Here is a 53,204-nt window from a genome sequence, read left to right on the forward strand (position 1 = left end):
AGAAAATATTTTCCCCATCTTTAAATAGACTTTGATTACAGTGCATTCCACTACCGTTAATTCCAAGGAATGGTTTTGGCATGAATGTTGCTTTGAAACCTAAGTTATTGACAACTGCTTTAACAGCCTCTTTAAATGTTATAACCGCATCAGCTGTTTTTAAAGCATCAGCATATTTGAAATCGACTTCGTGTTGACCTGCTGCCACTTCGTGGTGACTTACTTCAACATCGAAATCCAATTTTTCTAAGCCCAGTACGATTTCCCTTCTGATGTCAGTACCCTGATCCAATGGTTCAACATCAAAGTATTCCGCTTCATCTGCAGGAACGTATTTTCCATTTTCATCTTTCCTTATAATGAAGAATTCAGGTTCAGGACCCATATTGAATTGATATCCTCTTTTTTCTGCTAATTGTAATGATTTTTTAAGAACACCTCTTGGATCACCATCATATGGTTGTCCATCAGTGGTAAAAATATCACATATAAATCTGGCAGTACCCTGCACCTCCGGCCTCCATGGAATTGTTGAGAAAGTGTCAATATCTGGTTTTGCAAGTAAATCACTGTCATTAATTGAAGCTAAACCTGCTATTGATGAACCATCAAACAGTAACCCGTCATTTACAATATCTTCAACATCACTTGCTTTTTTAAGAGGCACCGCCATACTTTTAGGCAATCCATGAATGTCTGAGAGCTGTAACTTCAAAAATTTTATATCATTTTCATCGATTGTCTTAATTACTTGGTCTAATTTGTTATCTTTTGCTGACATTTTTTCACATCATTTTTTGAGTATATTAACCACTAGTTTAATAATATGAAAAGTGGAAAAACACATTTGACTAAATGAATTTAATTAAATACATTGTCGGAAGGAAACTTCCTTCCGACTAATATTTATATCGGCATTGATATATAAATGTTTTGAAAATAGCAAAAATACAAACTAGAAATTCATCTTCTTTTTTCTTTATTTCCAAATATATATATTATTATATTGTCAAGTAGCCAATCTTTTTCAATATACACAATACATATTTAGTTTGCCTGTTGAATTAGCGAATTGCCAGAATATCCAATAACCGATTACCTAAATTTTTGAATATTAATCTCATTTTTTTGAAATACAAACCTTTAAATATTATAAACAATAATAGTTATATGTCGGAAGAATACTTCCGGCAAATATATTCCGATATATCGGATTAACAAATTATTATAAATTAAATTATTATAGAGAAGATAAAATGGATATTATATTTAGTTCAGGCGATACCGCATGGGTGCTTATTTGCAGTTTACTCGTACTTTTAATGAGTATTCCTGCAGTCGCATTTTTTTATGGAGGATTAAGTAAACGTAAAAATGTTTTAAACACAATTTTTTTAACTTTCATCGCATTTTCAATTGTAAGTGTAATTTGGGTGACATTCGGATATCAGTTTGCATTCGGTAGTGATATTTCCGGCCTTATCGGATCACCTACAAATTTCTTCCTGCAAGGAATTGCATTAGATGATTTAACTGGAACCATTCCAACATTATTATTTGTTATGTTCCAATGTGCTTTTGCAGGTCTGACTGTAGCACTTATTTCTGGAGCACTAGTTGGAAGGATGAAAACAAAAGCATGGATAATATTTACAATTTTATGGGCTTGTATAGTCTATGTCCCTGTAGCCCATTGGGTATGGGGAGGCGGATGGCTGGCACAATTAGGCGCCCTCGATTTTGCAGGAGGTGCAGTAGTTCATATGAACTCCGGTGTAGCAGCACTGGCCGTTGCATTAGTATTAGGTAAAAGAAAAGACACTTCACTGATTCCGCACAACTTAGGATATGCAGTTCTCGGTGCAGCATTACTCTGGTTCGGATGGATGGGATTCAATGGAGGATCAGGACTTGCAGCTGATGGACTTGCAGCAAATGCAATAATCGTATCAAACGTTGCAGCTGCATTAGGTCTAATCGTGTGGACTTCATTAGATACTTACATTGTTGGAAAACCTACAGTTTTAGGCGCTATTTCCGGAGCTGTTGCAGGTCTTGTAGCAATTACTCCTGCAGCAGGATTTGTCGATGTTCCTGGAGCAATGGTGATTGGTGCAATAGCTCCATTTGTATCATACTTTGCAATATACTACTTAAAAGCAAAACTCGGATACGACGATGCTTTAGATGTATGGGGAATTCACGGAATGTCTGGTGTTTGGGGAGCACTTGCAACAGGAATCTTTGCAGTGCCTTCCGTAGGCGGAGTTGCAGGATTAATTGCAGGAAATCCTAACCAGGTGGTTATTCAAATAATCAGTATTGTTGCCACACTCGGATACTCATTTATTATAAGCTTTATACTTGCTAAAGTTCTAGACAAAACATTAGGCGGAATAAGAGTAGAAGATCATGAAGAAATCGGAGGTCTCGATGCAAATCTTCATAAAGAATCAGCATATAATCTTAACTAGGTGTGAAAATGAAAAGTATAGTTGCTATTATTAGACAAGAAAAATATCAGGACGTTAAAAAGGCCCTTTTAGATGTAGGCTGTGAAGGTATGAACGTCACTGAAGTAAAAGGGCGAGGAAGTCAAAGAGGAATTAGAGAAACTTACAGAGGATCCAGTTATTGTATTGATTTAATTCCAAAAACACGTATTGAAATTGTTGTCAAGGATGAAGGTGTTGACACCATTATAGAAGCAATTAAAAAAGGTGCATACACTGGAAATATTGGAGATGGAAAAATATTCATTTATCCAATCGATAACGTGATTAGAATAAGAACCGGTGAAGAAGGGGATAAAGCAGTGTAGTCATACCATTACAAATTTAAAAATTAATATTATGAAGTGTATTCACTTCATTATCTTTTTTTATATTAAATCAGCACCCATTACATTATCTTTGTTGAATACCAACTAAAGAATGTCAAACTCTTTTTTCCCAATATATGTAATTGATACCAAAATTATGGCCATGAATTAAATTTATATGTCTCCAAAATTTAAATACCTTAAAATGTTAATTATATATTATTTGTTTAAAAATACTTAGCTTCCATTTGGAGTCTGTTTGTATGAAATTATTTGTTGGTTACATTGGCAATGCAGTAAGATATGCATTAAGCGACAGAAAGGGAATCATAGTAATCAGCACCCTCATGGCAATTACCTCCATTGCCACCGCAAACCACCATCTCAACTCCTTCTGGAGAATGTTAACTGTAACTCTGCTTATTGTTATGGGATACGGATCATATGTATCGTGGTATACTCTTAAAGGTTCAGATGAACATCCAAAAATCACCAATTTAAAAAAGCTGACCTGGGAAGGATTTAAAAAATCCGCAATTACATTTATTTATTCCATAGGTCTGACTTTCTTTTTTCATCAGGCAAAAGTGAATTTGAACGGCAAAATTATACTTTCAGTAATTTTCATTACCCTCTTTGCACTGACATACCTGTGTTTAATCGCAGGATTATTAAACAGATACCTGCATAAAGGAAAATTTATAGAGGCCTTCAATCTCCGTGAAATATGGGCTTTGGTAACTTTATTTGACATTAGATCTTTTTTAAGGGTTATAGGTGCAGTTATCCTCTCACAGGCATTTGCAATTTCAGTCGTTGTCGGATTCAGTGACGGATTCGATTTAATCGAACTTCTGAAATCCCTTTCAACATTCTTTTTGGCGCCGTTTTTCTATATTGCTGCCAAAAGATTTGTCGGTTTGAACGTCCGTGAACTTCTAAAGAATACCTCAAAATAGACATATGGAGAAAAGTAACACAACCCACATGAGTTTTAATAAAACATAGCTTTTAAACAGCTTCTTAAATATGGTAAAGTTTTATATCAATATGTATAGTTTGTAGAAATCCTCATTTACATTGAATATTAGTTGGATTTCATCACCAAAATGTGAATATATATTATGTGAAATCCTGCTTTGAAAATGGCAAATGAAAAAAAGAATTGAGAGATATTATCAACTATCACATGAGTTTCTTATAACTCTCTTCAAAGAATGAACCGTATTTTTCAAATATCGCGAGAGTTGCTACCTCTTTAAAGTCGAAAAAAATAGTAAAGAAATCAAAATAATTGGATAAACAAATAGTCCCGAGCGGAGTCGAACCGCTATCTTTGGGTCCAGGGCCCAAAAGGATTGCCACTACCCCACGGGACTATGCAATTATTTTTAGAAATCATCATATATAAATTAATTCTAAAAAAAAGTAGAGATAAAAGTAATGAAACTCTATTGAGTTTTCTTAAAATTATCTCATACATTAAAATTTAATCCTTAAGATATTTAAAAATTAAATATACTCCCATAACTGCACTTAATACGAATCCTATAAATCCAATTGCAGAAATGTCCCAGACTTTTGGCCCTTTATCTGCCAAGATTGCGATAGATGAACCAACAAGCAATGCAGCTACAATTAATGATATGGATAACTGATTTTTCAAATCATCCAAACCAGTGTGGTTCATATTTAATTCTATTTCGCCTTTTTCAACCTTGTCAAGGGTGCTGTTAAGTCTGTCAGGCAAATCTTTTAATAAATGTTCAATTTCAACAATATAGTTAAATCCGCCTCCAACAAGGTTTCCAGGTTCGAATTTTGATTTAATCATGTCTTTAGCGAATGTTTCAAGTTCACCTGTAAGGTTGAAATGTGGATCTAATTTGTCTCCAGCTTCCTCAATAAGTATTATTCCCCTTCCAATCATTACAAACTCTCTTGGAAGAACAATATTGTGGTTAATCATTACATTCATCAAATCATCAAATATTCCATCCATCTGGTCCATGTCAACACCAATGTAGGCATTCAATAGGTCGTCAACATCTTCTCTAAACTCATCAGTGTTCTGTTCCGGAGTGATAATGTTCATGTAAAGCAACTGATTAATTAAATGATGTGAATTTCCATCCAACAGAAGCAGGACTAATTGAGCGAAGTTTGAACGGAATGTGTCGTTGACTACCCCCATCATTCCAAAATCAATGTAACAAAGTCTGTTATCGCGGGTTACAAATAGATTACCTGGGTGTGGGTCTGCATGGAAAAATCCGTCAATCAATACTTGTTTTAAGTAGGATTGGCATCCGTATTGTGCGATTTCTGCATTGTTGATGCCTTCGATTTCATTGTCATATAATTCAGTCACTTCATACCCATCAATAAGTTCCATATTTATGAGCTTGGAAGAACAATATTCTGCGATTTCCATAAAAAATACAGTGACATAAACTGTAATAAGTCCTAGTAAAATGAATATTATGAAAATAACTGGATCATGCTCATATAATAATGAAATTGTTTCAGATATATTTAAGATAAATTCTTTAAGTTCAAAGATTGGAAAATCAAGCAATATGGAAATCAATCCTAAAACGGAAACCTGTATCGTCAAATAAAAAGTATATACAACAGCTCCTTTTAAACCAAAATTAATCAATTCATTAAATTTTATTTTAGGTAGACTTTTACCTCCGTTAATCACATCCTGAGTAATCTTTAATCCATAGCCCAATACTATTAAAAGCACAATTAATGAGGTTGACTCCATGAGCCCGCCAACTACATGAGTTATGGTTTCAAAAATCATGAATTGGACTAAAACAATACTGAAAAACCATTTATTCCCCAGAAATATTTAAATGAACCTTTAAGCATTGAATTTGGCATTGTAAAACCTCATTTTAATGTTATCCCCATCTTTTCAGCCAGGGTTTTGCTTAATGCATCATGAAATAAACCGCAGCTATACTTGGCAGCACAATGATAATTGTATTGACAATCATCCTGAAACGACGTCTTTTCCATTGTTTTGGTGTTAAATCTCTCATTTTCGGAATTTTCAAAATACTCAAAATAATTCCTGCAGACATGAAAATGAAATAGGTATTGATGAGGAACAGGTATCCTGCCCCAAGGAGCATGTCCCATCTTCCGTTTGCAACGGAATATCCGCAGGTACATAGTGGCGGCATTAATGCGGTTGCAATTGCAACACCCGGAATAATAGTGTTTGCCTTGTCCTGTCTGGTCTGCCCGATGATTCCTGCAAGTCCTCCGAAAAATGCTATGAGTACATCAAAGAATGTTGGTCCTGTTCTTGCCAGTAATTCAACTGTCGGTTCCTTAACAGGAGAAAAGAAAAAATATATTGCTGCTGCACTAACACTGATTAAAATCTGCATTACAAAACCTACCGCATGCTTTCGAAGAAGCGGATAATCAGATGCCACACTAGCATATGCAGAAGCGAGAATGCTTCCCATCAAAGGCGAAATCAGCATTGCCCCAATAATTACTGCAGTTGAACTTACATTAAGACCAACTGAAGCAATTACCATCGCACATACCAGCACACACATATTTGTGCCTGTAATTTTTCCACCATCCAGAAGGCGTGAACGGATCTCCTCATTTGATGCGGAATCTTCGGATAATGAAAATATCCTTTTAATTTCATCTTTTAATGTTTCCTTATGCTTGTCATGTTCACTCATTTTCTCATTCCATCAAATATCATAAAAACTTTTTAAAAATAAATCATACCTTTTCAAATATTAAAAATTAAAGTAGAAAAATTTTTAGAAATAAATCAACTTCTAAAAATTTCCTAAAAATATTAATGTCCCTTAATATAAAGAACAATTCCTGCTATAATAGCAATTAAACCTAAAATGGACACTATATTGAATGCAAATCCCATCAATTTAAAACCTATCTTTAAAAATAATGGCCCTACTGCACAGAATAATAATATTAAACCTACGATTATAGCAATTATTCCACCGATTCCTCTCATTGTTTCACCGCCATCCTTAGTTAGTTACTATATTACTAATTAAAATTATGGAGATAATCTTATATATAAACTACATTTTTTTAACACAAAAATCCCTTGAAAAAGTATTCTCCATCACTTTAAGATACAGTTAATTGGTTCGGACTAACGAACAACTTTAAATAGTGTTATATGTCAAATATCTTTTCATGGGAGAACATAAAAAACAATTATTATATCTGACACTTATATTTCTAACAGTTATAGATGTGTTATTAATGGCATATGTATTGCTTCATCCAAGTGATTTGGCATTAAGATATAGTATTTTTGCCTTTGATTTAATTGTGTGTGTCCTGCTTTGGATAGAGTTCATTTATAGCTATTGGCATGCCAGTGATAAAAAAGAGTACTTAAAAAATAATTCAATGACTATTTTGGGAATGCTTCCGATTGATTTTATATTTTTCAGAGCATTAAGAATAATAAAACTAATTCAATTAATTAAATTGTTTGCTTTAGCTCGTGAAACCGAAGGAAAAATCTCCAAATTTTTAAAACAAACTTATCTTGATAAAATAATTTTTGTCATGATTATTTTTGTTTTTTCCATAACTGTTTTGATTCGCATTGTTGATTCCAATATCAATGATATTTTAACCGCTTTGTGGTATACTATTGTTTCTATGACCAGCACTGGTTATGGGGACATTATTCCAGCCACTAATTTAGGAAAGCTTATTGGAATGATTGCAATGACTGGTGGAATTCTAATCTTTGCTTCAATTACAGCAGTAATATCTTCACTCTACATGTCTAGAATTAGCAAGGATAACCATGATGAGCTAAAGTCAAAAATTGATGAGTTAAATTCCGAAATCGAAAAATTAAATAAAAAGATTGATGAGCTCTGAATATTTTAACTAAATAGCTGGCTAGTTCTAATGGTGAATTATTAAGACTATACAAAAATAGTACATACGCGGTGTACTAATCTGAACAATTGTCCAATAATCTTGTTTTAATATAATCTGCATTTCATTACAATGCAAAAAAAAGTTCAGACTAAATCAATAATGTGTAACTAAAACAAATTGTCCTAATGAAATATCACACAATATAGAAAATATAAATTTTTAAATCTAGTACAATGAATAAGATTTCTTATTAAAAATTTAACTATTTTTAGATTTTATAAGAAACTATTAATCTAATTTCAAGATTTAATCATATACTTAAATATGAGTTAAAATAAAAATCATATCAGATACTAATTTATTAGAGTGATAAAAATGGATAAAAAAACAAAAGAGCGTTTGGGCGAAATAAGGGAAGTTATTAAAAAATATGGCTTCGATGAAATTTTAGGTCAAACCGTGAAAAGCAAAATACACAAAAAAGACGTGGAGGAGGATTCATCTAATCTTTTATTGGATGATGAAATTCCCGTAAAATTAAGATTGATGCTTCAGGATTTGGGAACTACCTTCATTAAGTTAGGCCAGCTATTAAGTACAAGACCAGATATCGTCGGAGAAAAAATTGCAAACGAATTGGCCAACTTGCAGGATGATAATCCCGCCATATCCTATGACCAAGTCAAAACAATAGTTGAAAGGGAACTTGGTGGAAACATTGATGAGTTATTCGAAGACTTTTCACATGAACATTTGGCAACCGCATCCATAGGCCAGGTTCATGAAGCCCACTTGATTACTGGTGAGCGAGTTGCAGTCAAAGTGCAAAAAGAAGGCATCACCGATAAAATCGATCTTGACATAAGAATAATGAAATATATCGCCAATCGCGCAGATAAATTGAAATCCAATCTCAGAAAATTAAATCTTCCAGGAATCATGGAGGAATTTGACCGTTCAATTCACAAGGAAATAGATTACAACAATGAATTCATGAATATGCAACGCATTGAAATGAATTTTGTAGATAATCCGAAAATACACATTCCAGCCACATATTCCAAATACTGTACCGCAAAAGTCTTAACAATGGAATTCATAGATGGTACAAAACTGAATGACGTTTATGAAAGCGACAGTGACGAATTCGATAAAAAGCTTTTGGCAAAAAATGTTATCGATTCCTACCTTCAACAACTGTTCATTGACGGATTTTTCCATGGAGATCCACATCCTGGAAACATAATGATTTTAGAAGATAATGTTTTATGTTATCTTGATTTGGGCATGATGGGATTCTTTGACGAAGAATTCAAAAAGAATCTCTCCGAACTGATGATTCTATTGGTTGACCAGGATGTTGACGGATTAATTAATCAGCTAATGTATATGGACATTCTGGATTATCACATTGAAACAAGAACCTTGAAAAGAGATTTGAACGATTTGTTCGGAAGATACTTCGGTGTCGAACTAAATCGTTTCGATGGAATTTTAGAAGAACTGATGAGTCTTATGCAGGAATATGGCGTCATTTTACCAAATGAACTGGTTACAATGGCAAGGGGAATATCCATGGTTGAAGCAATTGCACATAATTTAGATCCGGAAATTGATATTTTCGCATCAATAGAACCGATTGCTAAACAAATCGCCAGACAAAGAATCAATCCTAAAGAGTATCTAAAAGGCAAGAAAAGCAATATAATCTTATATGAACACATGCTTCAGGCATTGCCAAAACTCCTTACAAGAACCATTCACAAGATTGACAATGAAGAATTGAAATTTAAGTTTGAAGTCGACATTAACGACAAGGTTTCAATAGTTGCATTGGTTTGTGCACTCCTAATAGGTTCTTCAACTGTTACTTTTGGACCAATGGCATTTGACATGCCAGTAATTTCTTTAATCGGCTATATAATAGCCATAATCTTAAGTATTATTGGCATTAGAAAATTTGTGTTTTGAACTTCCGCCAACTTTTAAGAAGTTGAGGTATTCTTGCATATTTATAATAAATATCGAATTATGAGGAATATTTTTTCTTCATTATCATCTTTTTTTAAATTTCATCTTTTCAAAAAAAAAAAGATAATTTTCTTAGTTCATTTTAGGCGGATTTTTCAATTTCTTCAAGCACCACATAAATGATTTAGCAATTATGTACACAATATATAAATAAGTTCTTTGACTGAAATTTGTTTAAGAATACTATTTGAGAAGGGGATAATATGGCCAATTTTTGTAGTAACTGCGGATCAAAATTAAGAAAAGAGGATAATTTTTGCTCTAACTGTGGAGTTAAAATAGATAAATCCGATATGGGACAGAACCCTCATTTAAACTCCATGCCCGACAGCATAGAAAAAGAGATGGCCAAAAAAGAACTTAAAAGAGTAGTGGGTGGACGAATATTATACAATAAGACTTTTGGTAATGAATTACACAGAAATGGTTTAGATGTTGTCATTACTGGAAAAGCTATCAGACAACAAGTTGAAAAGGAAATAGACTCCGGTCAAATTAAAAGTGAAGAAGTGGAATTTAGGGTGAATCAATTAATACTTGAATACAAAATCAAAAAAGAAACTAGAATAGCTAAAGAAAAAGAAGAAGAAAATAAAAAACTAAAAATGATTGATGAGATATTTGAATCCGAAGAAATCAAATCCGAAATAAGAAAAAACAATATTTCCCAAATTGATGTAATTTCCATCAAAGCTACTCTAAAAGATAAGCTTATCAATAAAAGAGAAAATATGAGTGAAAGCGAAATCAAACACTTCATAAAAGCCGTATTTGAAAAAGTGGGCAAACCCGAAAAAGCTAGAATCACCAAAGAAATGGAAAATAATGAAATGAAATCTGGAGGATATTGTAGTTTGAATTGCAGACATTGCTACGAAGAATTTTTAGATAGGGGAGGAGGGATAGTTGGTGATTTTGATAGTGAAGGGTATGTCGAGTACTACTGTAGATTAGGACATTCCATTTCATTTGGAAGTTTTTGTAAATATTATAAATGAATTGCTATAATTGCTAAGTTTTAGATATTTTTAACAACAATATCCTAAATGATACCGAAAAGCACAAAAATATATTAATTATTTAGAAACTACAGTAACATTACCCTCATAGGTACATCCTTGATATTTGCCGCTGCCTGCAAATGTAAAATCACCATAATAATTATCTTTACCCGCATCAGGCAAGTACTCGGCATTTTCAATCGTGAATTCACCCTTTTCATTAGTGGTAGCATCCACCAATGTCCCCATCTCATATCCAGGTTTGTGATAAGTTATTGTCATATTGGCTACACCGTAACCGTATGCATCAACCAGCATTCCTGAAAAAGATTCGTTTTCAGAAACCTCAGTTGCGTTGACAATTATAAAAGTAGGCACCTCATTATTGAATTGATAGAGAAATACTCCTATACATACTACCAATGCAATTAACAGGACTATCAGATATTTGCTTTGTTTTTCCATTCAATCACCTTAATGATATATTGGATAAATAATCAAATAAATTTAACTTTTTAGTTAGAGACATTCCATAATCAACATCGAATAATTTGGTTCATTCATTTAAAATGGCTTCACGAACCTTACTGACGGCAATTTCTTTTTTTGCAGGATAAGCTGCAATCTTTACTTTCAGATGGATTGAATCGCCGGAATCCAAAATGGTCCATTTTTCATCAAAGGCATCATTTTTATCAAATCTTAAAAACCAGTTGCCCTTTTCATCCATTTTACGCTCTAAATCATCATTAAGTTTATTTAAATCTGTCCACTCCAAAAGAGTGTTAAAAAAAGTTTTTGTGTATCTTTTCTTGGATACTGTTCCGGACAAAATTATTATTTTGTCTTCAAGAATTCCTTCAGCTTCTTCTGCTTCGATTTCAGCTTCAGGAAGAATGTTTAAAATGGCCTGAGAAATTTCATCGACACTTTCATTTTCATAAACGAAAGCCCTAAATTTAATATTATGAATCATTTAAATCAAAAAAAGGATTGAAGAAAAATTAGATTTTTCTTCTTCTGGCTTGTTCAGAGCCTTTTCCTTTAGATTTGATTCCACGTCCTTTGTTTCCAGCACTGGTTAAGCCTCTGAGAGCTCTGTTAGTGTGTTTTTTGGAGCAAATCCAATTGATTTTTTTATCGTTAATAATTGAAGGACTGTTAGGATCAACTAAAATTACTTCATAATATTTATGTTTTCCGGTAGACCATACCCAGTAAGAGTTTAAAACTTCCATGTTAGGGTATTTTTTAGCTACACGTTCTTCAGCAATTCTTTGAATAGATTTAGCTTGGGTAATTTTGTTTACACCCATTCTTTTAGGTTTACGACCATTGAAACGACGGGTTTTTCTTCTTCCACCACGTCTTACTCTGGTTCTTACTACAACGAAACCTTTTTTAGCTCTGTAACCTAAACTTCTAGCTCTGTCGAGTCTGGTAGGTCTTTCAATTCTTTGAACTGCTTTTTGTCTTCTCCATTTAGGAGCTCTTTGCCACATGAGTTCACGTACGTAGGACTCATCTGGGTTTTTCCATGCGTCTCTAATATATTTATACATAAATAACACCTTTTTGTTCAGCCACAAGGGCCACATCCATATGGGAACTTATCCCAAAAAAAGTATTTTAGAACTGTTATAAAATAACAGTAATAAACTATTTTATTTTATTTATTTATAAAAGTATCGTTATTTTCGAAATTTTAAATAAATTTATTACTGCTGAAAATAAATTAAATACTATGAAAATGCCTGATGAAATCAACTCAAAACTACTTGCACCATGTGGAATCAATTGCATAAGCTGTGAAAAATATCAAAATCCATGTGCAGGATGTCTCATTAGTGATGACGGAAAAAACAAAGCCAGTTTAAAATGCAAAATTAAAACCTGCTTTGATTCCAAAAACTTTAGCTATTGCGGACGCTGCAGCGAGTTTCCATGCCCCCTAATGAAAAAACACTCAAAAAAGTATGTTAAAAGACATGACTTGAACACACTTGAAAGTGCAAAAAGAATAAAGACTACCGGCATCGGACGGATGATGGCGCAGGATAGGGAAAAGTGGTTATGTCCGAATTGTGGAGGAGTTGTGAAATTCCAGACAAAAGCCTGCAGCGAGTGCGGATTTGAAATTGATTAAAATAAAGATATGGTTAATAATTTCAACAGTTAAATATGAAAACACCTATTTAATTTTATGTTAAATTAATTTAATAACAGTTATTTTAAAAAAACCCCTATAAAAAATATTGAAACTAATTAAATAGTAGAAATTTATGAAAAAATAAAGAAAAAATGATAACTAAGAACATTCACTCTTAATTATTCAGTTTATTGTTTAACTCACGGGCCAGCAAATAATAGTAGATATAAAAACCTAACCATGAAACAGATGCAAATATGCAAGCTATTGCAACCCAGGTTATTACTGGTTCCCAGCCCAGATTAATAGGCATCCATTTTAAGTAAATTGCAACAATAAACAGTGCAGTCATTCCAATACCCATCTGGAAGATTATCTGAAGAGGAAAAGCAATTTCATCTTTTTCATAAATCAGTCCGGTTAAAGAAAATACCCATCCAACAACAATAGAACCGAAGAATGCGTTGATTATTTCAGTTCCTGAAAACTGGACATTGGAAGGACCATAACTAAAAGAACCCACTACCATTACAAGCATTACCATGAAGCACCCGATAAATGCGCCCATTGCCAATCTTCTGATTAAATTTACTTTCATATTGCCACCTATAAATCCAAAGCGTTCTTGAAATCCGGCAGATATTTTCTTGAAATATTATCTTTTAGACCATTTTTAAGTTCTATAAACATCATACCCCTTAAAGAAGGAGCTACACGACTAATTTTTTTCAAATTAACGATAGTTGTCTTTGATATCCTTACAAAATCATTATTTAAAGTTTCTTCAACCTGATATAATGGCTTTTTAATTAGATATTCACTGTTTTCAGTATAAACTTTAACCTGTTTTTCCTCAACTCTTAACATGTAAACATCACGAAATTCCAGAAGAGCAATATCTGATCCTTTTTTAACGGCCAGCATGTCCTTTGAATCATCACTTTCCAAAATAGATATTGCCTTTGAAATATTGTCCGTCAATTCATTTGTGTGAATATCTGCATAAGGTTCATCAATGTCTCTTGATACAAATAAATTTACTTTCATGGTTTATTTTCCTAGTCTTTCCATCTCCTCTTGTATTTTACGTTCCCTATAGTCTTCACTGTCAAATGCAGATGTAAATACGAATGCTTTTAAAAAGTCTTTTAATACACCTATTCCCCAGAAGAATAATGGAAATGCAACCCACCAGAATCCTGGAGTATATAACCAATTTATAACAGCCAATATGGCATTTATTACAACATATGCAGTGAAATTTATATAAAATTTGATTTTATTATCTACACGTCTTTCTGCTCTTGATCTTAAATCACTCATTTAATCACCCATTTTAGATAACTCTTCTTGAATTTTTCTTTCTCTATAGTTATAGCCGAATATATCCTTATATGAGTATGCTTTAAAAAAGTCATCCAAGACTCCAATACCCCAGAAAAACATAACACATAATAATAACCAATAGCTTTTTAAAAATACAACGGAAATTATTGCTATTATTGTATTTACAATCAGATATTTATATAGATTTTCTTGAAATTTAATTTTTGCATCTACTCTTTTTTCGGCCTGTTCTCGTAAACTCATTCATATCACCAAATAACTATTCGTTAATATAACTTAGTAAAAGTCCATATAAATGGCTATTTGGCGATGCTTCCAAGATGCAAAAATTGTAAACTGAAGTGCAAAAAACACTACTTAAAAATAGAAATGAAAGTAGCTATAATACAGCTACCAAATAATATAAAATAGAAGTCACAGCAGGAACTGTTAAATTATCAATTCCTCCATAACTGAAGGCTTCACATAATGTTGCAACAGCAGAAATACCTATAATATAAACTATATTAAATTCAGGCATTGTACAACCGATTGAAGTGAAAACCATCCAGACAAATACGCTCATTACTGAGGTAATTACAAACATTGTAAGTGAACCTTCAAGAGATTTTGTACCGCCAAATACAGTATATTTAACTTTACCGAATTTTTGACCAATTAAAGCTGCAAAACCATCTCCATAAACCATAGGAACAATAGCTAATGCTACAATCCATATGAAGTGTTTAGGATCTCCTGCAGGAGCAATTGTAGTAAATACTGCAATCAGTATTGTCCAGATACCTGCATAAAAGAATAAACCTAAAGCATGGCCGGATTCGGTAACGCTGTTTTCTATTTTAACTGGTGAATATTCTGTTAAAAAGAACAGAGCTATTGTAATCGGCAATGTTAAAAACCAGACCATTGTCCAGGGATCTGAAAAAAACGGCATGGCAAAAATCATATTACCTACCATAATGTGTAAAAACTTACGTGAAACTTCAGGCCGTGTCTTCAAAACCATTTCAGCCACTACAAAAATGATGGCAACATAAATATATACAACAATCAACGCAAGGACGTCTGTGAAAATCATTATTTATCATACTCCCCATATTCACATCCTGCATTTTCAATTTTGACATGGTCAATTAAAGTTCCGTCTTTTTTGTATAATTTGATTTCACCCCAACCGTTTCCACCATTCCATAAACGGTTGTGTCTTTTCTGACCATCAGGAGCTTCATAGTTAATTAATAACATTTCATCACGTTTACAGTAAAGTACAAGTTCCATTCTGGAATTTTTGTTACTGGCGTTTACATGCCAGGTATGTACATCTTCACCCTCTTCAAAGTCAAAGTCGATTTTAACAAGGTTCCAGAATCTGGCGAAGTTATATTCATACATTGTACCTTCATAGTAAAATCCGATCAATAATTTACGAGGAATTGAAATACCGAATGCTTTTGGTCTTCCTCCACCCGCTTCGAAAGCGGAGTTTTCTAATTTTTTACCTGTTTTAAGGCTAGTTAAATTACATGAAGAAATCCAGAGCCATGGTGAAGTAAAGTCTCCACCCCAATTTTTATCGGCATATCCATATGATTTTTCAGGAATCACTTCATATTCTTCCCCATCGAGCCATACAGTTCCGCTATATTGGGTTTTAATTCCTTCAGCGTGCCAGAACATTTCAAATGAATTTAATTTTCTAAATAATGAACTTGCACCATATCCTACATTAAAAGTGATTTGCTTATCAATATCCAAATCCCACATCATATCTCCGGCATCACACATGTATTCCGGGTGATCTTGAGCATCTTCTTCACTTACTCTTGAAAATCCACTCATATGAGTTTCAGTAAGGCTGCAATCCCCTACACGAATGTTCAATTCATCATCAGGACAGTCAAAGTATTTCATTGAGTAAAAATTATGAATCTGTTTTGGATTTTTACCCCATGTACCTGCTTTAACCATGCAGTAAGACGGTTTTTTACCTGCTGCTTTATTTTCAGGCAATTGACCTAAAGTAGGTTCTTCTTCAGCTAAATCCGGATTGCATACAAAGTATTCAATAAAAAACGGTCTTGGTTCACCAGTTTTTTTATTATATGCAGTAAAAGAATGCCACCACCAGTCATAACCCTTTTTTGCAAGTGGTCCCTTGAGCATATAATAATCTCTTTTCAAATCACTTTTATTCATATAAAAATCCTCCAAAGGTAAGATAATATTAGATTTGTAAAAGATATATTAAATAATTTATTATAAAATGGGTAAAAAATAGAGAAAAAAGAAGAATTATCTTTGGAATTCATTTCTTTTAGGCCTTCACGATAATTAAACCGATGGTCAATATTATCAGCAAAACAACTATTGAAATACCGGTTACCCTATAGACATCTTCTTCATCAATAACAATTTGTTTTACAACTGATTGAGATTCAATTCCGGCACTAGTTGCGGATGCAGAATCTCTGAACTTGGTGATACATTGATTATGTAGTTGATGAGTTACTTGCAAGTTATCCGGAAGATTTTAATCCAGCTTGATTTGTGGTGCCGTTTCCAGTAAAATCACTATTTTTTCTACCGAATCCGTATTATTTGAGTTACTTCCAGAACCACTCCAGCCTCCAGCAGCTGTACATTCACCTGTTCCATCGCCCCCATCTGCTAACTCTTCATAGATTTCATATTTAGAACAGAGAATTTGAATTAGATTACAGTACAGCATTATTAATTATAAAAAATAATCCAAATAAATGGAATAATAGAAAAATGATAGTAAATTCATTTCATAATGAATACCATCATCGAACAGTCCCATCAAAGACAAACCAAGCCAATATTCTAAAAAAATAAAAGATTAGTGAAGTGAAACTTCACTATTTTGTACCATATACTCGTCTCCGGCATCTCCAAGACCCGGAAGAATATATGCATTTTCGTTTAATTCCCTGTCGACTGTAGCACAGAATATTTCAACATCAGGATGGTCATCCTCAATTGTTTTGATACCCTGAGGAGCTGCCACAATACATAACAGCTTAATTTTAGTAACACCATCCTGTTTGAGTCTTGAAATAGTTGCAGATGCACTACCACCTGTTGCAAGCATAGGATCAATTACAAGGACTTCCCTTTTATCGATTCCGTCAGGCATCTTATAGTAATATTCAACTGGTTCAAAGGTTTCCTCGTTTCTGTAAAGTCCAATGTGACATATTTTTGCATTAGGAATTACATTTAAGATTCCATCAACCATACCCATTCCAGCCCTTAATATTGGAACGATAGCATAATGGTCTTCATTCAACATTCCAGTATCCATTTTTTCCAATGGAGTTTCAATTGTTGTTTTTTCCAGTTTTGCATCCCTCATAGCTTCATAAAACAAAATTGTTGAGATTTCTGTAACCAGTTCACGGAATTCCTTAGTTCCAGTGTTAATATCCCTTAAAATTGCGAGCTTATGAGTTATTATCGGATGGTTTAAAACAAACTCATTCATGTTTTTCCTCCGGAATACATAGATTCAATAAAACTCCAATAATAGCTGCAAGAGACATTCCAGAAATAGCTATTGACAAATCACCGTATGCAAGAGCTAATGTTGCACCACCTAAACCTAAAACAAGCATAGTTGCAGCTACGACAACGTTTTTGGTGTTGTTAAAGTCAACTTGATTGTGGATTAAGATTTTAAGACCGTTTACACAAATAAATCCATATAACAATACTGAAATACCACCTAAAACAGGTTGTGGAATTGCAGTTAAAAGAGCAGTTAAATGTCCTGAAAATGCAAATACTATTGCAATTACCGCTGCAAGACCTATAACATAAGTGGAAGCTACACGAGTCATACCAACAACAGAAGTATTTTCACCATAAGTGGTGTTAGCAGGACCACCTAAAAATGCTGCGATGAATGTTGCAAGACCATCACCAAGCAAGGTTCTTTGAAGACCAGGATCTTCAATTAAATCACGACCGATGATTTCACTTAACACCTTGTGGTCTCCCACATGCTCAACCATTGTCACAAGCGCAATCGGAACAATTGTTAAAACAGCTGCAAAGTTTAGATTATAATTCATAAATGGCAGGTAGAATTTAGGCACTTCAAACACATTAGCTGCCAATACCTGTGAGAAATCAACCAGACCAAGCGCTGCTGCAACAATATATCCAGCAACAATACCGATTAAAAATGGAATAACCTGCAAGATTCCCTTTCCACGAACTGCCACAAGTGCAGTGATTAAAAATGCAACAAATGCCACAACCAGATTTTGCCATGGAATAACTGCCAAATTCAAACCGATTTCACTAATAGCTGCCGGAGCTAAAGACAAACCGATTACCATAATCATCGGACCAACTACTACAGGAGGTAACAGTTTATTAATCCAACCAGGTCCTGAAACACGAATAATCAATGAAATAATTATATAAACAATACCTACAATCATTAATGCAGTAAAAACACTTCCAGTACCCCGATTGCATACCCTGCAACCATAGGAGCAATAAATGCAAACGAACTTCCCAGATAAACTGGACTTCTATTACGAGTACAAACCAAATAAATTAATGTACCTATACCAGATGAAACCAATGCTACTGGAATGGATAAAATATCGGCACCTGCAGTGGTGTTTACAACGATAGGAACCAGAATTGTAGCCCCAAACATTGCACATACATGCTGAATAGCAAGTAAAATCCACCTAAGTGAAGATGGCTTATCACCAGTACCCAATAGCATATTACTATTTTCCTCTACATATTATCACATATTTTCCAAAATTTAGTCTAAATTTTTAAGGATTTGATTAACTATTATAAAAATTCAAATGAATAATTTAATAATTAATTTGAATAAATCTAAAATTTGTTTATATTATTCTGAATATTGTTCAAACAAATTTTGATTAATTATATATATCTGAATATTGTAATAAAAACTTTCTTATTGAAAATCAAAAAATTAATACAAATCCACATATGTTTAAAGTTAATCCGAACCACAATTAAGATAACAATAACTAAATTTATCCAAATGTGGGCAGTATTCTACCTAACCTAGGACATCATAAAAAAATAATAAAAAACATCATATTTTAGCGTATCTTCATCTAAACAGTTTACACTATAATATTAAAACTGTTAAAAAAAAATATTGTGAAATAAGACATAAGTCTTATTTTACAAATGTGGAGTAGAGTTGATTAAGAATGGAATTAATGCTATTTTCTTGCTTTTCCCACACGGCGTGCGATTACCATTTCCCCTACAGATATTAAACCTGCAAAGAATTTTTCCAATCCACCGGTTGCCCAAATAGCTTCTCCAAAAGTGGAATTCATTATGCTTTCTTCATATTCCTCAGGAGAAATTTTTATACCGGTAGTCTTTTTGGATACTAAAGCAGAAGCGGCCATCAATTCTTCCCAGGTTACACCCTTGAGCTGGTTTTGCATTGCTTTGTATAACTTAACCACTTTAATGTCATACAAATCAGATAATAATGCCACAATATCGCAGGCACGAACCATACCTATCACCTGATTTTCATCATTCACGACAGGCACGGTAACAAATTTGTTGTTTGCTGTTAAAAGTACCGCTTTTCTTGCAGGATCATTTTCATGAACTGTTGCAATTTCTTCATATCCGCTCATGATTTCAGAAATTTTTTCGTTTCCTTCCCTTAAACCTCTTGTAACATCAAAGGAAGTAATCCAACCAACCAATTGTTTGTTGTCATTGACAACAGGACATGTAAAACGTCTGATTTCTTCCATTACTTTTGAAACTTCAACTACACTATCTTCGCAGTTTAAATATACGAAGTCTTTATCCATTAATTCTCTTGCTCTCATAAACTAACCCCATTTTTATTCTATTTCTACTCTTTTTAATGCCCCTACAGGACAATGATTTGTACATTCAACACATCTGATGCACTTATCATCATCAAGGACAACTTCACCATCCACTAATTCGATTGCCCCAGTCGGACAATTTTCTTCACACAAATAACAATTTACACATGCGTCATGATTAATATCAAGGTTTCTGCTGTGAACAATAGGTCCGATATACCTGTCAAGCTCTATTGCATTGTCATTGAGTGAAATTTCAACACATGCACCGCAGCCAATACACATTTTTTCGTTAATGTAAGGATACAATTCATCATCTATTAACTCAATATCCTCACAAAGATTTCTCTGCTCAAAGAAATCCTTAAATTCTAGCGTGAATGCACCTGTTGGGCATAACTTTGAACAATCATCCCAATTGTTATCTTGGGAATAATCGATAGAAATGTCATTCATACGAACGACCCTATGAGAACTGCTGACATTAGCTAAGTTATATTCGATAATGCCATCTTCATCCTCATTGTTATAAATAACTGTATTATCTATTAATTTAATTGCTGAAACAGGACAAGTCTGTACACATATTTCGCATTTAACACATTTATCGGTAATCTTTGCTATTCTAAAAATATTAGCTGGTTCGATTGCATTAACTGGACATTCACTAACACAGGTATTGCATCTTACACACCTAGGCGCAATAGCAATGATTTCCTCAGAACTGCTGAAATCCTCCAATTCAAATTGGAAATCATCTCCATCATCATCTAATTCAACAGATTTCAATAAAACTTCACGTTCCAAGTTCTTCATCTGTTTTATAAAAGTTACATTCATAATATCGCCAACTAATTTATTTTTTAATAAAACTTAAAAGAAATCCTCCAATTCTTTTAGTGAGGGGAATTTCTCCATACCAAATCCTTCAATAGCTTTGCTTGCCACCCAATTTCCTATCATGCATGATTTTTCCAAATCAAATCCTTTTAAAACGGAATATAAAAATCCGCTATTGAAACTATCTCCAGCACCAGTAGTATCAACGACATTGCATTCATATGAATCAACCTGACACTCCTGAGTGCCGTTAGTCGCATAAACCCCACTTGATCCCTGTTTTACAACAACAGTTTCAATTCCAAGGTCCAGGAAATTAACAGCCAACTGTTTTATTGAAGAATCACTATTATTACATAATAATCTTAATTCTGATTCATTGATAAGCAGAATATCAGTTCTCTCCAATATCGGTTTTAATTCTTCAAATCCCTTTTGCACATATAACATTCCGGGATCAAAGCTTAGTAAAGTCTGCTTAGAAAGTTTTTCCAACAATTCAATTTGAGTATTGAATGAATCTCCGACAAATGATGTGTAATGCATTATCTTACATCTCATAATATTCAGCGGATTTATTTCACCGATTTTAATGTCATCATTAACGCCCGGAGAAATATAAAGGCACCTTTCACCATTTTTATCAACAAATCCTAGGCATTTGCCTGTAGAACCTGTTTCTGAATAAATTAAATTGTTAGTGTAAACTCCATTAATAGCCAAATTGTATTCTATCAAATCACCATCTTCATCTTCGGCTATTTTTCCAATTATTGATGTATCACAACCCAGACGAGCCAAACCCACAATTGTATTGGCTGCTGAACCTCCAGGAGTATCGGTTTCATCTTTAATGAAGCTTTCCTCATCTGCTGAAACTATATCTTCTACAGAATATAATTTATCAACATTCAAAGCTCCAAATCCAATTATTTCTGCATTTAAATCATTGTCGAGAATTTCCATATTAAAACCTTACTTTAAAATATCCAATAAATTAATGTTTTTATCACCAAGTTTTCCATCAAAATTACCTGCAGATATTCCGATAACCCCTTCAAATTCCAAGGCAGCATCAATACCTGCTTTAATTGCTTTATTCATGGACTCTTCATCAACTGCATTAATTACAACTTCAGGAATATAGTTAACTCCCTTTGGAACTTTAGATTCATCACCTAAAGATTCCTTAAGTGAAGGACAATAAACATGATTTGTAGTAGGTCCTATTTCAGGATAGTTTGTTTCCGGTTTTGAAGCTGCAGAACAAATGTCAAAGGGAGCAGTTGCACCTTCAACATCCATGATGGCACTGATTATTGCATCTCCAGCATCAATAACCGCCTCAGGAGTTTGACATAAATACCAGAAGTTACCTCCCATAATACCATCATTGATCTTGAATTTTTCCTCAATTTGGAAGTCCGGAACTGCAATTGGGACATTGATCATCTTTCTGCCATATTCTTCAACAATCCATTCATAACCGTCACCACAGTGACCCACAATGTCCATCATTTCAATATATTCATCACTATCAGTTGCGGAATAATCAAATATGCGGGTAAACGGCTTGACCAATACATCCTGCCTAAGCCTGTAAGATAATTCAAATGCGAATTTTTCCACATCATCACTGCCTAACCAGTATTGTACAATTGCACCGAATCTCCCATCTGGAGTTTCACTAGCATCCAAAAATCCTTCCACTCCTCCTTCAACTCTCCCAATAACTGCACTTGGTGTCGAAGTTGAGTCATATGCTGCTCTTTTAACAATAGCTTCATTAGGTCCTGTAATTAAAGCTCTTACATATTTTCCTTCAAAAGCTTCGAAAAATGTATCTTCTACTTTATTATAATTCATCATATTACCTTCTATAATTTTAACCTAACCCGCCAATATCTTGGCCTCGGATATTATTCCTCATTTCTTTACTGACTTTTAATATTTCATCAAAGTTATTTTCATCAACAATTTTAATTATCGGATAATCTTTATCATCAAAAACATCAAAGAACTTATTTTTAATTTCCAAATCAATATTATATTTTTCAAATATCTCTTTACACCCATCAGCACCATTATAATCACTGATGAACTCTAAAACCTTATTTTTATCATATTTTGCATAAACATTAGCTATCAAAGTAGTTGGAACCGCATTTGGAGATACAATTGCAATTTCTGCAACTTTAAGAGGATATTCATTACCATTGAATGATATGCTCACACCACCATTAACTCTGGCAAATTCCAATGGTTCAACATCCGTGATGCTGTCACCAATGTAAAGCATATTATTGATGTCAATTTCATCCCTTTGGATTATCTCATCAATAGCCAATTTTTTTCCTTTTCCTCCAACAACATTGATTTTTTTGATTTCATCGAAAATGCTCATTTTTGGAATTTCTGAATAGAATATTTCATCAAACAATTCATAATCACGAGGATTTTCCAAAATTAATTTCTTGAATTCATCAATTTTTTTAATTTCTTCCCCATTTAGATTTAAGGCATCCATATCAACATTGGTGTAAAATGTATTTTCAAATGGCACTTCCATATAATTTGAAACAGCTTCAATATATTGACCATAGCTTGTACTAACTATATATGTATTCATAGCATCCTTCAAGTATTTCAATAGGAATTTTGAATCCCTGACTGCATAAATATTATTTTTTGAAAAATCCACCAAATCTTTATTTTTAAGATTTTCGCAGACAAAGAAAGGTAAGATAAACTTTAAAGTATTTCCCACTTTGTAATTTTCTTTTTTAACTATATCCGCAAGATAATCATCATACAAACTGAGAATCTTAAATAGTTCACCACCATCTTCTATAAAATGCGCCGCCATTTCAAAGGCATTGTCATTTAAAGTCAGAGGTCCTTCACAGTCCGTAATAAAAGATTTTTCAAACATGATTCACCTAAAGTTAACAATTCTAATTGCATCAAGAGGACAAATTGCCTCACATGTTCTGCAATAAATACATTTTTCACTGTCAAAGTCTATTTTATCATCATTTAATGTCAATGCTCCGACAGGACAGTTTTTGGCACAGATACTGCATGCTTGACACTTATTGTCTGAAAGTGAAAAGTCACCTTCTCTTTGATAATGCAAATATGATCTTGCATAATACAAATCAGTATCCTTACTGTAGAAGTAATCGTCATAAGCTCCAATTGCATCAAATTTACATTGTTCAACACATTTTCCACAGTACACACAATTATCGTTGATTCTAATTGGACTTGGACCGTTCTGTTCTATTGCCCCAACAGGACAGACATTAAAACAGTCCCCGCATGCAATACATTTTTTATCATAAACCTCAATGTTTCTGTCCATCAGATATGAACCGAAGAGTTTTGTGAATTTTGATATTTCAATATGGGAATCCAAACTGATTTTAAGTTCCCTTTCCATCAAATCGTTTACCTTATATTCAGCAAAGTTCTCAAAGTCCAAATCATCAAATTCCAAAGCAGTGGATTTGGCTACCTTTTCCAATACCTTATTTAGACTGATCAAATCCAATGACAGCTTTTTCATGTCATGGTCAATGATGCTGGAAACGATGTCAAATGATTTGATTTCACTGTACATCTTATAAGCTTTTTTACGTGAAGAGTACTTGATAGCTGTCGATGGACAGGAATGCATACATTCCTCACATCTGGCGCAGTATCCTGGATTGATATATGGCAATTTGTTTGTTCTTGCTACATTAATTGCTCCCATGGACGGACAAACTCTTGTACATGTCATACATCCGATACACTTATCCTGATTGACAACAATTGCCTTACCTCCCTTAACTGTTTTAGGAAGTAATTGACCGTATTTAATTGCATCAGTAGGACATACCCTAAAGCAGTATCCGCAACGGACACAGGTATCCTTATCGATTTCACTGTGAGGTTCGGATTTTCCATCAGCTACAATATGAATGGAACCGTTTTTACATGCCTGAACACAGGCACCGCATGCCTTACATAATTTGGCATTAATGTTTGGAACATTTTCCTTGATTGGAGGGTCCATATGAACATCAAGAGAAATTGCATCAAATGGGCAAGCATTACGGCATAATACGCAACCAAAACATGTATTTTTCAATTTTATAAGACCGTCATCTTCATCCATGTAGATTGCATCAATAGGACATGAATCAAGGCAAGGTTTATCTTTACAGTTGGCACATTTTGTTTGGTCGACCAGATAATCAACATCAACATATCTTAATGGTCTTGGTGTTTTTGTATAACTGTCAATCATAACACTCACTCCATAAAAATATTCTCATTTAGATTGGATGCCTTTACAGTAGTATGGATATTTTCACCATCTTCAAGTGAAAATTTAGCAATGAAATACTTGATTACTGAAAATGGGCAAGTTTGGTAACATATACTGCAACGTAAACATCTGTTTTTATCTCTCACTATTGTGTCTTTCTCTTCATCAAATGAAATACATCCGGTAGGACAATCAGGAATACACAATTGACATTTTTCACATTTGGATTTATCCCAATCTATAACTCTAATCTTAAGTCTGTTAACAGCATTAGTGATAATTTCCATTGAAATCTCTTCATCCGGAATTATTTTTAAAGCTTCATCCCAGATTTCAGAAAGCGGAACATCATATTGAAGAAGCCCATCAATTTCGAGAGCTCTTAAATCATCTTCCTTACTGTTGATGTATTCTTCAAGATAATTTACACATAAAAGAATTAAATCCTTTTGAGCCTGAAGGTTTTCTACAAACACTCCTTTCATTGCACCGTTTACCGGGCAAACTCCAAGACATTCCCCACATGAAATGCATTTGAGTTGATCAACAACAAGATTGCTGTCATCAAGGGAAATGGCCCCTACAGGACATTTTTTCATGCACTTTTTACATTTTATGCATAGATAATCATCAACAATATATTGTCTTTTTGATGGGATAATATTAAATTCAGGTAAAATTAAATGGTTTAAACCACATTCCAATGTTTTAGGATCAGTTGGGCAAACTTCAGCACAAAAACCACAGCGAATACATGCAGGAGGATTGATTACAGGATAAGTTAAACCTTCACCCTCTTCAGTATCTTCATCACGAACAATTTTAATCGCATTCGGTGAAGGGCAAGATACGGTACATGCACCACATCCTATGCAATATTCCTTATTGACTTTAGGAAAATCTCTGAATCTTTCCGGTTTTTCGGCTATTTCAGGCAAAGTATGTGCATTGGTAAATGCATCAGCCCAAGCTTTTCTTGCAAAATCAAAAATATACCACATTAGAGATGACATTATTTCACCCCGTAAATATCTTTGATTGCAGTTTTTCCATGTTCATTGGTTATAGCCACCCTTTCTGCACATGCAACACAAGGATCACAAGATGCATAAGTGGATACTGCATCAGCAACAGTTGGAACGTCACGAATCATATATTTTGCACAGGAGTCCATATTGGCAATACTAGGAGTTCTGATTGAAATATTCTTTATCAAATTTCCATTGGTTTCAATCATGTAAGTTACTTCACCACGAGGAGCCTCATTTCTGCGCATAGCATAACCAGATTTTAAATTTGCAGGAGTACGTACTTCCCCTTCAGGTATGTTTTCAATAGCTTGTCTAACTAAGCTAATTGATTCAGGGATTTCATCAAATCTAGTCATGGTTCTTGCATAATTGTCCCCTTCGCTTCTCCTGATTACCTTAAAGTCAAAGTAATCGTCATAAGTGTAATGTCCATTCCTGTAATCTTCCTTGATTCCAGAAGCTCTTCCTATAGGACCTACAGCACGGCCTTTAATAGCTTCTTTTTTACTCATTACTCCAATTCCCTTACATCTCAAAGCAAGTGCAGGACCTTCAGCAAATAACGCTCGAACAGTATCAAATCTTTCTTCGATTTTGTCAAGGTTTTCCAGTATAGGTTTGAAATGACGTTCATCGGCATCCATCCTAACACCACCAACAACATTCCATCCCATATTAACTCTGTTTCCAGTCAATAACTCGATAGAATCCATTGCATATTCCCTTAACTCCAAAACATGCATGAACAATGTTTCATGGTCCATTGATTTGAAGAATGTGGAATTTGCAAGGAAATGACTTTGAATTCTGTCCAGTTCATTTGTAATAACCCTTAAAAATTGAGCTCTTACAGGAACATCAACATCGGAAATCTTTTCTATGGTTTCTGCGAATGTTTGAGTGTGCTCATATGAACAGATACCGCAGACACGTTCAGAAAGATAAATTCCTTTCTGCCATGTCTGTCCTTCGATTATCTTTTCAATACCTCTGTGAACATAACCATATTCTATCTCTGCTTTAACAACCCTTTCACCTTCAGTTTGAAGTTTAAGTCTGATAGGTTCCTTTAAAGCAGGATGAATTGGACCAATAGGCACAATCATTTCATCTCCCTCCCACGATCAGCAATAGCTTGAGGTCCAACAGCCAAAATGGCCTCCAATATTTCACTAGGCCTTGGCGGACATCCAGGAATAGCTGCTGCAACCGGAATGAAATCAGATGCAGGCGCATAAACACGGCCTCCTTCCTGAGCAAACACATCTCCGGATTGAGGACAGTTTCCAACAGCCACTGCTATTTTTGGTTCAGGAGCTTTGTCATAAACTCTCTTTAAATTATCGACCCATTGTTCGGTAACTGCACCGGTTAACAACAGGACGTCAGCTTCACGAGGATTATTGTGAACATAAATACCATATTGCTCTAAATCATATCTTGGAGATAATAATGCAACACATTCAACATCGCATCCGTTGCATCCTCCGCAATTTACGATGCAGACATGAATTGAGCTTTTTCTCACAACATCCTTAATAGCATCTAACATTGTACTCCCTCTTTTATTTTATAATTAAATAAACATGATTAAATTTTAGTTTTTTCCTTTAATAAATCAAATAACGCTAATTTTCCTTCTTTTAAGGCATCTTCATAAGATTTTCCATTTTTAATCTCATTCAATGCATTCATTTTGAGTTCTTTTGCTTCTTCATTGGATATTAACTCTAAAGTACCATTAAACCAGCATAGTCTCAAATCAGCATTTAATTTTTGATAAAGACATATATCTTTGGCTGATTCGAAAGTGCCATGCATATTTTCAAGAGAATCCATATCCAATAAATCAAAGAATACCTCTTCCAGCTCATCAACAGTACAATCGAATTCCTCGGAAAGTGGAACTATGATATCCCTTTGCCAGGCATAACTTTTTATTATTCTTTTTTGCATCAATCTCAATTTAGACTCACTATCCATTCAAATCACATCATACCGTAAAATTTTAATAACAAATATGCAATTATTGCTATTATCAAACCTAAAGCAGTTTCTTTTCTACCGTATCCTGGTCGTTCACCCATTACAAAACCGCCTAAAACAAAACCAATAGCAGATAAGATAACATTGCCTGAATTGAATGCCAATACCCATCCCGCAATTGCAATTACTGCTGCAACAACGTTGAATTTAGCATCAGCAACAAATGGTTCACCATGCTGTTTGTAACTGTATACAAGACCAACAATGGATCCGACAACAAATGCGAGTATATAAATCATATAATCTAACATAATATCCCCTACATCGGTTTATAAAGCAATATGAATGAGCAAACTATTGCTATAAATGTTATTATAAAACATATTTTCTCTATACTTTCGATTTTGTGTGCAAAATTGCCTTTAGCCAGCAATACAAATATTGCCAGGACAATACCGACAATCACTATTGGAGCGATTATAGTTGAATGTAAAAAGGTTGTTAAAAGGCCAACAACTATTATGCCAATAGCAACTAACGCTGTGAAATAAACAATTACATCTTCACTGTTCATGCAACCACTCCAGTAAATATCATTAATATAGTTCCAAAGAAGCAAACAGCTCCTATAGTAATTTGAGTCATGACTGAATGATTCGGACTGAAAATAGGAGTAACGGCATTAATAAATCCTGTGATGAATGTGATTGCAAGCATTCCAATCAGATATCCTACGGCATTCAGCGGTCCGAAGAATATGGTTAAAAATACCCAAAGCATAACATACCATGCAATGGCTTCTGAAAAATGCATGAATCCTCTCAGCAAACCGAAATGCTCAGTTTCAAATCCTGAAATTAAAACCTTATCCTTGGTTATTGCAAACGGAGAATAAGGAGATTTGGTAATAATCAACATGAAAAACATTAAAGCTGCTAGTGGAATTGTAAATATCAACGGACCATGAACTGACTGGTAAGTGATAATCTCCCCAATATTCATTGTACCGGTTATCAGATAAACGAATACGATAGCAGCAAATAAAGGAAGTTCAGTCGCAGCTGATAAAACTGCCCTTACACAACTTAATTTACCATATGGAGAACCTGAACTTGATCCTGAATTATGCTCAACAATCTTGTAAACAGCATAAACACCAAACAATATCAATAATGAATCATGAGCCACAGGTCCTGCAATGACCCCAACAATCCAAATTAAAGCCAATATAAATGTAATGCCAATATAAAATACTTTTGAAACAGTTTTTGGAATTGCAGTTTCCTTAAAGAAAAACTTCAAAGAGTGTATCAGATTCTGGACAATAGGTGGCCCCGGACGTTTTTGAACACGTGCCATAACTTTTCTATGCAAACCTAGAAGCAAACTTCCCGCTAGAAATGCAATAATAACCTGAATTAAAATTTCCGCCATTAAATTCATAATACCACGCTAATACCCAGTAAATGGTTCTTTCACCCTTTCTTCAGCATCTTCAGGGGCTGGTTTAGCCATTGTCAATAAACCTAAAGATAATACCCATAATGGAATACCAAATATAGCCACAGCATAAACAATCCATGCTTCAAAGTCGATTACCAGACAAGCAAGAATGGCTATTGTTGATAATGCCAATAATACTATATATAAACTTTTTTGACTATCCATACTCACCACTTACCACAATACCAATAATAAAATTTCAACAGCTCTTACAATAATAAATAATGAACTTAAGTGAATGATTACAATGAATGGAGAACCGGCAGTCCTGAACATTTCCGCCTTACTTGCGAAAAACGGTGCCACTCCACTTTCACCTAAAATTCCTATTAACATCAGTACCGCACCAAAGACCACCATCGGACTGGCAGGCATTTGAGATAAAACAGCCAGGGACAATGTTCCGGTAGCTGCAAGAATAATTGCCGCTCCACCAAACAATGGCAGACTGCACATCATAGCTATCAAACCATAATTGAATGCTGAATTCAATACGCTGGTCTGTTTTACAGCTGATACAATACCAATATTTAGAATACCAACCAAAGCCATAAATAATGTGAAGTTAAACAAATCTCCAGTAATCATGGCACCTGCAGATGCAATACCGCAGATTATTGACAGGAATCTTCTTTGTTTAAACTCTTTTTTACCTACTTTAACTTCAGTATTATCCAAAGTGTGTAATGTAGCTTCCACCTGTGTTTCTGTTTTACTTAATGCAATCAGCAATGTAAATCCAAGCAACACAGCGAAAAGGAACAAGTTAAATGGTGTCAAGTACAATACAATATCTCCAAGCGGAATTGTTCCGAATAAATTTCCTCCAAGTGTAGCAATATCCATACTCATCACCTACTCCTTATCAATGTCCTCTCTCATAAGCAGTCCAATCAAACCAACTTTTGAAGCTACTTTTAATAATAATCCACAAGCGGCCAAGAACAAACTCAATAACCAATATTGAGGTGCTACAAAGAACAATAAGAAACCTATAATCCATAAACACCATGCAATACCAGAAACTCCAGCTATACCATCCAACATCAATACTGGAAGTCCTCTTGCTTTTTTAGATAATGCATATAATACAATTCCTCCACCAGCTACTGCACCACCAGTAAATCCGGTTAAGAAAATACCGTAACCTATTAACACCAATGCAATGAAATTTGGAGCAGTATTCAATATCTCCATATTTAATGCAAAGGGTTGTGGGAACAAGGAAGAGAACTTGGAAAGATTTCTTCTAGGATCCTGTTCTATCTTACGCATTTCACGTGTAAGTAAAATTTCAGAAATCGCCAGGGTTTCAGCAAGCTCTACTACCAGACCTGGCAATATTAACGCTTCAGCCAAATCAGTTCCAACAGCAGAAACGACAAAAATCATAGCAAGACCAACCAAATCAGTCAGTATAAGAATATGAATTTCCTCTCTTTTCAATGCGATTGCCATAGTTGCAATGAATCCTACAATCAAACCGGCATAAATGGCAGGCAAATACATTGAAATGAATGCTTCAGGAACATACAGAGGCATAAATACCATCAGTTATCCCTCCTTAATTGTTTTGACCTTGCCTTGGCATCGTTTACTTTCACTTCCATAGCCACTTTTGCAGAATCTGAAATGGCTTTTTTAACATCCTCTTTTATTTCCTTTTCATCGTTTTTACGATTCATAGTATAATTTACGGATAACCATGAAGCAATGATGAATGCCATCATCAGTATACTGGATTCCAATATTGTATCGAAACCTCTTGTATAATACAGAATTTCATCTATAAGTCCGCCAGGGGATGAATAAATTGATGTACCGAAGTATGGTGAAACCGAAGACACCCACTGTGCCAACGGTGACATATAACCAGTAATCATTCCCAGACTGGCAGCGTTATCCGGATATTGAGGATTAATAATTCCCGCTTGGGTTAAAACTTCTCCACCCCTATCATAAGGAGCTATAGCCAATCCTTCATCAATTTGCTCTTGAGGTGCTGGTCTAACATATAATTGATCTGGATTTAATGCCATAGGCACAATTAAACCTATGATTAAAATTACACCTAAACAAAATGCAAATAAACGAGGAACGTTTTTAGGGTCAGCAAGTTTATTCCATAAAACTCCTATTCTCATACATCTGCCCCCATTTCTTCCAAGCGAATGATAGCTCTAAATAAGATTAAAGTAATTACAACAGTTGTTGCAAGCAATGTCAATAATGCTAAAACATGATTATAACATAACAATACCAAACAGACACCTATTGATGCCACTTCCGTATTGAATGTCCTTACAATAGGGTCATTTACTCCGGGACCCCATGCAGTAGCAATACTGCCTACAATAGCTAGAAATATTCCAAAATAAAAGAATAAAGGCACACTAATCATGAATCTCACCACTTTCTAGCTTCTTTTTTCTGATTTCATTAATTTTCACAATAGCCAAAATAAATACTAAAGTGGATAATGGATCAATCAATGCTGCAAACATTGCAACATCCAAATATTTAAATAAAACAACGACTAAAACGAACCCTGCATCAAGTATTGTAAACATTATTACCTTATCCAAAGGTTTTTTAAGAAATATTATACCGAATGCACCGATAACCATCAAAGCTATTGCAATTACTGATACTAAAAATTCCATTTTAATACCTCACTCCAACAGTATTTCGTCATCCAGTCGATTTAATGTATATGCAATAGCATTTGCACTAATTGTAGAACAAATAAAGAATGCTGCAGCAACTACAAGTGCAAACGGAGTATTAATCACTAAAGCAATTAAAGCTGAAACTCCAAATCCGATAACATTAATGTACAATAATCTTTCAGCCCTGTTTTTAGTTATTAATGCCCTCAATGCTACAAATACGACTATAACACCAATTATTTCAACATACATATTACCACTCTCAAGCATGCCTATTGAATTTATCGGCTATTTTGCCTAAAACAATTGAAGCTCTTTTATGGTCAAGACCTTGAACGGTCAATATTGCAATAACCATACCTACAATAAACATTTCAGGTGTGAATCCTAAAAATGAACAGATAAATATTATAACTGTAGCTGTCAGGCTTCCAACAGTTCCGGCATACCCTGGATCTGCACATAACCTATTTCCGATAAATACTAAAAATGCAGCAATAATTCCTCCAGGAATTCCTAAAAGCAGATATCCAATAGAAGCTATTAAAGTACCGGCAGATGCATCAGGAGAACATACAATGTTTCCTTGGAAAAATCCGCCAGCAATATCTCCCCCTCTTTTTTCGACATTTTCTCCAATTATCCTGGCTCCTCTAACTCCAGGCTGTTCGGGAAGTCCGAAATATGTATCAACAATTACAAAATTCAACCAACAGAGAATTGCAGCAATTATAATTCCAATTACTTCATTCATTAAATATCCTCTCCTTTATCTTCATCTAGAGGCTTTGGAAATACAAAATCGAATAAATATTTCACAAATAATGCAGATAAAACCCCAATAACAACAGCCAAAACAAGTCCGTTATACATGAAAGTATAATTCAAAACTAGAAATATTGAAAAAATACCAATAGCAATTATTGGAGTCGGATATAATGCACTTACATCAAAAGAATACCTATATGGTTTGCTAGGCAATAACGGAATTTTCAAAACTAATGCAACAATGATTGAAACAATTATAGTTACAATATAAGCTAATAACACATCAAATGAACAAATTGTTATGTTGCTTAATCCAAAAATATTGCCATAAGAAGCAAAAAATATGGTATTATACACCAAATCAAACATATTATTAGACTCCTCTTAAATAATAATTATATTATATAAAAATATATAAATGTTGTTACTTAAAAATAATTATTAATTAGTTTAACATAAATTAAATTACTTATTGGTGGCTTATGAAGAATAAAAATATTTTAATAACCGGTGGGCTTGGATTTATTGGTTCACATATTGCAAATGAGTTATTAAAGGACAATGAAGTTATTATATTGGATGATTTATCCACTGGTAATATCAATAACTTAAAAAACCCTTCTGATGAAAATTTAAAACTAATTATAAAAGACATTCGTGATGCTGATTTGGATGATATTACATCAAATATAGATTACATTTTTCATCTTGCAGCCATGGCAAGCGTGCCATTAAGCATCGACAAACCTGTTGAATGCAGCGACATAAACCTCAATGCCACCGTTAAACTATTAAAGTCCTCGGCGGACAACAATGTTAAAAAAGTTATTTTTTCATCTTCATCATCTGTTTATGGGCAAAACAAAAATATGCCATTAAAGGAAACCGAACAGCCAATGCCTATGTCCCCATATGCGGCATCCAAGGCAAGCTGTGAGCTATACTTAAACTCATTTTATGACAGTTACGGTTTAAATTACACAGCACTGAGATACTTCAACGTATTTGGTCCTGGACAGGACAAGAATTCCCAGTATGCTGCTGTAATTCCAAATTTCATCAGTGCCCTTCTTGAAGGCAAACAACCTGAAATTTACGGAGACGGCGAACAGACCAGAGATTTTGTCTACATTGATGATGTTGTTAAAGCAAACATCAATGCCGCAAAATCAGATTACAATGGAATTATCAATGTTGCATCCGGTGAAAAGATAAGCATCAATCAACTATATGAAGTCGTTAAAACTACTCTTGAAAGTGATGTTGAACCCAAATATCTGCCGACAAGACAGGGAGATATAAAACATTCACTTGCAGACATTTCAAAAATGGAAAAAATTAATTTTAAAGTTGATTCAAGTGATTTTGAAAACCAGCTCCAGGAAACAGTGAACTGGTTTAAAACCATATTGTAGGGGAAAAATATGGATCAAAGCGTTAAGGATTTTAATATTCGCCTAAGGACAATAAAACTCAGAGAACTGGCTGTTGGAATTATAATCAGCATAATTCTTACTGCAATACTGGGGATTATTTTTCCAATAGTATGGGAGAACGATGACGTATTTTTTATTGTAATATTATCTTTTATATTAGTCTTTTTTATTTGGGCTTTAAGAAATAGTGAAGGCCATTCAAAGAATTTTGAAGAGTTATTTACACCAGATAGGCGAAATGAAATACTTTATGTGTTTGCAATCAACATCATTTTTGCATTCATATTTACCTGTTTGGTTTCAGGACTGGATTTGATTATTGGATTTTATGACCCGACCTGGGTTACCGGTTTTGACATCGATTCGGTTGACATTTCAGCAGGAGCATTCCTTTTAAGTGCCATTGGAACAATATTTTATGCACCCGTTCTTGAAGAACTGATATTTAGAGGAGTTTTTTTCAACAGACTGAAAATTAGAATAGGATTGGTTCCTGCAATGCTCATTTCATCATTTATATTTGGAATCGGACATGATTTCGGAGGCATTACAAGCGCATTTCTGTTTGGAATATGCATGTGCATACTATATGCAAAAACAGACAATATACTTGTGCCAATGAGCGTTCACTTCATTAACAATGTGGTTGCTACAATACTTGAATTTACTGAAATCGACTATATTGTCGGACAACTGCCTTGGCTGATTCCGGCAACAATTATTGTGCTGATAGCAATGGTATTGTTAATCAAATATATAATTCAGGAAACTTCAATTCTGAAAAAAAGATTTAGTTAAAAATTAAAAAAGTTAGTGGAATCCGCATCCACTACAGGTTTCACATTTTTCTTCTTCGATAGGATCGTATTGCTTATCTTCCTGTAAAGTTGCTGAGATAAAATACTGATCAAATTCATCCTTATTTTTTAAAACTGGAGAAAGACCCTTAAAATCACAGCGAATATCACCAGTTCCACCAATATCAACAAGTATTGGTTCACCTAATTTGAATCTTTTGAAATATGCTTCAACTTCATCCTTTAAAGCACCAGGAACTCTAAAATTAAAAGATAAAATATTATTTTCTTTCATTTTTAATCCGACATATTTTTGGTCTATTTCATAATTTAAACCCAATTGTTTTTTAAAAATAACATTTGTACCTATCTCATTAGATGCCATTTTATAATCTCCTTAAGATATTCAAATAAATTAGAATTATAGTTTGTAATATTTAAAACTTTCCAATGTTATTCCTAAAATATCTAAGTCTAAAAATTTTTTGTTTTGAAAATTTATAACGAATTATCACGATTTTTAATAAAGTTTATATAATTCTAAATTTAAAAATTATGATATGTTATAATATTATATTATACATATTGAAATCAATTAGAAAAATAGGTGTTTATTAATGAACGAATACAACAAAAATATTGGAAATAGAATTAGAGAATTGAGAGAACTTTCAGACATTACCATTAAAGAAATTGCTGAAAACTTGAATATTAAAGAAGAAACTTATATCCAATATGAAAATGGAGAGATAGACATCCCTGCAAGCTTCCTGTACGAACTTGCACACATTTTTAAAGTTGATTTAGGATTATTACTAACTGGCGAAGAAAGCAGAATGAGTATTTTTGATGTTACTCGTGCAAACAAAGGAGTTTCAATTGACAGGAGTAAAGAATATACTCATGAAAACTTATGTTCAAAATTTATTCACAAACAAGCGGAAACATTTTTAGTAACTGTGGATCCAGAAAAAAATCCAATACCTTCACTTAATTCACATCCAGGACAGGAATTTAATTACGTTTTAGAAGGTTCATTAAAAATATACATACACAATAATGAAATCATATTAAACGAAGGAGATTGCATATTTTTCGATTCAACACATAAACATGCAATGGTAGCGCTTAACAATAAACCCGCTAAATTTTTAGCAGTAATCATATAATACTTACAGGAGATAATCACATGACATCAGTAATAGGAGATTTTGTAGAGAGAGTGGATTTTGACTCTTATGAAGATTTTTTCAATAATTTTAAATTAAAATTTGAAGATGATTTTAACTTCGGATTTGATGTGGTAGACAAATATGCAGAAATAGATCCGGATAAAATTGCTTTAATATGGACTAATGATGAGGAAGAACACACTTTCACATTCAAAGACATGAAAGAATACTCAAATAAAACTGTTAATCTATTAAAAAGATTAGGAATTAAAAAAGGCGATAAAGTAATGCTTACATTAAAAAACCGATACGAATGGTGGATTTGTATGGTTGCATTACATAAACTTGGAGCAATAGCCATTCCTGCAACCCACATGTTAAAACTTCATGACATTGATTTCAGATTAAGAAACGCTGAAGTTAAAGCAATAATCACTGTTGAAGAAGACTCATTACTTCCGGATTATGAAGCCGCTGAAAAAGAATTGGACATCGATTTGAAGAAAATGGTAATTGAAACCGACAGGGACGGATGGATAAACTTCAACAAGGCCATTGAAGAAGAAAGTCCTATATATGAAAGGCCAACCGGAGACGAAAACCCGTTAGCTGACGAAGTGTTCCTAATTTACTTCACATCCGGAACAAGCGGACTTCCAAAAATGGTTGCTCACAAACACACATATGCCTTAGGACATATTCCAACTGCAAAATACTGGCAGAATGTTGTGGAGGACGGAGTCCACCATACAGCATCAGATACCGGATGGGGAAAGGCAGTATGGGGAAACCTTTACGGTCAGTGGATTGCCGGAACTGCAATATTTATTTATGATTATGTAAGGTTCAATGGAATTAAATTACTTGAAAAAATCATCGAGCACAAGGTAGATACTTTCTGTGCACCTCCAACCGTTTACAGATTCCTAATCAAAGAACAGATTGAAGGATATGACTTTTCAAATTTAAAATATGTTGCAACAGCAGGCGAACCTCTTCCTCCGGAAGTGTCTGAAAGATTCTATGACCTGTCAGGTTTGAGAATTAAGGAAGGATTTGGACAAACCGAAACAACATTATCCATTGGAACATTCATTTGGCTAGATGCCAAAATAGGATCCATAGGTAAACCTTCCCCACTCTACAAATTAAAATTATTGGATGAAGAAGACAATCCTGTAGAGTTCGGTGATGAAGGAGAACTTTGTTTTGACATTACTGAAGGTATTCCACCAGGATTATTCAAGGAATACTATAAAGATCCTGTAAAACAGGCACAGCAAGTCCATGACGGATACTACCACTGCGGAGATACCGCATGGGTGGATGAAGACGGATACGTTCACTTTGTAGGAAGAAACGATGATATAATCAAATCTTCAGGTTACCGTATCGGACCGTATGAAGTAGAAAGTGCAGTGCTTTCACACCAGGCAGTCCGTCACTGTGCAATTACCGCTTATCCTGATGAAGTGAGAGGTCAAATTGTAAAAGCAAGTATCGTTTTACAACCTGACGTTGAACCATCAGAATCCTTAACAAAAGACATTCAGAATCATGTGAAAAAAGTTACAGCCCCTTATAAATACCCAAGGATGGTGGAATATGTGAAAGAACTTCCTGAAACCATCAGCGGTAAAACAAGGAGAGTTGAAATAAGAGAAAAAGACCAAAAGAAAATTAATTAGATGATATAATGATAGAAGAGATATCTTATCCAGTTATTAATGAAGAGCTTTGCAAAGGCTGTATGAGATGTATAGTGGGATGTCCTCAAAATGCAATAGTACTTTCACAGGACATGAACGACGCAGGATATCAATTCGCAGTTTATAGTGGAAATGGTTGTACAGGATGTAAAGACTGTTACTTTACCTGTCCGGAACCATTAGCACTTGAAGTACATCAAATTAAAAATATAGCTAATGATGATGTTGCAAAGATGATTAAAGCTAAAGTAGCTAATAAAGGGGGAAACTAAATGAGTAATCAAATGGTTAAAGGAAATACCGCCGTAATCATTGGTGCAATGTATGCAGGTTGCGATTGTTTCTTTGGATACCCAATTACTCCTGCAAGTGAAATTTTACATGAAGCATCAAAATACTTCCCGATGGTTGGAAGAAACTTTGTTCAGGCTGAAAGTGAAGAGGCATCAATCAATATGGTTTACGGTGCATCAGGTACCGGCCACAGAGTTATGACTTCATCATCAGGACCTGGAATCAGTTTAATGCAGGAAGGATTTACTTTCCTTGCAGGTGCTGAATTGCCTGCAGTTATTGTGGACATCATGAGGGCCGGACCGGGACTTGGAAATATCGGACCTGAACAGGGAGACTACAATCAGGTTGTTAAAGGCGGAGGTCACGGAAACTATAAAAACATAGTTTTAGCACCAAATAGCGTTCAGGAAATGTGTGATTTGACCATGAAAGCATTTGAACTTGCCGATAAATGGAGAAACCCCGTGGTGGTTTTGGCTGACGGTACTTTAGGACAAATGGCCGAACCGTTAGTATTCCCTGAAAAAGCTATCGAACCTAAAAACGATAAGGATTGGGCCGTAAAAGGTACTAAAGAAACTATGGAAAACCTCATTACTTCCATTTATAACGATTTTAATGAATTAGAAGACTTCAACTACAAACTCCAGGAAAAATATGCTCAAATTGAGCAGGAAGAAGTTATTGTTGAGGAATATATGGTTGAAGATGCTGAAATCGTTTTGGTTTCATATGGTATCAGCAGCCGTATTGCAAGATCTGCAGTTGACAAAAGCCGTGAAAATGGCCTGAAAGTTGGACTTTTAAGACCGATTACTTTATCCCCATTCCCTGTTGACAGAGTCAAAGAACTGTCCGATAAAGGAATTAGCTTCATTTCAGTTGAAATGAGTAACGGTCAGCTGCTGGCCGACGTGCAATTTGCAGCACTCAGAAAAGAAGATACCTACCTTGTAAACAGAATGGGTGGTAACCTCATTGAGCTAAAACATGTTCTTGCAAAAATCTATGAAATTGCAGGATTTGAAGATGAGACTATAGACACTTCAAAAAGAAGTGAGGAAAAGGCCAGTCCAAATATAATTGATTGAGGATGTGGAAAAAATGAGTGAAGAGATTAATAAAGATTATGAATTGAAAGTACGTAGAAATCCACAATCCCTTTTAGAAGAATATCCTAGAAAAGGAACAAATATTCAATCAACACACTATTGCGCCGGTTGTGGACATGGAATTTTACATAAATTAATTGCAGAATGTATGGATGAACTTGGAATACAAGAACGTTGTGTTATGATTTCTCCGGTAGGATGTTCAGTATATGCATATTTCTACTTTAACTGTGGAAATTTCCAGACTGCACACGGTAGAGCACCTGCAGTAGCTACCGGTATTTCAAGAGCTGAAGATAATGCAATTGTTATGAGTTATCAAGGAGATGGAGATTTAGCTTCCATCGGATTAAATGAAACTTTACAGGCAGCAAACCGTGGAGAAAAAATTGCAGTATTTTTCGTGAACAATACAGTTTACGGAATGACTGGGGGTCAAATGGCTCCAACCACATTAATTGGAGAAAAAACAGTTACTTGTCAAACTGGAAGAGATCCTGACTATGCAGGACACCCTACACACATGTGTGAATTAATTAATACATTAAAAGCACCAGTGTTTATTGAAAGGGTTTCTCTTGCCAATCCTTTAAAGATTAGACTTGCCAAATATGCTATTAAACAGGCTTTAACTGTTCAAAAAGAAGGAAAAGGTTATTCATTCGTTGAAGTATTATCACCTTGCCCAACCAACTTAAAACAAGACGTTGCAAGTGCTCAAAAATTTATTGAAGAACAGATGGAAAAGGAATTTCCAGTCAAAAACTTCAGAAATAACTTATACACAAAAGAACCAGTCAAAAGGCCTGCAAGTGACTTTTCAACTGAATCCCTTGATAAGATATTCAACGTTTCAAGAGGCGAGGATTCAGGCTATGTTGATGATGACATAAAACCATTAAGCATTAAAGTTTCAGGTTTCGGCGGTCAGGGAGTTTTAAGTGCAGGATTAACAATAGCTCAGGCAGCATGTGCTGAAGGAAAACATGTATCATGGTATCCTAGTTACGGACCAGAACAGAGAGGTGGAAAATCCAATTGTTCTGTAGTTATTTCTAATGAAACAATAGGAACTCCTGTTGTTGATGACATTGACATTCTTATTGCTTTAAACAAACCATCCCTAGAACAGTTCTCACAGGATGTTAAAGAAGGAGGAGTAATTCTTTACGATGCAAAAATCGGTGAATTCGAAACCGATAGGGACGTTAAAGTTATTGCAATGCCTTGCGTAGACATTGCAGAAGAGCATGGAAATGCAAGAACTGCTAACACCGCACTTTTAGGAGCATTGACCGAATTAGGTGATGTTTTAAAACGTGAATCATATGAAAATGCCATTCGTGAAATGTTTGCATCAAAACCAAAAGTAATTGATGTGAATATTGAAGTTCTAAAAGCCGGAGCAGAATGGTTGAAAAACAATTCATAGTGTGATTTAATGACATATAAAGAAAATGCTAAAAAATATATAGAAAATTACAATTTAGGTATAGGAGACACCATTAAAGTCAATAAAGAAGACATCTCTTATACTGGTATTTTACTTGATAGGCCAGAAGATGCAGACGATGGCTATTTGGTTTTAAAATTATCAAGTGGATATAATATAGGAGTAGCTATTGAAAATACTACTGCCGAACTTCTTGAAAAAGGTGATAAACCAAAAATTGGATTTGGAGAAAGTGAAATCCCACATGACTCCTCCAAACAAAATATTTCAATTGTATCCACTGGAGGTACAGTATCATCCGTTATTGATTACCGAACCGGAGCTGTACACCCGGCATTTACTGCATCAGATCTTGTAAAAGCTAACCCTGAACTATTAGATTATGCCAATTACAATGTTAAAGCATTATATAATATTTTAAGTGAAGACATGAAACCTGAATACTGGGTTAAGGCTGCTGAAGAAATCGCAAACGACATTTCCAATGGTGCTGACGGAGTTGTAATAGCTCATGGTACCGATACAATGCATTATACCTCAGCCGCATTAAGTTTCATGTTAAAGACACCAGTACCAATCATAATTACTGGAGCTCAAAGAAGTTCAGACAGACCTTCAAGTGATGCTAACATTAACCTAATCGATTCAGTGGTTGCAGCGAAATCAGACATTGCAGAAGTCTGCGTCTGCATGCACGGAAGTTTGAATGATGAATACACATACCTGCACAAAGGAACAAAAGTCAGGAAAATGCATACTTCCAGAAGAGATACTTTTAGAAGCATAAATGCTCAACCAATAGCTAAAATCCAAAATAAGAAAGTCAACATCAATCCTGACTATAACTATACCAAAAGAGGGGAAAATGAACTTGAATTAAATACCTCAATTGAAGAAAAAGTTGGATTTATCAAAAGTTTCCCTGGCATTTCTGCAGATTATATTGAATATCACATTGACAAAGGTTATAAAGGTATTGTCATTGAAGGAACAGGGCTTGGACATGTTCCAAATGACCTAATTGATTCATTCAAAAGAGCAAAAGATGAAAATATCCCAATAATCATGACCTCACAATGCCTTTATGGAAGAGTTAACATGAATGTTTACTCAACCGGACGTAATATTATTGATGCGGGAGTGATTTCAGGAATAGACATGACTCCTGAAACCACCTATGTCAAATTATGTTGGGCATTAGGCCAAAGTGATGTAAGAGAAGAAGTTAATGAAATTATGCAAACAAATATTGCAGGTGAATTTTCAGAAAAATCCTCAATTAAGGATTTCTTGAATTAAGGAGCGGTTAATATGGATTACAATGAATTAGGATTAAAAATGGGACTTGAAATTCACCAACAATTAAACAGTCAACACAAATTATTCTGTCCATGTAAAACAGAACTTGTTGATGATGATTACACAGAACTTGTTCAAAGAAAATTAAGGCCAACACAATCAGAACTTGGTGAAATAGACAGAGCAGCTCTTCAAGAGTCTTTAAGAGGACTTAATTTCAAATATGAAAACTTTGAAAAACACACCTGTCTTGTTGAAAACGACGATGAACCACCTCACAGTTTAAATGAGGAAGCTCTAGACATTTGTATTACCATTGCATGCTTAATGAATATGCACATTGTTGATGAATTCCACACCATGAGAAAACAGGTTATTGACGGAAGTAACACCGGAGGATTTCAAAGAACCGGAATGGTTGCAACCGATGGATACCTTGACACCCCTTATGGTAGAGTAGTTATCGAAAGCCTGGGTCTTGAAGAGGATGCAGCCAGAAGAGTTGAAACCAAAGACGGATTTACTGAATTCAGACTAGACAGATTAGGTATTCCTCTTGCAGAAATTACCACAGACCCTTCAATGCACGATCCTGCTCAAGTTCGTGAAGTCGCATATATGCTTGGTCAAATTTTAAGAAGTACCAATGTGAAAAGAGGACTCGGTACAATCAGACAGGATTTAAACATTTCTATTGCAAAAGGTGCTCGTGTAGAAATTAAAGGGGTTCAGGACTTGGATTTGATGAGTGAAATCGTTGAACGTGAAGTCAAAAGACAATTGGTTTTAATAGACATCAAAGAAGAGCTTGAAAAAAGAAATGCAAAAGTTTTAGAAGAAATCCATACTCTTGATGATTTGTTTGAAGACACCGAATCAAAAATATTAAAATCCGCCGAAACAATCAAAGCAGTTGTTTTGAAAGGTTTCAACGGATTAATCGGTTTGGAAGTGCAACCGGGCAGAAGATTTGGAACTGAAATTGCAAGTTATGCTAAAAAACGTGGAGTTTCAGGTATTTTCCATTCTGATGAACTTCCAGCTTATGGAATCACACAGGATGAAGTTGACAGAGTAAAACAACATTTAGACATTGGTGATGATGATGCATTCATTATTGTTGCTCATGATGAAGATATAGCTATTTCCGCTTTGGAAGAAGTTAAAAGAAGAGCCAATTTAGGTCTTGAAGGTGTTGTTGAAGAAACAAGAAAAGCATTGGATGATGGAAATACCGAATACATGAGACCTCTTCCAACTGCAAACAGAATGTATCTTGAAACCGACATTCCTTTATTCAAAATTACTTCAGACAGAGTTGAACCAATTGCAAATAACCTGCCTGAACTGCCTGATGTAAAACAAGCAAGAATCATTGAAGAATACAAATTAAGTGAAGATTTGGCATCACAGCTGGTTAAAAGACAAGTTGCAGATACATTTGAAGATATATTGGCTGATGTTAAAGTAGATGCAACACCTGTAGCTTCACTTCTTGCATATGATTTAAGAGAAATTAAAAGGGAAGGATTTGATGTTAATGCAATAACATTGGATCACTTCAAAGGTATTTTTACACTCCTGGCAGACGGTAAAATTGCAAAGGACAGTGTGAGAAAACTTGCAATTGAAACAATCAAAACTCCTGATGTTGACATTGAAGAAATTGCAGAGAAAAACAACTTAACTATGCTTAGCGAAGATGACGTTAAAAAAATCATTGCAGGTATTGTATCAGACAATGAAGCGATGGTAAAAGAACGTCAGATGGGTGCAATGGGACCTTTAATGGGAATGTGCATGAAACAGCTTAAAGGAAAGGCTGATGGTGGCGTAGTTAATAAAATCGTGCGTGAAGAAATTCAAAAATTATTATAGAAATCTCCCAGAGATTTCTTAAACTTCTTTTTTTATTGAAACCCCATTTCAAAAACATATTTAATATAAGATATAAAGGTAGCAATATTGAAAAATGGGGGACAAGTCTATTGAACATCTCCTGCTTAAAGAGTCCGAAGAATTCTTGCACAAAAATGTTAAATAAGTTATCCATTAAAATAATAAGTAAATTAGGTGATTTTATGGAAGACATTAACTGGAAAAACGATAGGATTCTGCTCACGCCAACAAACCTTTATATGGAATACATCCTATTAAGTTACAATGATTATCTGGTGAAAAAATTAAAAGATGTAGAGATAACACATGGGGAGTTGACATACATTTATAACATCAAATATTTTCCATCAATCTCACAAAGACAACTGGCAGAAATATTATATGTTTCCGAGGCAAATGTGGCAAAAATGGTTAAGAAATTGGTTAAAAAGGATCTTGTTAAAAAAACAAAGGACAAAGAGAACAAAAGTAGAAATATTCTCTCCCTAACAGATAAAGGAGAAGAGGTTTTTGATAAAATTAATGTCATAACATGCGGATGGGAAAGAGATTTGACCAAAAATTTCACCAACGAGCAATATTTTGAATTTAAACAAAACCTGTATGAATTAATCAAAGAATCTGTAAATTTAGGATAACCAAAACTTTTATATACTCAACTATGAAATATTATAATAAGTCTTAACTTAGTTAAGTCTTTAATGAATTAAAGAGGTATAGACAATGTCAATATATGATTTTGAAGTAAAAGATGGAGACGGAAACACAGTTTCACTTTCCCAATACAAAGACAAAGTACTATTAATTGTAAATTCAGCAACCAAATGCGGATTCACACCACAATACACCGAATTAAACGAAATTTATGCTGAATTTAAAGACGAAGGATTTGAAATCCTAGATTTCCCATGCAACCAATTTGGAGGTCAGGCACCGGGAACAACTGAAGAAATCGCTGAAGTCTGCCGCAACAAATGGTTAGTGCCATATTCAATCTTTGAAAAAATTGATGTTAATGGTGAAAATGCCGATCCGTTATATGAATACCTTAAAAATGAACAACCATTTAAAGAAATCACAGGAAAAGGCGCTACCAAATTAAAATTAGTATTAAAAGCAGTGGACAGACACTACAAAGACAACAATGACATCAAATGGAACTTCACCAAGTTTTTAGTTGACCGTGAAGGAAATGTTGTTCGCAGATTCGAACCAACCGAAGACTTAGGAGACGTTAAAGAAGCAATCAAGGATTTAATTTAAATCAAATTAAATCCAAATATTATTTTGAGGTTTTAACATGAACAGATATGACATTATTATTATAGGTGCCGGTCCAGGAGGCCTTACAGCCGGAATCTATGCAGGACGTCAAGGAACAAAAACCCTTATCATTGACCGTGACCTTGCAGGAGGAATTGGCAGAGAAGTTCCGGAAATGGAAAATTATCCAGGTTTTGAAAGCATCTCAGGTTTGGAGCTAATAGAAAAAATGAAAGCCCAGGCAACCAAAAACTGTGAGTTGCACGAAATGGAAAACGTTGAAAAAATTACCAAAAACGATGATGAATACAGATTCACTGTTAAAACCAACAAGGACGAATATCAAACTAAAACAGTTATTTTAGCAACCGGCAGCTCCCACAGACACCTCAATGCAAAAGGCGAAGAGGAATACAAAGGAAAAGGAGTCAGTTACTGTGCCACATGTGACGGATTTTTCTTTGCAGGCCGTGACATCGTCATGGTGGGCGGTGGAAACAGTGCCCTTCAGGAGGCAATATATCTTAAAAACCTTGGAGCAAACGTAACATTGATTCACAGAAGAGATGAATTCAGAGCCCAAAAACACTTGCAGGACCTGATTAAACAGGAAGGAATCGACACAATTCTCAATGCAACCGTTGAAGAAATAAAAGGAGAAATGCTTGTTGAATCAGTTACCCTTAAAGACACACAAACCGGAGAACTGAAAGATTTTCCAACAAATGGAGTATTCATAAGTGTCGGTTATATCCCACATACAGAATTGGCCAGCCAACTGGGAGTCAATCTTGATGAAACAGGCCATATTATAACCGATAAAGAGCAAAAAACTAATATTGAATATGTGTATGCAATTGGTGATGTATGTGCAGGGCTAAAACAGTGGGTTGTAGCATGCGGTGAAGGTGCAGTGGCAGCAACTTCAGCATACCATGATTTAAAAGAAAGTTAATAATCATAACGTTCTTTTAAGAACATATAAACAAAAAATGCTATAATCAATACTACAAATACTGGTAATAACCACATAAATACTTTCAATACCAATACAGCTACTAAAATAGCAATTATAATAAATATCAAATCTTGTAATTCCATGTAATTCACATTTATAAAATATCATATATAAATTTTAAGGCAATTACAAGAAACTTTTTCTATTTTTTCCATATTATAAGATAACTATAATAAATAAAAAAACCAAAAATAATATCATTATATTTTCATGGAGTATAATATGACAATTTTAGTTATCAATAACAAAGGACAATACAATCATAGAATTCAGAGAAGTTTACAATATCTTAAAATTCCTTCCAAATTAGTTTCAAATGACCTATCCGTTGAAGAAATTGAAGCTGAAAATCCTATCGGATTAATATTGGGAGGAGGACCTTCCCTTGAAGGTGCAGGAAATAGTGAAGAGTTCATTAAACACTTCGATATTCCGATTTTAGGAATTTGTCTAGGCCACCAATTAATTGCAAAGGCATATGGTGGAGAAGTCAAGACTTCCGATACTGAAAGTTATGCTCAAGTGAAAATTAATATCAATAACGATGAAAACTTATTTGAAGGACTGGCTCCTGAAATGGATGTTTGGTCATCCCATAAGGACGAAGTTACAAAAATCCCTCAAGATTTTGAAATCTTAGCCAGTTCCAATTTATGTGATGTTGAATCCTTTAAACATAAAGACAGGGACATCTATGGAATCCAATTCCACCCTGAAGTGCATCATACTCCAAAAGGATCAACAATTTTTGAAAACTTTTATAAAATTTGTCAAAAACAGGTGTAATAATGATCGATAATGCTGAAGATTTAGCAACCAAAGCACAGGACAACAAAGCAGGTTTAAAAAGAAAATACGTCAATATACAAATTGGTGATGAAGAATACGGATTCAGAATTTCTGGAATTGGAGGAAAATCCGTAAAACTCGAAAAATTTGTCAAATATGATGATATCATTGAAGCCATTGAAGCTGGAAATGACAATGGTCTTGAAGCCATGATTAAACAAATTATTGAAGATTACGAAGAAGAAGATGAGGAATAAAATGTTAAGCCCTAAAGAATTTATTGAAGATGCAATTCAAAAAATTAAAGACCAAATCGGTGATGAAAAAGCAATTATTGCACTATCCGGAGGAGTTGACAGTTCAGTATGTTCCGTACTTGTTCAAGAAGCTATCGGAGATAATCTAACTGCTGTTTTTGTAGACCACGGTCTTTTAAGAGAAGGTGAAGTTGAACAAGTGACCAACACCTTTAAAGACAGATTGAATTTCAAATTTGTCGATGCTTCCGATGAATTTATGGACCAACTTGCAGGAGTTGAAGATCCTGAAGAAAAAAGAAAAATCATCGGCAGAGTATTTATTGAAGTATTTGAAAGAGAAGCTATTGAATCCGGAGCTAAATACTTAGTTCAAGGAACCATTGCGCCAGACTGGATTGAAACCAAAGGTGAAATCAAATCCCACCACAACTTGGCTCTTCCAAGCGGAATGGAATTGGAACTCTGCGAACCAATCCGTGACCTATACAAGGATGAAGTTAGAGAAATCGGTGATGAATTGGGTCTTCCAAAAACAACCGTATACAGACAACCTTTCCCAGGACCGGGTCTTGGAGTACGTGTTGTTGGAGCGCTTACAAGAGAAAATGTTGAAATCTGCAGAAAAGCAAACAAAATCGTTTGCGATGAAGTTGAAGCAAGAGGACTTAACGAAGAAGTATGGCAATACTTTGCTGTATTGACCGATACCAAAGTTACTGGTGTTAAAGGAGACCAAAGAGACTTCGGATACTTGGTAGTTGTAAGAATTGTTAACTCCATTGATGCTATGACCGCATCCGTAGCGGAACTTCCTTGGGAATTGATTCAAACAATCTCCAAAAGAATTACTTCCGAAATTTCTGAAGTCACACATGTTGCACTTTCAGTTAGTGACAAACCACCAGCAACCATCGAATTCTGTTAAATACTATTTTAATTAATAGTATTTTCTTTTACTTTTTTTAAATATCATGAAAACAACTAAAAACGCTTATCTTGCAAAATTAACAGAACAAATTCAAATGAAATCTGTTAATGTTGGAAAAAACTTAGAGGGAACCACCCCACCGTCAGTTTTTATTGGAAGATGGTCCTATCCTAAAGTGTATGCTGGACCGATGATGAGCTCCCAAATGGGAGACACATACATTATGGACTCTCCCGAATCATGGATTGGGCAAAATAAAACCCAGGATGAAATCATTAACTATAGAATGAACCTTGTTCGAGGAAAACAATTAATTAAAATCGATGATTTGGAAAATCCTTTTGTTGAAAAACTTCAGGACATATCCCTTGCTTCAAAATCAATCGACAGTGAAGCAACTTTTGGAAAAAGACCAACAGGATCAATGCTTAGCGAAGACAGCATGCCCCATGGACCAAGTGCAGTGATTGAGAAATTCGACATTGATGCAGTCAGATGGGACAGGCAACTAGAAAAGACATTTTATGACACTGATCTTAAGGCAACCGATGCAGTTGTTAACCTTCACAACAAAGATGTTCCATTCTCAGCAATGCAAAAGGCATTTTCAGTTGGAGCCATCGGAACAAAAAACAAAAGAAAACTTGTTCCAACACGCTGGTCTATTACAGCATGTGATTCAACGCTTGCTGATGAGTTTTTAAAGGAAGTCAGGAAATTTGAAAGACTTGACACCTATAGAGTATTCGAATTTGGAGCATTGAACAATTATTACATAATCATTTTAACACCTACAGAATGGCAATACGAATGGTATGAGGCATTCATCAAACTAATGAAAAATGAAGAATTGATATTTTCAGATTATGAAACAAACGGTGGGAAAAAGGAGTATTCCCGTGTTGGAGGATGTTATTATACTGCTAAAATGGCAGTTCTGGATTATCTTTTAAAAATCAAAAAGCAATCAGGACTGATAATTTTAAGAGAGGCTTATGACGGATATGTTCCACTGGGCGTATTTAATGTAAGGGAAAACATCAAGGAAGCGATGATGAGACCTTACCTGGAATTTGAAACATTAGAGGATTGTTTGAAATATTCCGGACAAAAATTAAGAATTCCAATTAACAGATATGTAAAGCAAGGAACACTATTGAATGAAATGCTTCACACAAAACAGACTACACTGGATATGTACTTTAAAAGAGGATAACATGTTTAAATTTAAAACCCCTTCAAAAGAAACTAGAAAAATCATGTCTGAAGTTGCTTTAGGCAAAATTGAAGATAATTTTCAGGAAAAATGCGAAGAAAAAATAAAAAGTTTAACAGCACATGATTTTGCAAAAGTAACCTCCAGCGGCAACAACAGCATTTTTATTGCACTTTCATCAGTTAAGGGAGACGTCATAGTGCCAGATCAGGGCGGTTGGCATGGATTTAAACAGATTGCAAAATTCCTGAATAAAAATTTGATTACACTTAAAACCGATGACGGCATTATCAATCCGAAATATTTGGATGACATTGACATCAATAATGATTCAGCACTGATATTTACAAGTTTTGCAGGATACTGCGGCGAGCAGGATACCAAAGGCATTTCAAAATATTGTAAAAACAACAACATCACAACCATTGAAGACGCTTCAGCAGGAATTGGAGACAGCGAAAACAATTTGGGAAATGGAAAATACTCAGACATCATTCTTGCATCTACAGGTTCACCAAAAATAATCAATGTGGGAAGCGGAGGATTCATATCAACCAACAGTGATGAAATTTTTAAAAACACATCCCTCCCTCAAAAATTAAGCAAAACTAATAATATTGTATGTAGTGGTATATGTTTAGAACTTGATAATGTTAAAGATAATTTGGAAGTTACATTAAATGCAACGGAGCACATAAAAAAATGCATTGACAATACATTACATAGTAAAAAAAGAGGAGTTAATGTAATTATTCCGCATGATGATGCGAAGGAAATTTCATGGAATTTGAAAAAGTCATTGCCGATTGACAAAAGCGGATTTATTACTACATGTCCAAATTATAATCGTGTAAAACAAAAAGCAATATGCATTGAAATAAAAAACCTTGACTATGAATGTCTTGAAAAAGAGAATTTGGACAGAATAATTGAAGAGTTGAAAATTAATAATCTACAGTAAGTTTTGTAATCCTATCTATTAAAATATCCTCAACTGACATGTTTTTTGTTTCAACATCACTGATTTTATAGATTTCTTTTAATTTTTCTTCATTAGCATCCAAAACAGTTTCATCCAAAGTAAAAATTGAAGACAGCTCAGAGGTATAATCTCCACAGTTAATTAAAACTGCACAAAGATTCATTTCTCCCTCTTTCAGGCCTAAAACATCAAAAGCCTTGGAAATTTGTCTTTGGGCTGAGCATCTCAAAACTATTTCTACACTTATATCTTTAGCCAAATTTTCTCCACGCTCAAAAGCAAGAACTGCCTGGTTAACACCATGAGTTATATGATTGGTGCCTGCAACTGCATCGGCATTTAAAAGCTGGATAATTTCTCCGTCCTTTTTAATTCCATTAATCTTATTTAAAGTATCTCCAACTGAAGCAATAGTTGTCCTGAAACCTAAAATCTGTAAATTATCCATAATCATAAAATCACTAATCCCTAAGCAACCTGTTTACTCCGGCAATATATGCCTTGACACTTGCATTGATAATATCGGCTTCAGTACCTCTGGCAGATACGACCTTGTCTGCCTTTTGAAGCTTGATTATTACATCAATAAAAGCATCGGTACCGCCAGTAATTGAATCTACGTGATATTCTATTAAGTCTATATCCTTAAATATGTCCAAAGATTTGATTGCATTGATTGCAGCATCAACAGGACCCAAACCAACACCTGCATTCAATATTTCTTCACCGTCAATTGTAATCTTAACGGAAGCTGTCGGCATTACCTTATTTCCTGAAACTATAGTTACCTCATCAAGTTTAATTCTATCTTCATGGTTTATTTCCAAAACATTATCCGCAATGACCTGAAGATCAACATCGGTAACTGTCTTTCCCTTATCGGCCAAAACTTTAATGTCATCACAAATTTGCTTTAACTGACTGTCATCAACACTTAATCCCAATTCCTTCAGCCTATTATTTAAACCATGAGTTCCCATATGTTTTCCGATGACAAATTTGCGTTTTCTTCCAACAAGTTCCGGGGTCATAGGTTCATAGGTTGCGGAATTTTTAATGATGCCATCCGAATGTATTCCGGATTCATGGGCAAAAGCGTTTTCACCAACAATTGCCTTATTCGGTTGAATATAAACACCAGTCAAACGTGCAACAAGTTTAGACATATCATAAATCTCATTGATTTTAATGTTGGTTGAAAATTCAGGAAGTAACCTGTCAATACTGACAACAGTCTCTTCAAAAGAAGTGTTTCCTGCCCTCTCACCTATACCATTGATTGTAGTGTGGATTTCAGTTGCCCCACCTTTAATGGCAGATAATGTATTGGCAACGGCCAGACCAAAATCATTATGACAATGGCAAGCAATTGGAACATTAAAATCGTTTAATTGGTTGAATAATTCAAATGAAGAATCAGGTGTCAATATACCAACAGTATCACAAACACAAACCCTATCAACACCATAATCAATGGCATTGCTATATACGGACTTTAAAAAATCGACATTGCTTCTTGAAGCATCTTCAGCTGACAACTCAACAGTAAGACCGTGATCCTTACAGTATTGAACAGCATTATTAGATAACTCAATAAGTTCACTGTGAGTGGTTTTTAGTTTATCGCTAATATGCAAATCAGATGTTGGAACAACCAAATTAACAGCATCAACATCACATTCGATACAATAATCAATATCCCCGGTTAAAGGTCTTGAAAAACTTAATATTTCTGCAGTAAAACCCTGCTTAGCAATTTCTTTAATGGAGTGTCTTTCACCTTCAGAAGTAATAGCAGAACCTGCTTCAATAAAATCCACACCTATTTCATCCAATTTTGTAGCAATCCTCAGTTTTTCATTGGAAGTTAAAGAAACACCCGGAGTCTGTTCACCATCACGTAAAGTAGTATCTAATACTTTGATATTCAAAAAATCACCTAAAATTATGCAATATCACCATTAAGTAAGATAAATTAAGAAAAAACAGATAAAAAAGTAAGTAAATAATTGTAATAGAGAAAGCTTGCAGCGAAATGAAATTCCCATAGAAAACCATAGTACACAAACAAAACACAAAAGGACTTCACTACTGGGATCGAAACGAGACCAGGTATAACCCCCATGCTATGACCGCAATACTTATCTATTACAAATGAGTATGAAAAATAAATTATAATAATGTGCTACTTTCACCCAAACTGTTAACACCTAACCAAATTATTATTAGACTATATATCACTTGAAATAAGTTCAATATTAGTCTACTAACAATAAAATAATGCAAGCGAACAATTGGAAGCAGCGGACTA

64 protein-coding genes, 1 tRNA gene, 1 rRNA gene and 1 pseudogene are annotated in these 53,204 nt (G+C 34.4%); 24 read left to right on the forward strand and 43 right to left on the reverse strand.

All coding sequences use genetic code 11. The features are described from left to right. Positions 1-781: glutamine synthetase family protein (locus Q0W04_RS05900; protein WP_298501206.1), on the reverse strand; the 781-nt coding region annotated here is incomplete at its 3' end. Positions 782-1,256: 475 nt separating this feature from the next. Here Q0W04_RS05900 and Q0W04_RS05905 point away from each other — a divergent pair. From Q0W04_RS05905 to Q0W04_RS05915, 3 genes are all read left to right on the forward strand, one after another. Next, positions 1,257-2,474, forward strand: a complete 1,218-nt coding sequence (locus Q0W04_RS05905) for an ammonium transporter (RefSeq protein ID WP_298501207.1) — start codon at positions 1,257-1,259, stop codon at positions 2,472-2,474. Between the two features lie 8 nt (positions 2,475-2,482). Further along, positions 2,483-2,821 (forward strand): P-II family nitrogen regulator, encoded by a 339-nt coding sequence (locus Q0W04_RS05910; RefSeq protein ID WP_292808613.1) that lies wholly within the window; start codon positions 2,483-2,485, stop codon positions 2,819-2,821. A gap of 263 nt (positions 2,822-3,084) precedes the next feature. Continuing rightward, complete coding sequence (locus tag Q0W04_RS05915) at positions 3,085-3,780, forward strand: DUF4013 domain-containing protein (RefSeq protein WP_298501208.1); 696 nt, start codon at positions 3,085-3,087, stop codon at positions 3,778-3,780. Positions 3,781-4,128: 348 nt separating this feature from the next. On the opposite strand, the gene Q0W04_RS05920 is transcribed toward Q0W04_RS05915, so the two are convergent. The 4 genes from Q0W04_RS05920 to Q0W04_RS05935 all read right to left on the reverse strand — a co-directional run bounded on the left by Q0W04_RS05920 (position 4,129) and on the right by Q0W04_RS05935 (position 6,842). Further along, positions 4,129-4,200 (reverse strand) — tRNA-Gln (locus tag Q0W04_RS05920). Positions 4,201-4,310: 110 nt separating this feature from the next. Beyond that, complete coding sequence (locus tag Q0W04_RS05925) at positions 4,311-5,633, reverse strand: AarF/UbiB family protein (protein ID WP_298501209.1); 1,323 nt, start codon at positions 5,631-5,633, stop codon at positions 4,311-4,313. 130 nt (positions 5,634-5,763) lie between these two features. Continuing rightward, complete coding sequence (locus Q0W04_RS05930) at positions 5,764-6,540, reverse strand: DUF389 domain-containing protein (protein WP_298501210.1); 777 nt, start codon at positions 6,538-6,540, stop codon at positions 5,764-5,766. Between the two features lie 122 nt (positions 6,541-6,662). Beyond that, positions 6,663-6,842 (reverse strand): hypothetical protein, encoded by a 180-nt coding sequence (locus Q0W04_RS05935; RefSeq protein ID WP_298501211.1) that lies wholly within the window; start codon positions 6,840-6,842, stop codon positions 6,663-6,665. Between the two features lie 188 nt (positions 6,843-7,030). Between Q0W04_RS05935 and Q0W04_RS05940 the strand changes: the two genes are divergently transcribed. The 3 genes from Q0W04_RS05940 to Q0W04_RS05950 all read left to right on the forward strand — a co-directional run bounded on the left by Q0W04_RS05940 (position 7,031) and on the right by Q0W04_RS05950 (position 10,767). Beyond that, positions 7,031-7,735, forward strand: a complete 705-nt coding sequence (locus Q0W04_RS05940) for a potassium channel family protein (RefSeq protein WP_298501212.1) — start codon at positions 7,031-7,033, stop codon at positions 7,733-7,735. Between the two features lie 378 nt (positions 7,736-8,113). Further along, positions 8,114-9,709 carry an AarF/ABC1/UbiB kinase family protein gene (locus Q0W04_RS05945; RefSeq protein ID WP_298501213.1) on the forward strand — a complete coding sequence of 532 codons (1,596 nt, stop codon included), beginning with the start codon at positions 8,114-8,116 and terminating at the stop codon, positions 9,707-9,709. Between the two features lie 263 nt (positions 9,710-9,972). Further along, positions 9,973-10,767, forward strand: coding sequence for a zinc ribbon domain-containing protein (locus Q0W04_RS05950; protein WP_298501214.1), 795 nt, complete (start codon positions 9,973-9,975; stop codon positions 10,765-10,767). 78 nt (positions 10,768-10,845) lie between these two features. On the opposite strand, the gene Q0W04_RS05955 is transcribed toward Q0W04_RS05950, so the two are convergent. The 3 genes from Q0W04_RS05955 to Q0W04_RS05965 all read right to left on the reverse strand — a co-directional run bounded on the left by Q0W04_RS05955 (position 10,846) and on the right by Q0W04_RS05965 (position 12,332). Beyond that, entirely contained in the window at positions 10,846-11,235 is a 390-nt protein-coding gene (locus Q0W04_RS05955) for a hypothetical protein (protein ID WP_298501215.1), read from the reverse strand. A 91-nt stretch (positions 11,236-11,326) separates the two neighbouring features. Further along, positions 11,327-11,746, reverse strand: coding sequence for an RNA-binding protein (locus Q0W04_RS05960; protein ID WP_298501216.1), 420 nt, complete (start codon positions 11,744-11,746; stop codon positions 11,327-11,329). A 28-nt stretch (positions 11,747-11,774) separates the two neighbouring features. Further along, entirely contained in the window at positions 11,775-12,332 is a 558-nt protein-coding gene (locus Q0W04_RS05965; RefSeq protein ID WP_298501217.1) for a 50S ribosomal protein L15e, read from the reverse strand. A gap of 182 nt (positions 12,333-12,514) precedes the next feature. On the opposite strand from Q0W04_RS05965, the gene Q0W04_RS05970 reads away from it, so the two are divergent. Further along, complete coding sequence (locus Q0W04_RS05970; RefSeq protein ID WP_298501218.1) at positions 12,515-12,916, forward strand: DUF3795 domain-containing protein; 402 nt, start codon at positions 12,515-12,517, stop codon at positions 12,914-12,916. A gap of 178 nt (positions 12,917-13,094) precedes the next feature. On the opposite strand, the gene Q0W04_RS05975 is transcribed toward Q0W04_RS05970, so the two are convergent. The 31 genes and pseudogenes from Q0W04_RS05975 to ehaA form a co-directional block, all read right to left on the reverse strand. Further along, positions 13,095-13,517, reverse strand: coding sequence for a DUF3021 domain-containing protein (locus tag Q0W04_RS05975; RefSeq protein WP_298501219.1), 423 nt, complete (start codon positions 13,515-13,517; stop codon positions 13,095-13,097). Between the two features lie 8 nt (positions 13,518-13,525). After that, positions 13,526-13,966: a LytTR family DNA-binding domain-containing protein gene (locus tag Q0W04_RS05980; protein WP_298501220.1), complete on the reverse strand. Its 441-nt coding sequence runs from the start codon at positions 13,964-13,966 to the stop codon at positions 13,526-13,528. A 3-nt stretch (positions 13,967-13,969) separates the two neighbouring features. Continuing rightward, the gene (locus Q0W04_RS05985) at positions 13,970-14,242 is read right to left on the reverse strand and encodes a 2TM domain-containing protein (protein WP_298501221.1); all 273 of its coding nucleotides are present in this window, start codon (positions 14,240-14,242) and stop codon (positions 13,970-13,972) included. Then, positions 14,243-14,509, reverse strand: a complete 267-nt coding sequence (locus tag Q0W04_RS05990; protein WP_298501222.1) for a 2TM domain-containing protein — start codon at positions 14,507-14,509, stop codon at positions 14,243-14,245. It abuts the gene before it with no gap. A 136-nt stretch (positions 14,510-14,645) separates the two neighbouring features. Continuing rightward, positions 14,646-15,344: a diacylglycerol/polyprenol kinase family protein gene (locus tag Q0W04_RS05995; RefSeq protein WP_298501223.1), complete on the reverse strand. Its 699-nt coding sequence runs from the start codon at positions 15,342-15,344 to the stop codon at positions 14,646-14,648. After that, entirely contained in the window at positions 15,344-16,462 is a 1,119-nt protein-coding gene (locus Q0W04_RS06000) for a tocopherol cyclase family protein (RefSeq protein WP_298501224.1), read from the reverse strand. Before Q0W04_RS06000 ends, Q0W04_RS05995 begins: the two co-directional genes overlap by 1 nt. Before the next feature lie 118 nt (positions 16,463-16,580). Further along, entirely contained in the window at positions 16,581-16,781 is a 201-nt protein-coding gene (locus tag Q0W04_RS06005) for a hypothetical protein (RefSeq protein WP_298501225.1), read from the reverse strand. A 345-nt stretch (positions 16,782-17,126) separates the two neighbouring features. Beyond that, positions 17,127-17,771: a uracil phosphoribosyltransferase gene (upp, locus tag Q0W04_RS06010; RefSeq protein WP_298501226.1), complete on the reverse strand. Its 645-nt coding sequence runs from the start codon at positions 17,769-17,771 to the stop codon at positions 17,127-17,129. Further along, positions 17,764-19,031: pseudogene (locus Q0W04_RS06015) on the reverse strand (solute carrier family 23 protein). Before Q0W04_RS06015 ends, upp begins: the two are co-directional and overlap by 8 nt. A gap of 481 nt (positions 19,032-19,512) precedes the next feature. Continuing rightward, positions 19,513-20,148: an HPP family protein gene (locus Q0W04_RS06025; RefSeq protein WP_298501228.1), complete on the reverse strand. Its 636-nt coding sequence runs from the start codon at positions 20,146-20,148 to the stop codon at positions 19,513-19,515. A gap of 15 nt (positions 20,149-20,163) precedes the next feature. After that, a complete protein-coding gene (locus tag Q0W04_RS06030; protein WP_298501229.1) occupies positions 20,164-20,991 on the reverse strand; it encodes a 4Fe-4S binding protein in 828 nt (275 codons plus the stop codon). 33 nt (positions 20,992-21,024) lie between these two features. Then, the gene (locus Q0W04_RS06035) at positions 21,025-21,957 is read right to left on the reverse strand and encodes a carbohydrate kinase family protein (protein ID WP_298501230.1); all 933 of its coding nucleotides are present in this window, start codon (positions 21,955-21,957) and stop codon (positions 21,025-21,027) included. A 9-nt stretch (positions 21,958-21,966) separates the two neighbouring features. Next, complete coding sequence (locus Q0W04_RS06040; protein ID WP_298501231.1) at positions 21,967-22,857, reverse strand: formylmethanofuran--tetrahydromethanopterin N-formyltransferase; 891 nt, start codon at positions 22,855-22,857, stop codon at positions 21,967-21,969. Between the two features lie 19 nt (positions 22,858-22,876). Then, positions 22,877-23,923 (reverse strand): hypothetical protein, encoded by a 1,047-nt coding sequence (locus Q0W04_RS06045; protein WP_298501232.1) that lies wholly within the window; start codon positions 23,921-23,923, stop codon positions 22,877-22,879. Between the two features lie 3 nt (positions 23,924-23,926). Beyond that, a complete protein-coding gene (locus Q0W04_RS06050; protein ID WP_366938632.1) occupies positions 23,927-25,294 on the reverse strand; it encodes a 4Fe-4S binding protein in 1,368 nt (455 codons plus the stop codon). Then, positions 25,291-26,319: a 4Fe-4S binding protein gene (locus Q0W04_RS06055; RefSeq protein ID WP_298501234.1), complete on the reverse strand. Its 1,029-nt coding sequence runs from the start codon at positions 26,317-26,319 to the stop codon at positions 25,291-25,293. Before Q0W04_RS06055 ends, Q0W04_RS06050 begins: the two co-directional genes overlap by 4 nt. Beyond that, complete coding sequence (locus tag Q0W04_RS06060) at positions 26,319-27,443, reverse strand: nickel-dependent hydrogenase large subunit (RefSeq protein ID WP_298501235.1); 1,125 nt, start codon at positions 27,441-27,443, stop codon at positions 26,319-26,321. The genes Q0W04_RS06055 and Q0W04_RS06060 overlap by 1 nt, the downstream gene beginning before the upstream one ends. Continuing rightward, the gene (locus Q0W04_RS06065; RefSeq protein ID WP_298501236.1) at positions 27,440-27,889 is read right to left on the reverse strand and encodes an NADH-quinone oxidoreductase subunit B family protein; all 450 of its coding nucleotides are present in this window, start codon (positions 27,887-27,889) and stop codon (positions 27,440-27,442) included. The genes Q0W04_RS06060 and Q0W04_RS06065 overlap by 4 nt, the downstream gene beginning before the upstream one ends. Before the next feature lie 38 nt (positions 27,890-27,927). After that, positions 27,928-28,320: a DUF1959 family protein gene (locus Q0W04_RS06070; RefSeq protein ID WP_298501237.1), complete on the reverse strand. Its 393-nt coding sequence runs from the start codon at positions 28,318-28,320 to the stop codon at positions 27,928-27,930. A 5-nt stretch (positions 28,321-28,325) separates the two neighbouring features. Beyond that, positions 28,326-28,634, reverse strand: a complete 309-nt coding sequence (locus tag Q0W04_RS06075) for an energy-converting hydrogenase subunit EhaL family protein (RefSeq protein ID WP_298501238.1) — start codon at positions 28,632-28,634, stop codon at positions 28,326-28,328. An 8-nt stretch (positions 28,635-28,642) separates the two neighbouring features. Next, positions 28,643-28,897 carry a hypothetical protein gene (locus Q0W04_RS06080; RefSeq protein ID WP_298501239.1) on the reverse strand — a complete coding sequence of 85 codons (255 nt, stop codon included), beginning with the start codon at positions 28,895-28,897 and terminating at the stop codon, positions 28,643-28,645. Continuing rightward, positions 28,894-29,766, reverse strand: coding sequence for a respiratory chain complex I subunit 1 family protein (locus Q0W04_RS06085; protein WP_298501240.1), 873 nt, complete (start codon positions 29,764-29,766; stop codon positions 28,894-28,896). The genes Q0W04_RS06080 and Q0W04_RS06085 overlap by 4 nt, the downstream gene beginning before the upstream one ends. Positions 29,767-29,775: 9 nt before the next feature. Further along, positions 29,776-29,991, reverse strand: coding sequence for a DUF788 domain-containing protein (locus Q0W04_RS06090; protein ID WP_298501241.1), 216 nt, complete (start codon positions 29,989-29,991; stop codon positions 29,776-29,778). A 9-nt stretch (positions 29,992-30,000) separates the two neighbouring features. Beyond that, positions 30,001-30,672: a hypothetical protein gene (locus tag Q0W04_RS06095; RefSeq protein ID WP_298501242.1), complete on the reverse strand. Its 672-nt coding sequence runs from the start codon at positions 30,670-30,672 to the stop codon at positions 30,001-30,003. Between the two features lie 9 nt (positions 30,673-30,681). Next, a complete protein-coding gene (locus tag Q0W04_RS06100; protein WP_298501243.1) occupies positions 30,682-31,377 on the reverse strand; it encodes an EhaG family protein in 696 nt (231 codons plus the stop codon). After that, positions 31,377-31,970, reverse strand: a complete 594-nt coding sequence (locus tag Q0W04_RS06105; RefSeq protein WP_298501244.1) for an EhaF family protein — start codon at positions 31,968-31,970, stop codon at positions 31,377-31,379. The genes Q0W04_RS06100 and Q0W04_RS06105 overlap by 1 nt, the downstream gene beginning before the upstream one ends. Continuing rightward, entirely contained in the window at positions 31,967-32,227 is a 261-nt protein-coding gene (locus Q0W04_RS06110) for a DUF2107 family protein (protein WP_296882901.1), read from the reverse strand. The genes Q0W04_RS06105 and Q0W04_RS06110 overlap by 4 nt, the downstream gene beginning before the upstream one ends. Beyond that, positions 32,220-32,489, reverse strand: coding sequence for an EhaD family protein (locus Q0W04_RS06115; RefSeq protein WP_298501245.1), 270 nt, complete (start codon positions 32,487-32,489; stop codon positions 32,220-32,222). The genes Q0W04_RS06110 and Q0W04_RS06115 overlap by 8 nt, the downstream gene beginning before the upstream one ends. A gap of 9 nt (positions 32,490-32,498) precedes the next feature. Further along, positions 32,499-32,747, reverse strand: coding sequence for a DUF2109 domain-containing protein (locus Q0W04_RS06120; RefSeq protein ID WP_298501246.1), 249 nt, complete (start codon positions 32,745-32,747; stop codon positions 32,499-32,501). 10 nt (positions 32,748-32,757) lie between these two features. Continuing rightward, positions 32,758-33,249, reverse strand: coding sequence for a hypothetical protein (locus Q0W04_RS06125; protein ID WP_298501247.1), 492 nt, complete (start codon positions 33,247-33,249; stop codon positions 32,758-32,760). Further along, the gene (gene ehaA / locus Q0W04_RS06130; protein WP_298501248.1) at positions 33,249-33,632 is read right to left on the reverse strand and encodes an energy-converting NiFe hydrogenase A subunit EhaA; all 384 of its coding nucleotides are present in this window, start codon (positions 33,630-33,632) and stop codon (positions 33,249-33,251) included. Before ehaA ends, Q0W04_RS06125 begins: the two co-directional genes overlap by 1 nt. Positions 33,633-33,745: 113 nt before the next feature. On the opposite strand from ehaA, the gene Q0W04_RS06135 reads away from it, so the two are divergent. Together Q0W04_RS06135 and Q0W04_RS06140 are read left to right on the forward strand one after the other, a co-directional pair. Next, a complete protein-coding gene (locus Q0W04_RS06135) occupies positions 33,746-34,678 on the forward strand; it encodes an NAD-dependent epimerase/dehydratase family protein (protein ID WP_298501249.1) in 933 nt (310 codons plus the stop codon). 9 nt (positions 34,679-34,687) lie between these two features. Continuing rightward, a complete protein-coding gene (locus tag Q0W04_RS06140; RefSeq protein WP_298501250.1) occupies positions 34,688-35,497 on the forward strand; it encodes a CPBP family intramembrane glutamic endopeptidase in 810 nt (269 codons plus the stop codon). Positions 35,498-35,509: 12 nt separating this feature from the next. Here the strand turns inward: Q0W04_RS06140 and Q0W04_RS06145 are convergent, their stop codons facing one another. Further along, positions 35,510-35,881, reverse strand: a complete 372-nt coding sequence (locus Q0W04_RS06145) for a hypothetical protein (RefSeq protein ID WP_298501251.1) — start codon at positions 35,879-35,881, stop codon at positions 35,510-35,512. A gap of 232 nt (positions 35,882-36,113) precedes the next feature. On the opposite strand from Q0W04_RS06145, the gene Q0W04_RS06150 reads away from it, so the two are divergent. The 15 genes from Q0W04_RS06150 to Q0W04_RS06220 all read left to right on the forward strand — a co-directional run bounded on the left by Q0W04_RS06150 (position 36,114) and on the right by Q0W04_RS06220 (position 50,872). Then, positions 36,114-36,665, forward strand: a complete 552-nt coding sequence (locus Q0W04_RS06150; protein WP_298501252.1) for a helix-turn-helix domain-containing protein — start codon at positions 36,114-36,116, stop codon at positions 36,663-36,665. Positions 36,666-36,685: 20 nt separating this feature from the next. Next, positions 36,686-38,356, forward strand: a complete 1,671-nt coding sequence (locus Q0W04_RS06155) for an AMP-binding protein (protein ID WP_298501253.1) — start codon at positions 36,686-36,688, stop codon at positions 38,354-38,356. Between the two features lie 8 nt (positions 38,357-38,364). Beyond that, positions 38,365-38,649 carry a 4Fe-4S dicluster domain-containing protein gene (locus Q0W04_RS06160; RefSeq protein WP_298501254.1) on the forward strand — a complete coding sequence of 95 codons (285 nt, stop codon included), beginning with the start codon at positions 38,365-38,367 and terminating at the stop codon, positions 38,647-38,649. Next, the gene (locus tag Q0W04_RS06165) at positions 38,650-39,765 is read left to right on the forward strand and encodes a 3-methyl-2-oxobutanoate dehydrogenase subunit VorB (RefSeq protein ID WP_298501255.1); all 1,116 of its coding nucleotides are present in this window, start codon (positions 38,650-38,652) and stop codon (positions 39,763-39,765) included. A gap of 13 nt (positions 39,766-39,778) precedes the next feature. Then, on the forward strand, positions 39,779-41,218 hold the full coding sequence (locus Q0W04_RS06170) for a 2-oxoacid:acceptor oxidoreductase family protein (protein ID WP_298501256.1): 1,440 nt from the start codon (positions 39,779-39,781) through the stop codon (positions 41,216-41,218). 9 nt (positions 41,219-41,227) lie between these two features. After that, entirely contained in the window at positions 41,228-42,538 is a 1,311-nt protein-coding gene (gatD, locus tag Q0W04_RS06175; RefSeq protein ID WP_298501257.1) for a Glu-tRNA(Gln) amidotransferase subunit GatD, read from the forward strand. A gap of 12 nt (positions 42,539-42,550) precedes the next feature. Next, entirely contained in the window at positions 42,551-44,416 is a 1,866-nt protein-coding gene (gene gatE, locus Q0W04_RS06180) for a Glu-tRNA(Gln) amidotransferase subunit GatE (protein WP_298501258.1), read from the forward strand. A 203-nt stretch (positions 44,417-44,619) separates the two neighbouring features. Continuing rightward, entirely contained in the window at positions 44,620-45,075 is a 456-nt protein-coding gene (locus Q0W04_RS06185) for a MarR family winged helix-turn-helix transcriptional regulator (RefSeq protein ID WP_298501259.1), read from the forward strand. Positions 45,076-45,160: 85 nt separating this feature from the next. Further along, on the forward strand, positions 45,161-45,700 hold the full coding sequence (locus tag Q0W04_RS06190) for a glutathione peroxidase (RefSeq protein WP_298501260.1): 540 nt from the start codon (positions 45,161-45,163) through the stop codon (positions 45,698-45,700). 37 nt (positions 45,701-45,737) lie between these two features. After that, positions 45,738-46,655 (forward strand): thioredoxin-disulfide reductase, encoded by a 918-nt coding sequence (gene trxB, locus Q0W04_RS06195; RefSeq protein WP_298501261.1) that lies wholly within the window; start codon positions 45,738-45,740, stop codon positions 46,653-46,655. A 285-nt stretch (positions 46,656-46,940) separates the two neighbouring features. Beyond that, entirely contained in the window at positions 46,941-47,504 is a 564-nt protein-coding gene (locus tag Q0W04_RS06200) for a GMP synthase subunit A (protein ID WP_298501262.1), read from the forward strand. A gap of 2 nt (positions 47,505-47,506) precedes the next feature. Then, on the forward strand, positions 47,507-47,764 hold the full coding sequence (locus tag Q0W04_RS06205) for a hypothetical protein (protein WP_298501263.1): 258 nt from the start codon (positions 47,507-47,509) through the stop codon (positions 47,762-47,764). A gap of 1 nt (position 47,765) precedes the next feature. Continuing rightward, complete coding sequence (guaA, locus tag Q0W04_RS06210) at positions 47,766-48,692, forward strand: glutamine-hydrolyzing GMP synthase (RefSeq protein WP_298501264.1); 927 nt, start codon at positions 47,766-47,768, stop codon at positions 48,690-48,692. Between the two features lie 46 nt (positions 48,693-48,738). Then, positions 48,739-49,911: a hypothetical protein gene (locus Q0W04_RS06215; protein WP_298501265.1), complete on the forward strand. Its 1,173-nt coding sequence runs from the start codon at positions 48,739-48,741 to the stop codon at positions 49,909-49,911. A gap of 1 nt (position 49,912) precedes the next feature. After that, complete coding sequence (locus tag Q0W04_RS06220; RefSeq protein WP_298501266.1) at positions 49,913-50,872, forward strand: DegT/DnrJ/EryC1/StrS family aminotransferase; 960 nt, start codon at positions 49,913-49,915, stop codon at positions 50,870-50,872. Here Q0W04_RS06220 and cgi121 read toward each other — a convergent pair. The 3 genes from cgi121 to rrf form a co-directional block, all read right to left on the reverse strand. Continuing rightward, positions 50,856-51,341 carry a KEOPS complex subunit Cgi121 gene (cgi121, locus tag Q0W04_RS06225; RefSeq protein WP_298501267.1) on the reverse strand — a complete coding sequence of 162 codons (486 nt, stop codon included), beginning with the start codon at positions 51,339-51,341 and terminating at the stop codon, positions 50,856-50,858. The two genes, Q0W04_RS06220 and cgi121, sit on opposite strands and share 17 nt — an antisense overlap. A 13-nt stretch (positions 51,342-51,354) precedes the next feature. Then, entirely contained in the window at positions 51,355-52,824 is a 1,470-nt protein-coding gene (locus Q0W04_RS06230; protein ID WP_298501268.1) for a (R)-citramalate synthase, read from the reverse strand. A 91-nt stretch (positions 52,825-52,915) separates the two neighbouring features. Next, positions 52,916-53,033 (reverse strand): 5S ribosomal RNA (gene rrf / locus Q0W04_RS06235). Between the last annotated feature and the right edge of the window lie 171 nt (positions 53,034-53,204).

It is taken from the genome of uncultured Methanobrevibacter sp. (assembly GCF_947170395.1).
Lineage (GTDB): Archaea > Methanobacteriota > Methanobacteria > Methanobacteriales > Methanobacteriaceae > Methanocatella.

Bases quoted from the DNA above. Each gene is read 5' to 3' on its own strand.
- Q0W04_RS05905 (WP_298501207.1), top strand. From the start codon at position 1,257: ATGGATATTATATTTAGTTCAGGCGATACCGCATGGGTGCTTATTTGC.
- Q0W04_RS05910 (WP_292808613.1), top strand. From the start codon at position 2,483: ATGAAAAGTATAGTTGCTATTATTAGACAAGAAAAATATCAGGACGTT.
- Q0W04_RS05915 (WP_298501208.1), top strand. From the start codon at position 3,085: ATGAAATTATTTGTTGGTTACATTGGCAATGCAGTAAGATATGCATTA.
- Q0W04_RS05925 (WP_298501209.1), bottom strand. From the start codon at position 5,633: ATGATTTTTGAAACCATAACTCATGTAGTTGGCGGGCTCATGGAGTCA.
- Q0W04_RS05930 (WP_298501210.1), bottom strand. From the start codon at position 6,540: ATGAGTGAACATGACAAGCATAAGGAAACATTAAAAGATGAAATTAAA.
- Q0W04_RS05935 (WP_298501211.1), bottom strand. From the start codon at position 6,842: ATGAGAGGAATCGGTGGAATAATTGCTATAATCGTAGGTTTAATATTA.
- Q0W04_RS05940 (WP_298501212.1), top strand. From the start codon at position 7,031: ATGGGAGAACATAAAAAACAATTATTATATCTGACACTTATATTTCTA.
- Q0W04_RS05945 (WP_298501213.1), top strand. From the start codon at position 8,114: ATGGATAAAAAAACAAAAGAGCGTTTGGGCGAAATAAGGGAAGTTATT.
- Q0W04_RS05950 (WP_298501214.1), top strand. From the start codon at position 9,973: ATGGCCAATTTTTGTAGTAACTGCGGATCAAAATTAAGAAAAGAGGAT.
- Q0W04_RS05955 (WP_298501215.1), bottom strand. From the start codon at position 11,235: ATGGAAAAACAAAGCAAATATCTGATAGTCCTGTTAATTGCATTGGTA.
- Q0W04_RS05960 (WP_298501216.1), bottom strand. From the start codon at position 11,746: ATGATTCATAATATTAAATTTAGGGCTTTCGTTTATGAAAATGAAAGT.
- Q0W04_RS05965 (WP_298501217.1), bottom strand. From the start codon at position 12,332: ATGTATAAATATATTAGAGACGCATGGAAAAACCCAGATGAGTCCTAC.
- Q0W04_RS05970 (WP_298501218.1), top strand. From the start codon at position 12,515: ATGAAAATGCCTGATGAAATCAACTCAAAACTACTTGCACCATGTGGA.
- Q0W04_RS05975 (WP_298501219.1), bottom strand. From the start codon at position 13,517: ATGAAAGTAAATTTAATCAGAAGATTGGCAATGGGCGCATTTATCGGG.
- Q0W04_RS05980 (WP_298501220.1), bottom strand. From the start codon at position 13,966: ATGAAAGTAAATTTATTTGTATCAAGAGACATTGATGAACCTTATGCA.
- Q0W04_RS05985 (WP_298501221.1), bottom strand. From the start codon at position 14,242: ATGAGTGATTTAAGATCAAGAGCAGAAAGACGTGTAGATAATAAAATC.
- Q0W04_RS05990 (WP_298501222.1), bottom strand. From the start codon at position 14,509: ATGAGTTTACGAGAACAGGCCGAAAAAAGAGTAGATGCAAAAATTAAA.
- Q0W04_RS05995 (WP_298501223.1), bottom strand. From the start codon at position 15,344: ATGATTTTCACAGACGTCCTTGCGTTGATTGTTGTATATATTTATGTT.
- Q0W04_RS06000 (WP_298501224.1), bottom strand. From the start codon at position 16,462: ATGAATAAAAGTGATTTGAAAAGAGATTATTATATGCTCAAGGGACCA.
- upp (WP_298501226.1), bottom strand. From the start codon at position 17,771: ATGAATGAGTTTGTTTTAAACCATCCGATAATAACTCATAAGCTCGCA.
- Q0W04_RS06025 (WP_298501228.1), bottom strand. From the start codon at position 20,148: ATGAGAGCAAGAGAATTAATGGATAAAGACTTCGTATATTTAAACTGC.
- Q0W04_RS06030 (WP_298501229.1), bottom strand. From the start codon at position 20,991: ATGAATGTAACTTTTATAAAACAGATGAAGAACTTGGAACGTGAAGTT.
- Q0W04_RS06035 (WP_298501230.1), bottom strand. From the start codon at position 21,957: ATGGAAATTCTCGACAATGATTTAAATGCAGAAATAATTGGATTTGGA.
- Q0W04_RS06040 (WP_298501231.1), bottom strand. From the start codon at position 22,857: ATGAATTATAATAAAGTAGAAGATACATTTTTCGAAGCTTTTGAAGGA.
- Q0W04_RS06045 (WP_298501232.1), bottom strand. From the start codon at position 23,923: ATGTTTGAAAAATCTTTTATTACGGACTGTGAAGGACCTCTGACTTTA.
- Q0W04_RS06055 (WP_298501234.1), bottom strand. From the start codon at position 26,319: ATGTCATCTCTAATGTGGTATATTTTTGATTTTGCAAGAAAAGCTTGG.
- Q0W04_RS06060 (WP_298501235.1), bottom strand. From the start codon at position 27,443: ATGATTGTGCCTATTGGTCCAATTCATCCTGCTTTAAAGGAACCTATC.
- Q0W04_RS06065 (WP_298501236.1), bottom strand. From the start codon at position 27,889: ATGTTAGATGCTATTAAGGATGTTGTGAGAAAAAGCTCAATTCATGTC.
- Q0W04_RS06070 (WP_298501237.1), bottom strand. From the start codon at position 28,320: ATGGATAGTGAGTCTAAATTGAGATTGATGCAAAAAAGAATAATAAAA.
- Q0W04_RS06075 (WP_298501238.1), bottom strand. From the start codon at position 28,634: ATGTTAGATTATATGATTTATATACTCGCATTTGTTGTCGGATCCATT.
- Q0W04_RS06080 (WP_298501239.1), bottom strand. From the start codon at position 28,897: ATGAACAGTGAAGATGTAATTGTTTATTTCACAGCGTTAGTTGCTATT.
- Q0W04_RS06085 (WP_298501240.1), bottom strand. From the start codon at position 29,766: ATGAATTTAATGGCGGAAATTTTAATTCAGGTTATTATTGCATTTCTA.
- Q0W04_RS06090 (WP_298501241.1), bottom strand. From the start codon at position 29,991: ATGGATAGTCAAAAAAGTTTATATATAGTATTATTGGCATTATCAACA.
- Q0W04_RS06095 (WP_298501242.1), bottom strand. From the start codon at position 30,672: ATGGATATTGCTACACTTGGAGGAAATTTATTCGGAACAATTCCGCTT.
- Q0W04_RS06100 (WP_298501243.1), bottom strand. From the start codon at position 31,377: ATGGTATTTATGCCTCTGTATGTTCCTGAAGCATTCATTTCAATGTAT.
- Q0W04_RS06105 (WP_298501244.1), bottom strand. From the start codon at position 31,970: ATGAGAATAGGAGTTTTATGGAATAAACTTGCTGACCCTAAAAACGTT.
- Q0W04_RS06110 (WP_296882901.1), bottom strand. From the start codon at position 32,227: ATGATTAGTGTGCCTTTATTCTTTTATTTTGGAATATTTCTAGCTATT.
- Q0W04_RS06115 (WP_298501245.1), bottom strand. From the start codon at position 32,489: ATGGAATTTTTAGTATCAGTAATTGCAATAGCTTTGATGGTTATCGGT.
- Q0W04_RS06120 (WP_298501246.1), bottom strand. From the start codon at position 32,747: ATGTATGTTGAAATAATTGGTGTTATAGTCGTATTTGTAGCATTGAGG.
- Q0W04_RS06125 (WP_298501247.1), bottom strand. From the start codon at position 33,249: ATGAATGAAGTAATTGGAATTATAATTGCTGCAATTCTCTGTTGGTTG.
- ehaA (WP_298501248.1), bottom strand. From the start codon at position 33,632: ATGTTTGATTTGGTGTATAATACCATATTTTTTGCTTCTTATGGCAAT.
- Q0W04_RS06135 (WP_298501249.1), top strand. From the start codon at position 33,746: ATGAAGAATAAAAATATTTTAATAACCGGTGGGCTTGGATTTATTGGT.
- Q0W04_RS06140 (WP_298501250.1), top strand. From the start codon at position 34,688: ATGGATCAAAGCGTTAAGGATTTTAATATTCGCCTAAGGACAATAAAA.
- Q0W04_RS06145 (WP_298501251.1), bottom strand. From the start codon at position 35,881: ATGGCATCTAATGAGATAGGTACAAATGTTATTTTTAAAAAACAATTG.
- Q0W04_RS06150 (WP_298501252.1), top strand. From the start codon at position 36,114: ATGAACGAATACAACAAAAATATTGGAAATAGAATTAGAGAATTGAGA.
- Q0W04_RS06155 (WP_298501253.1), top strand. From the start codon at position 36,686: ATGACATCAGTAATAGGAGATTTTGTAGAGAGAGTGGATTTTGACTCT.
- Q0W04_RS06160 (WP_298501254.1), top strand. From the start codon at position 38,365: ATGATAGAAGAGATATCTTATCCAGTTATTAATGAAGAGCTTTGCAAA.
- Q0W04_RS06165 (WP_298501255.1), top strand. From the start codon at position 38,650: ATGAGTAATCAAATGGTTAAAGGAAATACCGCCGTAATCATTGGTGCA.
- Q0W04_RS06170 (WP_298501256.1), top strand. From the start codon at position 39,779: ATGAGTGAAGAGATTAATAAAGATTATGAATTGAAAGTACGTAGAAAT.
- gatD (WP_298501257.1), top strand. From the start codon at position 41,228: ATGACATATAAAGAAAATGCTAAAAAATATATAGAAAATTACAATTTA.
- gatE (WP_298501258.1), top strand. From the start codon at position 42,551: ATGGATTACAATGAATTAGGATTAAAAATGGGACTTGAAATTCACCAA.
- Q0W04_RS06185 (WP_298501259.1), top strand. From the start codon at position 44,620: ATGGAAGACATTAACTGGAAAAACGATAGGATTCTGCTCACGCCAACA.
- Q0W04_RS06190 (WP_298501260.1), top strand. From the start codon at position 45,161: ATGTCAATATATGATTTTGAAGTAAAAGATGGAGACGGAAACACAGTT.
- trxB (WP_298501261.1), top strand. From the start codon at position 45,738: ATGAACAGATATGACATTATTATTATAGGTGCCGGTCCAGGAGGCCTT.
- Q0W04_RS06200 (WP_298501262.1), top strand. From the start codon at position 46,941: ATGACAATTTTAGTTATCAATAACAAAGGACAATACAATCATAGAATT.
- Q0W04_RS06205 (WP_298501263.1), top strand. From the start codon at position 47,507: ATGATCGATAATGCTGAAGATTTAGCAACCAAAGCACAGGACAACAAA.
- guaA (WP_298501264.1), top strand. From the start codon at position 47,766: ATGTTAAGCCCTAAAGAATTTATTGAAGATGCAATTCAAAAAATTAAA.
- Q0W04_RS06215 (WP_298501265.1), top strand. From the start codon at position 48,739: ATGAAAACAACTAAAAACGCTTATCTTGCAAAATTAACAGAACAAATT.
- Q0W04_RS06220 (WP_298501266.1), top strand. From the start codon at position 49,913: ATGTTTAAATTTAAAACCCCTTCAAAAGAAACTAGAAAAATCATGTCT.
- cgi121 (WP_298501267.1), bottom strand. From the start codon at position 51,341: ATGGATAATTTACAGATTTTAGGTTTCAGGACAACTATTGCTTCAGTT.